This is a genomic window from Myxococcus sp. AB036A, from assembly GCF_006547355.1.
Taxonomy (GTDB): domain Bacteria; phylum Myxococcota; class Myxococcia; order Myxococcales; family Myxococcaceae; genus Myxococcus; species Myxococcus virescens.
Genome location: NZ_VHLC01000064.1, coordinates 1 through 50,361, shown reverse-complemented (window position 1 = coordinate 50,361; position 50,361 = coordinate 1). Strand labels below are relative to the sequence as shown.

Genomic DNA, 50,361 nt, shown 5'->3' with positions numbered 1-50,361 from the left:
GGGCTGGGGGGCTTTCACGGCCCGGGCTTGTACCACCAGCAATGATTTGGTGCGCTCCCAGAATGGGGGGGAGGCCACACCCTGAACAATTGGGCCCGTGTTTGCACGCCTTCACGCTGCGTCCTGATAGGTGCCCGACGCCCGGGCCTCAGTCCTTCCAGAGCACCTTCCACGGGTGCTTGCGGAGGTCCGTCACCAGCATGCGCAGCTCCTCGTAGAGCCTGCCGTCCTGGAGCACCGCGCCCGCGGTGCCCTCGCCGGCCTCGAGCTTCGCCAGCACCCGGTCCGCGCGGGCCGCGATGCTCTCCAATTGTCCTGAGGCCGAGGTGAGGCGCTCCAGCGCGACCTTGACCCGCGCGCCGTCCTCGGGCCCCAGCGGGCCCGTCACGGCCGCCAAGCCGTCCAGCGTCGTCCCGGCGGACTTCGTCAGCCCCGGCAGGTCGCGTCGCACGACGGCCGCTGCCGCCGCGGCATCGTCCAACAGCTGCGCGCCCTTGCCTCCAGGCTGGAAGGCCTCGCGCGCCAGGCCCGCGAGCTGGCGCAAGTCCTTCGAGGCCGCCGCCAGCTCGGACGCGAGCACCTTCACGTCGCCCCGGTTCTCCGTCAGCAACTGGTCCAGCGTCCTCGCCAGCCGGGACACGTTCGCCGCGAGGCCGCGGATGGCCTCCGGGTCCTCCTCCAGCATCTGGGACAGCAGGTCCACGAAGCGGGTGAGCTGCTCGGCCAGGACGTCCAGCCGGGGCGCGTCCGTTCCCCGCACGGCCGTGCCCGCGGGCAGCCGCTCTGGCGCCGAGCCCGGGTTCAGCTCCAGGTAGGGCTCTCCCAGGATGCCCACCGTGGCCACCGTCACGCGCGCGTCCTTGCGCAGCGCGCCCACGGCCTCCGGCGCCACCGCGAGCTCCATCCGCACGGGCAGCGGGCGTCCCTGGGCGTCCCGCCGTTCGGGCTGGAGCTGGATGTCCTGCACGCGTCCCACCTGCACGCCGCCCAGCTTCACGGGGGCGCCCTCCACCACGTTCCCCGTGTGGCCGAAGTCCACCGCCAGCCCCGTCTCCGAGCCCAGCTTCAATTCGCCCATCAGCCACAGCAACAACAGCACGCCCACGATGGCGGCCAACACCAGGGCGCCCACCTTCAGCTCCAGCCGTCGCTCATCCATCCGTCGCGCCCTCCATGAATGGCGCTGTCAGTACTCGCAGCTCGGGCGCGGAGGACTCCAGAAAGCCCTTCGGCGTGCCCAGGTAGGCACATTGCTTGTTCGCCACCACCAGCACCCGGTCCGCCAGCGCCTTCAGCTGCCGGTAGTCGTGGGACACCACCATCCCCCCCAGGCCCCGCGCCTTCAGCGACGCGAGCACCTCTTCCACCTGGCCCGCCGCCTTCCGGTCCAGGCCCGTCGTCGGCTCGTCGAAGAGGAGATAGCGCGGCTTGAGCACCAACGCCCGGGCGATGGCCGTCCGCTTCTTCGCTCCGGGCCCCAGCTCCGGTGGCAGCCGGTCCGCCCAGTCCAGCAGACCCACCTGCGCCAGCGCGGCGTCCACGTCGTCCACGGACGCCGCCGGGTCCGCCAGCCATACGTTCTGCCGGAGCGTGCGCCAGTCCAACAGCGCCGGGCCCTGCACCAGGTAGGGCGCCTGTCGGCGCAGCGGCACCAGCTCGCGCTCGGGCCTGGAGTCCACGCGTTCTCCCCATAGCACCACTTCGCCCGCGTCCGGGCGCAGCAGCCCCACCGCCAGCCGGCACAGCACGCTCTTCCCGGTGCCACTGGCGCCCGCGATGAACGTCAGCTCCTTCGTGGACACGTCCGCCGTGAGCCCCGCAAGCACGCGCCGGCGTCCCTCGTCGAACGCGACGTGCACGTCCCGGAATCGCAGGGCCTCGTTGTCGGGAAGGGGCGTCATGCGCGGGGCTCGCTCACAGGCGCACCAGTTGGAAGGCCAGCGAGACGGCGAGGTCGATGAGCAGGCATCCCAGGCTCGCCGCCACCACGCCGTCGGTGGTGGCCTCGCCCACGGCCTCGGCGCCGCCTCGCGCCTTGAGGCCCGCCACCGCTGCCGCCAGCGGAATGTAGAGCCCGCAGCCCGCGGCCTTCAGGAACGCGGCCAGCAAGTCCCAGCCGTCCACGTAGCGCGGGTCCATGAAGGCCCGCCCGTCCACGCCGAAGGCGAACTGCGCCACCGCCGCCGCGGACAGCGTGGCCGCGATGGTGCCCAGGGTACACAGCAGGGGCACGCCCATCACGCCCGCGAACACCCGGGGCGCGACGAGGTCCGCATAGGGGTCGCCCGCGGACATCTCCAGGGCCTCCACCTGTTCGTTGACGCTCATGGTGGACAGCTCGGCCGCGTGCGCCGCGCCCGCGCGCGAGGCCGTGAGCAGCGCGGACACCGCCGGGCCCAGCTCGCGGATGAGCAGCTCGAAGTACGCGGGCCCCAGCACCGCCACGTTGCCCACGAAGCGCCGTGCCTGGCTGTTGGCGATGGTGACGAGCACCGCGCCGAAGAAGGCCATGCCGGACATCACGAGCCACACGCTGCGCCCGCCCAGCTCGTGGAGCTGCGCCAGGGACTCGCGCCAGGGCACGCCGTCCCGGGTGGAGGCCCGCACCGTGCGCGCCAGCATCACCACCGGCGCTCCGAAGAACGACAGCACGCCGCTCATCCCATCCACCCCGCGAGCAAGGAGGTGAGGGCGAAGTCGAGGACGAAGATGGCCGCGCAGCTGCGCACCACCGCGTTGGCCGCCGCCTGGCCCACGGCGTGTGCGCCGCCTCGAGCGGACAGGCCCACGGTGGTGGACAGCAGGGCGATGGCCAGTCCGAAGATGCCCGTCTTCACCACGCCGCCCAGGAGGTCGAGCGGCCCCAGAAGCTGGGAGAAGGTGCCGAAGAAGACGCGCACCGGAAGGCCCAGGGCGAGCAGGGCGGCCACGGACTCGAAGAGGATGGCCACCGCGAAGGTGACGCCGCTGAGCGCCAGCATGCTGACCTCCATGGCCACCACGCGGGGCGCGACGAGGATGGCGAAGGGGTCCAGGCCGATGCCCCTCAGCCCTTCAATCTGTCCGCCCACCTGCATCAGCGCCAGCTCCGCCGCGTTTCGCGCGCCCAGCCGCGCCGACATGATGAGGCCCAGCAGCAGCGGGCCGAACTCCCACAGCACGCCATAGCCCGCCGCCCAGCCGAGGAAGGCCCGCGCGCCGAAGCGCTGGACGTAGATGCCCGATTGCAGCACTACGATGATGCCGGCCAGCGCCGCCGTGGCCAGCGCGAGCGGCAGGGAGCCGTAGCCGAATTGCACCAGCGCACGGCCCAGCTCGCGGCGCTCCAGTTTCGGCAGCGCCAGCACCGTGCGGCCCACGACCAGGCCCAGCGCGCCGGTTCCGCTGAGCGCGTCCAGCGCCGTTCGCCCGAGCCTCGTCAAGAGCGACATGGCGGCATCTCATCCGGGTGGAGGCTCGGCGGCGGCACGTCTGGGGCCGCGCCCTCCTGGTGGCGCGTCCTGGCACCCTGATGTGTTCGCGCACTTCGCGTCATGCCGGCACCTCGTCCGGAGCATCCTCCCACTCGGGCGCGGGGGGCCCGTCATGAACCAGCCGGCCACTCCGCAGGTACAGCCAGCGGGGCAGGGGCAGGTCCATCGGAGCCTCCGTCGCCACGACCAGCAGCGTGCCACCCTGGGACACGTCCAGGAGCACCCGGGCCACCTGTCGCGCCGTGCCCGGATCCAACCCCGCGAACGGGTCATCCGCCAGCACCACCGACGGACGCGCCGCCAGGGCCCGCGCGATCCCCGCGCGCTTCTTCATGCCGCCAGACAGGCGCTCCGGCAGCGTATCCGCTGCGTCCGCGAGCCCTACCGCCCGCAGCACGTCACTGGCGCGGGCCCGGGCCTCGGCCTCCGGGACGTGGCGGCGGGTGAGTGGCGCCATGACGTTCTCCAGCACCGTCATCGAGTCGAACAGGGCGTCCGTCTGGAACACCATGCCGAACGACGCCTGCTGCTCGCGCCGCTCGGCGGCCGTCAGACGCGCCGCATCCTGCCCATCCCACAGCACGCGGCCCTCCGTGGGCCGCACCAGGCCGGCCAGGGCCTTCACCAACGTCGTCTTCCCCGCGCCCGAGCGCCCCAGGACCAGTGCCTGCGTCCCGGGCGGCAGCGCGCAGCTCACGCCGGACAGGACCTGCCTCGCTCCGTACCGCACCGTGAGGCCGTCCGCGCGCAGGTCCATGGTGTCCGTCCACCCGCCGTCTCAGGGCCGCCAGCGCACGAGCGCGCCGCTGTGGCCCGCCACCCAGACGTCGGCCGGGCCGGTTCCGCTCAGCGCGTTCATGGGGCTGGACGGCGCGAAGGCGGTGCTCCAGGCCGTGCCGTTGAAGAAGTGGATGTCGTTCGTTCCGGAGCTCACGGCGTAGATGGCCTTGCTGCCGAAGGCCACCAGTCCGCGGATGTCCGCTGGGGCCGAGGTTGGCAGGGTGATGGCGGGCTTCACGCTCCACGTCGTGCCCGCGCGCTCCAGGAAGAGGCCTTTGTCGCCCACGGCGTAGACATGGTTCGGTGAGAGCACCTGGATTCCGAAGAGGAACTCGGTCGACCCGACGTTGCCCAGGGCTTCCTTCTGCCACGTGCCGCCGTCCTCCGTGGGGCCGCGCCAGACCACGGGGTGGTTGGTGCCGCCCTGCGCCTCCGCGCCCGCGGCGAACAGCGTCCGCGGGCTGGTGCCGTCAATGGACTTGAGGTTGTCGTTGAGCCGCGTGAGCTCCTCGGGGGCCGCCTGGGTGGGGGCGCCCTCCTCGTAGTTCCAGAGGAGGATGCGGCCCTGGCTGTCCACCGCGTACAGCGCCACGCGGTTGCCGCTCTCGAAGCCCACCATCCCGTTGATGCTGGCGTTCCCGGGGCCATTCACGTTGACACACGCACCGGTGTCGGTCGGCAGCCGGGTGGTGAACTTGCCCGCGCTGTTGCCCAGGAACACGCGGCCGCTGTTCGTCACCCAGGAGGACTTCCACTGACCCGGGCAGTTCGCCACGGGGGTGATCGTCCCGCCATCGACGTGGGCGACGTGGCCGTCGCGTCCCGCGAGCCAGCCCTTGTTGCCGGGGTACGCAGCCACCGTCTCCCAGACAATCGAGGAGGGCGTCGCGTTCGTCGTCGTCCAGGCCACGGTGTCGCAGCCCGCCAGGTCTTCGTCCACCTGTCCGTCGCAGTCGTTATCCAGCCGGTCGCACACCTCGGTGGCCGTGTTCGACACGAAGCGCGAGCTGTCATCACAGTCCGTGTTGTGCTCCACGGCGTCCTGCGGCGGGTTGGCGCACCAGAGCCCCACGGAGGTTCCCGCCTGGCCGTCACCGTCCTCGTCCACGAACCACTCCCGCGGCGTCTCGCTGCTGACGCAGGTCGTCAGCTCGGTGCTCGCGCACTGCATGGACCCAGCGCAGTTCTGCTCGGTCTGGCACGGCGTGCTCACATCAAACGGATCGTTGTCGATTTTCCCATCGCAGTTGTCGTCCTTGCCGTCGCAGACCAGCTCGGCTTGTCCAGGGCGGATGTTGGGGTCCTGGTCGTTGCAGTCACCGGCCTCCAGGACATAGCCCGCGGGAGGCGTGCAGGAGAGGTTGGGCAGGGCGAGCGGGTCGCCGAAACCATCACCGTCCGCGTCGCGGTAGTAGGTCGCGCCACCGGGGGCATCCGCTTCGCCGTTGACGCAGTTGTTGTCCACGCCGTCGCACAGCTCCGTCGCGCCGGGGTGGATGCCCGGGTCGTCGTCGTCGCAATCCGAGCCAGGGAAGGCGCCCTCGCTGGTGACGTAGCCGTCGTCATCCAGGTCCAGGGCGCGCAGGTCGAGCTCCACGGTCGCGGTGCCCACCGCGGGCACCTGCGTGGTGACCTCGTGCTGTGCCACCACGGGCCCGTTGCAGGAGCGCTCGTTGGCGGTCGCGGTGAGCCGCAGGTTCCGGCTCCAGCCCTCGCGGCCCAGGATGGCCACCGTCCGCACGTCGCTGCGGGCAGAAGGCTCCATCCGGACGTTGGCGGTCTCGGTGCGGCTGGGTTCGTCCACGTCCGTGACGGTCAGCGTGAGACAGCCCGGACGAAACGTCGCATACGAGACGAGTACGCGGATGGCCCCGGCATTGGGTGGGTCTTCCTGCTTCTTGCAGCCGGAAACGGAGACCACCACCGCAAGAACGCAACCCATCAGGAATAAACGCATCGGCCGAGCATTCCCGGGCGCTTGGTGGCGCCCGCAATCTTTCTACAGTGAGCAACGGAACCCAGGAGAACCCAACGCCACCCATAGTCTGTCGCGCAGGCCAGCGTCCAGACGCCGAATCGTCATAGCCCCTTCTCTCCCCCTCCGTTTATATGGCGCGCCGACCCGCTTCCCCGACGCCCGAGCCTTCCCCGCCCGTTCATGCATAGACCCCGTCACGCCATCACCGTGCCCCTCTGCGCTTGGCTCGCCCTGACCGCGTCCAGTGCTTCGGGGCAGCAGCCCGCGACCGAGGGGGGCGCACCCGCCGCCTCCGAATCCACGAAGGGTGCCCGCGCAGGTCCTTCGTCCCAGCCTCCGCCCGCGGAAGCCCTGTCCACGGAAGGTGGTCCGCTGACGCTGGAACAGGCGGTGCAACTTGCCGCGAAGCGTAACGAGGTGGCGCTGGCCGCCGAGCAGCAGTCGGAGGCCGCACGGGCCCGGCTGGCTCGGGCCCGGGCCTTCTTCTTTCCAGAGCTGACGGGAACGGGCACCTACACCCGGCGTCTGAATGAGGTGACGCGCGAAGTGGGTGGCCAGACGGTGGTCATCCAGCGCAACAACGCCTTCAACGCCAACTTCGTCGCCTCCCTGCCGCTGTTCGACGCGCGCGGCATCTTCCTGTACCGCGCGGCGCGGAGGGACGGCGACGCGGCGGAGCTGGAGGCCGTGGAGGCGCGCCGGCAGATTGGCTTCGAGGCCGCCAACGCCTTCCTCGCCACCCTGGCCCAGGAGCAGGTGTACCGCGCCGCCGAGCAGCGCCTCGCGTTCGCCCGCCAGTCACTTCAGGACGCGTCGGCTCGCGCCAAGGCGGGTCTGGCCAGCAGCAATGATGTGACGCGCGCGGAGCTGGAGGCGGCCAGCGCCGAGGTGCAGATGTCCAACGCGCGCAACGCCGCGCAGACCACGCGCCTGGAGCTGGGCTTCCTGCTGGTGTCTTCGGTGAAGGGCACCCTGGCCTCGCCGGACGCATTGCTGTCGGACGCCAGCCGGCCGCTGCAGGCCCACGCCTCCCTGGCGGATGGTGCCCTGGACCGCCGGCCGGACATCCTGGCCGCGCGACTGCGGGTGGACGCGCTGGAGGAGAGCGCCAAGGAGCCGCTCGCCCGGCTGTTGCCCACGCTGGGCGCGTCTGCGACCTACCGCCTCACGAACGAGGCCGGACTCGCGGGCCGCACGGGTGACGGCTTCCTGGGCGTCAACCTCATCTGGAACTTCTTTGACGGCGGCGAGCGCTATGCCGAGCGCCGGGAGCGCGTGGCCCTGGCGAGGGCGGCGGAGCTCCAGGTCCAGGCCACCACGCGCCGGGTGGACGTGGACATCGAGCAGGCGAGGGTGGCGCTGGAGAATGCCCAGGCCGCCCTGGCGCAGAGCGACCTGGCGGTCCGCACGGCCCGGCAGAACGCGGAGGAGCAGGGGATTCTCTACCGTCAGGGCTTGTCCACGGCGCTGACGGTGGCGGATGCCTCGCTGCAGCAGTTCGAGGCAGAGGTGGCGTATGCCCAGAGCCGGTTCGCGCTGGGCGTGGCGCTGCTGGGGCTGCGGGCGGCAGTCGGACTCGACCCATTGGGGAAGGAACCGTGAAGGAAATGCGACGCGCAGGAACGTTGGGTCTGGCCGTGGCCGCGCTGGCCCTGGGGGCTGGCTGCAAGAAGGACGCGCAAAGCACCCAAGGCGGAGCAGCGCCGGCGGGTCGCGGCCGAGCCGCCATTCAGTTCCCCGTCGAGGTGGCTCCGGTGGAGTCGCGGGACGTGGAGTACGTGGTGGACGCGGTGGGCTCCGTGGAGGCCTTCGAGCGGGTGCAGATCACCGCCCGCGTGCCGGGCGCCGTGGAGCGGGTGCTCTTCGCGGAAGGGCAGTCGGTGAAGAAGGGCGCGGTGCTCGCGGAGATCGAGCCCGCCCGCTACGCCATCGCCGTGCGGTCCGCGGAGGCCACGCTGGCGCGAGCCCGCGCCACGCTGGTGGAGGCGGAGGCCGGTGCGCAGCGCCGCACCGCGGTGAACCAGGCCAGCCCCGGTCTGCTGCCCGCCGAGCAGCTGGAGACCTTCGAGGCCCGCGCGCGCACGGCGGAGGCGGACGTGGCGGCGGCGAAGGCGCTGCTGGACCAGGCGCAGCTCAACCAGCGTGACGCCTATGTGCGCGCGCCCATGGACGGCGTGCTCCAGACGCGCACGGTGCAGACGGGCCAGTACGTGCAGCCCGGCATCGTGCTGGCCACGCTGCTGCGGCGCGAGCCGTTGCTGCTGCGCTTCACGGTTCCAGCGGCGGACGTGTCCCGCATCCAGCCCGGCATGACGGCGCGCTTCTCCGTCCGGGCCGCGGAGGGTGGCTCTTTCACGGCGAAGATCACCCACGTGGCCGCCGCCGCGGATGATGCCAGCCGCATGGTGCCGGTGACGGCGGAAGTCACCGGTGACGACGCCGAGCGGCTCCGTCCGGGCGCCTTCGCCACGGTGACGGTGCCCGTGGACACGCGCGGCGGCAGTCCGGTGATTCCGCAGACGGCGGTGCGCGCCAGCGAGCGCGGCTTCCTGGCCTACGTGGTGGAGGGCAACAAGGCGCGTGAGCGCGTGCTGGAGCTGGGCCTGCGCACCGCGGATGGCCGCGTGGAGGTCCGTGACGGCGTGAAGCCCGGTGAGCTGCTGGTGGTGCGCGGCGGTGAGGCCCTGCGCGACGGGGCCAACGTGCGCGTGGCGGAGGGACCCAAGCCCACCTTCACGGGTGAGCCCCGGCTGGAGCCGGAGGCCGCCAGCGGCGGCGGAGGCGCCCGGCAATGAACATCACCGAGGCTTGCATCAAGAAGCCCGTCCTGGCGTGGATGATCATGGCGGCCACCATCGTCTTCGGACTGGTGGCCGCGCAGCGTATTGGCATCAGCCAGTTCCCGGACGTCGACTTCCCCACCATCAACATCTCCGTCACGTGGGAAGGCGCCAACCCAGAAGCGGTGGAGAGCGACGTCCTCGAGTTCATCGAGGAAGCGGTGACGCAGGTGGAGGGCGTCACGGCCATCAACTCCACCGCGCGCCAGGGCGGCGGCAACATCACCGTCGAGCTGGACCTGTCGCGCAACGTGGACCTGGCGCTCCAGGACGTGCAGACCAAGGTGAGCCAGGTGCAGCGCCGGCTGCCGCTGGACATCGATCCGCCCATCATCTCCAAGTCCAACCCGGAGGACCAACCCATCCTCTGGGTCGGCGTGTCCGGGCCCTTCAGCCAGCAGGTGGTGAGTGACTACGCCCGCTACCGCGTGAAGGAGAAGCTCCAGACGATTCCGGGCGTGGGCGAGGTGCAGCTGGGCGGCATGCTGGAGCGCAACGTCCGCATCTGGGTGGACGCGCAGAAGCTGGACGCGCTGGGCCTCACGGTGACGGACGTGTCCGCGGCGCTCCAGCGCGAGCACGTGGAGCTGCCCGCTGGCCGCATCGAGACGCAGGGCCGCGAGGTCAACGTCCGCGTCATGGGCGAGGCCCTGGACCTGGAGACGCTGCGGCGCATCATCGTGCGCGAGCAGGGCGGCTTCCCCGTCTACCTGAAGGACGTGGCGCTGGTGGAGGACGGCTTCGAGGACGTGCGCCGCATGGCGCGCATCAACGGCGAGCCGGCGCAGGGCCTGGGCATCAAGAAGCAGCGCGGCGCCAACGCCGTGGCGGTGGCCCAGGGCATCCGGGCCGAGCTGGACAAGATGCAGAAGGACCTGCCGGAGGGGATGCAGCTGGGCATCAACTTCGACTCGACGCAGTTCATCGAGGAGAGCGTCCACGAAATCGAGTTCGAGCTGATGCTCGCGTGCATCCTCACGGCCTTCGTGTGCTGGGTGTTCCTGGGCTCGCTCTCCAGCACGATGAACGTGGTGCTGGCCATCCCCATGTCGCTGCTGGGGACGGTGGCGGTCATCTACTTCCTGGGCTTCACGCTCAACACCTTCACGTTGCTGGGCCTGGCGCTGGCGGTGGGCATCGTCGTGGACGACGCCATCATGGTGCTGGAGAACATCTACCGACATTCCGAAGAGGGGAAGGACCGGGTGCGCGCCGCGCGCGAGGGCACCGCGGAAATCACCTTCGCCGCGCTGGCGGCGACGGCGGCGGTGGTGGCCATCTTCCTGCCCGTCGTCTTCATGAGCGGCGTCATCGGCAAGTACTTCCTCCAGTTCGGCGTGACGCTGTGCGTGGCGGTGCTGCTGTCCTACGTGGAGGCCATCACCCTGGCCCCCGCGCGCTGCGCGCAGCTGCTCAAGACGTCGCGTGAAGGCCGCAGCCGGATTGGCGTCTGGGTGGACCGGGGCTTCGAGAAGCTGGAGCGCGGCTACGCGCGCACCCTGGCCTGGGGCCTGAAGCGGCCGTGGTGGGTGCTGGGCGGGGCGGTGGTGCTGACGGCCTCCAGCGTCTTCGTCTTCCGTGCGCTGCCGGGTGAGTTCGTGCCGTCCCAGGACCAGAGCCGCCTGCTGGTGCGCATGCAGACGGCGGTGGGCAGCAACATCGAAGAGACGAACCGGCTGTTCCTGCGCGCGGAGGAGTTCGCCAGCAGCCGGCCCGAGGTGACGCGCGTCTTCTCCGTCGTCGGCGGTTTCGGCAGCGGCGCGGTCAACACCGGCATGATGTTCGTCAGCTTGAAGCCGCCCGACGAGCGCATGCCGCAGTCGGAGTTCCAGCAGATCCTCCGCAAGGAGTTCAACAGCTACCCGGGCTTGCGCGCGGTGGTGCAGGACCAGTCCCAGAGCGGCTTCACGGCGCAGCGCGGCTTCCCGGTGGAGTTCAGCGTGCGCGGCTCGGAATGGGAGCAGCTCGTGGAGGCCAGCCAGGAGATGCGGGAGAAGCTCCAGGCCAGCGGCAAGGTGGTGGACGTGGACACGGACTACCAGCTGGGCATGCCGGAGCTGCGCATCACCCCGGACCGGGGCCGCGCGGCGGACCTGGGCGTGCCCATCCAGTCGGTGGCCACCACCATCAACGCGCTGGTGGGCGGCGTGCGCGTGGGCAAGTACAGCACCGGCGGCCGGCGCATCGACGTGCGCATGCGGCTCCTGGCGGACCAGCGTTCCAGGCCGGAGGACCTGTCCACGCTGAAGGTCCGGACGGCCAGCGGCGCGCTGGTGCCGTTGTCGTCGCTGGTGACGCAGGAGGAGCGGCCAGCGCTGCAGGCCATCACCCGGCGGGACCGTGAGCGCGCCATCAGCGTCTACGCGAACGTGGCGCCGAGCTCGAACCAGGAAGAGGCCCTGGCGACGGTGGAGCGGCTGGCGAAGGAGTTGCCTGGCGGTGTGCGCGTGGTGGCGGGTGGCGCCAGCGTGGCCTTCCGCGACTCGATGAGCAGCCTGTTCTTCGCGCTCTTCCTCGGGATTGGCGTGGCGTACATGGTGCTGGGCGCGCAGTTCAATTCGTTCCTGCACCCGGTGACAGTGCTCACGATTCTGCCGCTGTCGGTGGCGGGCGCGGCCTTCGCCCTGTTCGCCACGGGCACCACGCTGAACATCTTCAGCATGATTGGCCTGTTGCTGCTGATGGGCATCGTGAAGAAGAACTCCATCATCCTGGTGGACTACGCGCTGCAAGAGCGGGAGCGCGGTGCGGACGCGTTGCAGGCCATGCTGCGCGCGGGACCGGTGCGGCTGCGGCCCATCCTCATGACGTCCACCGCGACCATGATGGCGGCGGTGCCGGCGGCGCTGGCGCTGGGCGCGGGCTCGGAGACGCGCGCGCCCATGTCCATCGCAGTGCTCGGTGGACTGTCCGTGTCTACGGTGCTCAGCCTGCTGGTGGTGCCCGCCTTCTATGTCGTGGCGGACCGCATGAAGACGCGGCTGGGCGAGCGGTTCGGCAAGAAGGACGATGACGATGAGACGCTCCAGCCGCCGCAGCACCCGGGGCATGGCGATGTGCCTCGCCCGGCGGCTCATGGGTGAGCGGCACGTCTGACCGCTTGGGGGATAAGGCCATCGCGGACGTCTTCATGACGCCGCGGTGGCCTTTTCTTTGTGGCGTGATGCCGCAATAGGTCCTTCGTTGAAGCGTTGGTGGATGGCCATGGTCCACCGTTCGTTTCGCGGTCGCAGCGCCTCCTTCGTCAACCGCCTGGGCGCAGGGGGCCTCGGGGTTGTGCTCCTGATGGGAGGTTGTGCCTCCTTCCCGCCTGCTCCGGAGGTGTCTTCCGCGTCGGCTCCGTCGGGCGCGACGCGGCATGGCGCCGACGCGGCCTACGCTGTGGGCTTCACGTCGCTGACTTTCGAGGACGCGGCCCGCCAGCGTTCGTTGAAGACGGTGGTCTGGTATCCAGCGCCGCTGGACTCCCACATGGTGGAGCATACGGCGTCTCCCATCTTCGTGCCCTTCGTCGCCGCGAAGGACGCCCCCGTCTCGGATGCCCGGGAGCGCTGGCCGCTGGTAGTGCTGTCCCACGGCAACGGCGGCGCGGCCATCAACATGTCGTGGCTCGGCGCGCACCTGGCCGCGCATGGCTTCATCGTCGTGTCGGTGGACCATCCTGGCAATACCTACGGAGACACGAGTCCTGAGGGCTATGTGCACGGCTGGGAGCGGCCCCAGGACTTCACGGCCCTCCTGGATGGGCTTTTGAAGGACGCAGTCTGGGGGCCTCGTGTGGACACGGAGCGCATCGGTGCAGCGGGGCACTCCATGGGGGGCTACACGGCGCTGGCGTTGGCGGGCGCGCGGCTCAACCTGTCACCGATCGCGAACCTCTGCACCGCACCTGATACACGCGAGCACCCAGGTTGCGACGAGCTTCGAGACGTGGACTACAGCCAAATCGACATGGCGGTAGCGCGGGCGTCGTACAAGGACTCGCGGGTGCGGGCGGCCTTCGCCATGGCACCGGGGATGGCGGGGACCTACGAGGCGCGGGACGTGGCAGACATCGACGTGCCGGTGACGCTGGTGCTCGCCAAGGGGGACGAACTCATGCCCCATGCACAGCACGGGCTGCATTTGGCGAAGCTGCTGCCCGACGCGACGACGGTGGTGTTGGACGACGCGGCCCACTTCACGTTCCTGCCCGAGTGCACGGAGTTGGGCTTCAAGGTGGCGGCCATGCTGTGCCGGGATGCCATGCCGGGGACGCGCACGGCCTCGCACGCACGTACACGCGTGGAGGCGGTGGCGTTCTTCCAACGGACGTTGGACGCTCTGCGGTAGCGCAGTTCGGCTTCCAGCCCACCGCGCCAGCTTCCATCGGAATGGCCTTCGTCATCCGATAGGGCCGCAGTGGCATGCTTCCTTCCGGGCACCCGCTTCCGGGGACGCACGTCGCGGTGCGGCGTGCCCGTGCCATGTCCACCATGACAAGCGCTGACGGCACGCGGCACGGCCGCACTGGCATCCAAGGAGGCAGCCCCATGGCGGAGCACACCGAACCCCCTATCAACGCCACGCCGGTCAAGGAGCGTGAAGAGCCCGCTGACCTCCAGGGCTTCCTGGACGAACTGGGCAACAGCCGCGAGTTCCAGGTGAATGGCGTGGACGCCCGGATGGGCGCGGAGGCGGTGTTCTGCACGCTCGCGCGGCGCCTGTCCGACGGAGAGGACCTCAAGCTGCTCTGGTCTCTGGGGAAGGGCGGCATTGGCGCCATCCTCGGGACGTGCAACATCCACCGGGGCCCGTCCCACGCGAAGCGCATGGGCCGCGCGGAGTTCATCACCGACGTGGCGGACCACCTGCGCATCCCCGTGGACCAGGCGCTGCGCGTCCTGTCGGTGGTGTTCACCGCCATCCGGGACCGGATTCCAGATGACGAGGTGGCGGCCGTGGCCTCGCAGCTCCCGGCGGACCTCGCCGACCTGTGGCGCCGGCCCGTGTAGCGGCGGCGGGCTACTTGCGCTGGGGCTTCTTGAGGAAGCGGCTCAAGCGCACCTTCCCCAGGCCCCGGCCGCCGAAGAGGTACCAGGTGATTGCCGCGCCGAAGAAGGCCGCGGCCACCGCGATGCCCACCACGCCGAGCACCGGCACGTTGCCGTACATCCACGGCTTGGGCGCGAAGGAGATGAACGCGCCCACGATGAACCCGCACGCGCACAGGCCCATGAAGGCAATCACCGCCGCGCCGCGCAGGTTCTCATTCAGCTTGTCGAACTGATCCGCGCGCACCGTGACGGTGAACTTGCCGGACTCCATGTCCAGCAGGATCTGCGATAGCTGCGTGGGCAGGTCCTGTGCCATGGCCTGGAAGCGCAGCAGCGTGCGCATCAGTCCGCCCTGGAGCTGCATTGGATCGTAGCGCCCGGCGAGCAGCTCCTTGGCGTACGGCAGCGCCACCTCGATGATGTTCATCTCCGGGTACAGGCTGCGCAGCATGCCCTCCGTGGACACGGAGGCCCGGCTGAGCAGCGCGTACTCCTTGGGGATGCGGATGCGGTACTTCACCGCCAGGTCCAGCAAGTCCCTCAGCAGCGAGCGCGTGTCCACCTGTCCCAGCGTCGTGGCCAGGTGCTGGCCGAGCAGCGCCTCGATGTCGTTGCGGAAGCCCACCAGGTTGGCGCGCGCGTCCGGTACGCCCACGCGGTAGAGGATGCGCGCCACGGATTCGCTGTCCTTGAGCGCCACCGCAAGGCAGAGCATGACCAGCGTCTCCTGCATGGGGCGCGACAGCCGGCCCACCACGCCGAAGTCCAGCAGCGCCAGCCGGTGGTCCTCTAGCAGCAGCAGGTTGCCCGGGTGCGGGTCACCGTGGAACAGGCCGTCCTCGAAGAGCTGCCGGAAGGAGGCGTCCAGGATGTTCTGGGCAATGGCCTTGCGCTCGGGTTCGCTCAGCTCCGCGGGGTTGAGCTTCACGCCGCGGATGAACTCCATGGTCAGCACCGTGCGGCTGGACAGGCCGGAGTAGACGCGCGGAATCTTGAGGTAGGGCCGCTCGCGGTGGTTCTCCAGGAAGGCCCGGATGTTGGTGGCCTCGTTGATGAAGTCGAGCTCCTCGTGGATGGCCCGGTCGAACTCATCCACGATGCCGGAGGGCGTGTACACGCCCGTCTCCTCCACCACGGCCTCCAGCAGGCGCGCCAGGCTGCGCAGCACGCCCAGGTCGGAGTCGATGCGCTCGGCGATGCCCGGCCGCTGCACCTTCACCACCACCTCTTCGCCCTCCAACGTCAGCGCGCGGTGCACCTGGGCGATGGACGCGGCGGCCAGCGGTGCCGGGTCGATGGTGGCGAAGAGGCTCTCCACGCTGGCGCCGAGCGAACCTTCAATCTGCGCGCGGACATCCTCCAGGGAGATGGGCTCCACGTGGTCCTGGAGCATGGCCAGCTCGTCGATGTACTCGGCGGGCAGCAGGTCGGCGCGGGTGGACAGCACCTGTCCCAGCTTGACGAAGGTGGGGCCCAGGTCGTTGAGCAGCATGCGGAAGCGCCGCGCGGTGGAGGCGCGCTGGGCCTCCGGAGAGACTTCCACCTTCTCCTTGCGGCCGAGGATGCGCCACAGCCCCGCGCGCTCCGCCAGCTCGCCAAAGCCGTGGCGCGCCGCGATGACGGTGATTTGCCGCACGCGGTTGAGGTCTTGGAGAATCACGAGCGTTCCTGTCCTCTACGTTACGCCGGGACGGCCGGCTTCGCCACGAAGCGCAAGAGTGCGTAGCCCACCACCGCGGAAAGCAGCGAGCCCACCAGGATGCCCAGCTTGGCCTCCGTGAGCAGCTCCGGCTGGGTGGGGAAGGCCAGCCCCGCCACGAACAGGGCCACCGTGAAGCCAATGCCCGCCACCACCGCGACGCCGTGGAGCTGCGGCAGCGTCGCACCGCCGGGCCGGTCCGCCACGCCCAGCTTCAGCGAGCCCCAGGTGAACAGGAAGATGCCCACCTGCTTGCCCACGAAGAGGCCGGCGATGATGCCCAGCGGCAGCGGCCGGAGCAGGTCCGCCCAGCCCATGCCCTCCAGGGAGATGCCCGAATTGGCCAGGGCGAAGAGGGGGACGATGCCGTACGCCACGGGCACGTGCCACAGGTGGACGAAGCGGTTGAGCGGCGGCTCCAGCTCCTCCAGGCGCTCCTCGAGGTAGAGAATCTGCGCGCCCCGCGTCGCCTCATCCATCGCCGTCTGGAGCGCCCGGTCCACGTAGAGGCGCAGCTCCTCCAGCACGTGGCGGCCCGGACGCAGGGGCCGTGCGGGCATGAACAGGCCCAGCACCACGCCCGACAGCGTGGCGTGGATGCCGCCGTGGTGCATCGTGTACCAGAGCGCCGCGCCCGCCAGCGCGTATGCCACGCCGTTGCGCACCTGGAAGTGGTTGAGGCACGCCAGCACGGCGAGCACGCCCAGGGCTCCCATGAGCCAGCTGACGTGGAGCCCCGAGCCGTAGAAGAGCGCGATGACGAGGATTCCGCCAATGTCATCGAAGATGGCCAACGCCGTGAGGAACACGACCAGCCCGTGGCTCACGCGCGTTCTGACCAGCGTGAGGCAGCCAATGGAGAAGGCGATGTCGGTGGCCATGGGGATGGCCCAGCCCGCTTGGGCGGGCGTCCCCTGGTTGAAGGCGGCGTAGATGGCGGCGGGGACAATCATGCCGCCCATCGCGGCGATGAGCGGCAGCACCGCGCGGGAGAAGGTGCGCAGCTCACCCGAGCTCAGCTCGCGCTTGATTTCCATGCCGACGACGAAGAAGAACAGCGTCATCAGCCCGTCGTTGATGAACTCGCGGACGGTGAAGCCCGCGTGGACGCCCGCCAGCCCCACCGCCATACGGGCGTCGAACACGGCGGAGTAGCTGGCGGCCCACGGCGAGTTTGCCCACGCCATGGCGGCCACGGCGCACAGCGCGAGCAGGATGCCGCTGGCTGCCTCCAGGCGGAAGAAGGCCTGGATGGGGGCCATGAGAGAAGGGCAGGGATGGCCGTGACGCAGCAGGCGAAGGCAGGCAGGACCGCAGCGGTGGAGCTCCCCGGGGACATGACGCCCGAGGTGGGGCCGGTGAACGAGGGTGCGGGCGCCCGGGAGATTGCCTCCCTGACCCCCATGATGCGCCAATACATGGAGGTGAAGGCGCTCCACCCGGACTCGCTGCTGTTCTTCCGGTTGGGTGACTTCTACGAGATGTTCTTCGAGGACGCGGTGAAGGCCTCGGAGATCCTCCAGATCACGCTCACCGCGAGGTCCAAGGGCCCGGACAAGGTGCCCATGTGCGGGGTGCCCTACCATGCCGCGCGGCGCTACATCGGCCGGCTCGTGTCGGAAGGCCTGAAGGTCGCCATCTGCGAACAGGTGGAGGAACCGGGCAACGGGCCGGGCATCGTCCGCCGGGAAGTCACGCGGGTGATTACCCCGGGCATGGTGCTGGACGAAGAGGTGCTGGAGCCGCAGGCCAGCAACTTCCTGGCCGCCGTGTCCTGGAACGACAAGGGCTGGGGCGCGGCGCTGCTGGAGGCGTCCACCGGCGAGTTCATGGCCCTGGAGGCCCCGGGCATCGCGGAGCTGGCGGAGTCGCTGTCGCGCGTGGAGCCCCGTGAGCTGCTGGTGCCGGATGGGAAGCGGGACGCGCCGGAGGTGGCGCAACTGCTCGCCCGGCTGGTGCGCACGCCGGCGGTGGCGGAGGGCGAGGCCGCGTCGTTCGACCCCACGCGGGCGGCGGGCTACCTGCGCAGCCACTTCGCGGTGCAGTCGCTGTCCGCTTTCGGACTGGACGACGCGCCCCTGGCTGCGGGCGCCGCGGGCGCCGCGCTGCGCTACCTGAAGGACACGCAGAAGACGGCGGCGGCGCACGTGGACCGGCTGAGCCGGCAGGAGCGCGGCGGCAACCTCCTGATGGATGAGTCCTCCCGGGCCAACCTGGAGGTGCTGCGCTCGCTGCGGGACGGTGGGCGCAAGGGCTCGCTGCTGGGCGTGTTGGACAAGACGGTGACGAGCCTGGGCGCGCGCAAGCTGGCGCGGTGGCTGGCGTCTCCGCTGGGTTCCCTGCCGGAAATCCACGCGCGGCTGGACGCGGTGGAGGAGCTGTCCGGGCGCAGCGTGTGGCGCGAGGAGCTGGCCGGCATCCTCAAGGAAGTGGGAGACCTGGAGCGGTTGTGCGGCCGGCTGTCGCTGGGCGCGGGCAATGCACGGGACTTGCGCGCGCTGGGCTTGTCGCTGGCGCAGCTTCCCCGGGTGGTGGCGGTGCTGGCGCGGTGTGAGTCCCCGCTGCTCAAGTCCCTGACGGGGCCCCTGTCCGCGCTACCGGAGCTGGCCGAGCTGCTGTCGCGCGCCGTGGCGGAGGAGCCGCCGGTGACGCTGAAGGACGGCGGCATGATTCGCGCCGGCTTCCACGCGGAGCTGGACAAGCTGGTGGCACTGTCCACGTCCGGAAAGGACCTGCTGCTCCAGATCGAGCAGCGGGAGAAGGAGCGCACCGGCATCTCCTCGCTGAAGGTCCGCTACAACAAGGTCTTCGGCTACTACCTGGAGGTGACGAAGTCGAACCTCGACCGGGTGCCCAAGGACTACATCCGCAAGCAGACCACGGTGAACTCCGAGCGCTTCGTCACCCCGGAGCTGAAGGAGTACGAGGAGCAGGTGCTCACCGCCGAGGAGCGGCGGTGCGCGCTGGAGATTCAGCTCTTCGAGGAGCTGCGTGCGCAGGTGGTGTCGGCGGCGCCGCGCATCCGGTCCGCCGCGGAGGCGGTGGCCACCGGGGACGCACTGCTGTCCTTCGCGCGGTGCGCGGCGGAGTACGGCTACACGCGGCCGGAGGTGGACGCGTCCGTGGCGCTCAGCATCACCGCGGGGCGGCACCCGGTGGTGGAGCGCATGCTGGGGGCGGGGGATTCGTTCGTTCCCAACGACGTCCGCCTGGACCCGGCGGAGGACGCGCAGCTGATGGTGATTACCGGTCCGAACATGGCCGGCAAGAGCACGGTGATGCGGCAGGTGGCGCTGACGGCGCTGATGGCGCAGGCGGGCTCGTTCGTTCCGGCGAAGGCGGCGCGCATCGGCCTGTGCGATCGCATCTTCACGCGCGTGGGCGCGGCGGACAACCTGGCTCGCGGTCAGTCCACCTTCATGGTGGAGATGACGGAGACCAGCCACATCCTCCATCACGCCACGAACAAGAGCCTCATCATCCTGGATGAGATTGGCCGTGGCACGTCCACCTTCGACGGGCTCTCCATCGCCTGGGCGGTGGCGGAGCACCTGCACGACAAGGTGGGGGCGCGCGCGCTGTTCGCGACGCACTACCACGAGCTGGTGGACCTGGCCCGCGAGCGGCCTCGGGTGAAGAACCTGTGCGTCGCCGTGAAGGAGCAGAGCGGCAAGGTCATCTTCCTGCGCAAGCTTGTGCCGGGCGGGGCCAGCCGCTCCTATGGCATCGAGGTGGCGAAGCTGGCGGGCCTGCCTCCGGAGGTCGTGGGGCGTGCGCGTGAGCTGCTCCAGAACCTGGAGTCCGGGGAGCTGGATGACGCGGGCCGGCCCCGGGTGGCCGTGCGGCAGCCCCAGGGCGGCCGGCGTGGGGCTTCGACCGGGCAGCTTGGACTGTTCGGCATGGAGCCGGCACAGGGCGGCACCGGGGTGACGCCCGCGCAGCAGAAGGCGCTGGACGCGTTGAAGGGGGCGACCATCGACCGGATGACGCCCCTGGACGCGCTCAACCTGCTGGCGAAGCTCCAGCGCGAGCTGGAGTAGGGCGCGCCCGCCTGGGACGCCTGTGTTGTTCCTCGGTGAGGCCCTCGCTCGGGCGCAGGGCCTCGCCGCACCCGCGTATCCGGTCGTGTCCAGAGGGCACCGTCACCGCCCGCATCGGAGCCCGTTGATACGGCTCGGGTGGGGTGGATGGGGCTCACGGCAGGGACTCGATGCTCGCGTCTACTAGCGTGTATCACCATATGACGGACCGGACGGTTGCAGGACGCGACTCGCGCTGACGCGTCGGACCGGCGCTGACGTGTCAACGGACAGCCTGCCGTGTCAGTTCACGGCCTCACGGCGGATGCTCCCTGGGGACGGGCCACGTCTGACGTGTCAGTGACCTCTGTTGACGCGTCGGACGACGTCTTGACGCGTCTGTCTTTGCGCCTTGGGGGTGTGTGGAATTGATTGGGCTTCCGTGTATGGTGTCTCACCTCATTTAAAAGGAGTCCTATGTCTGGACCTCTGCGTCGAGATGCCTCATGTCCTCCCCGTGCATTCCCCCGTGGCTCCAAGCTCGTGGCTGCACTCGCCCTCGTGTCGTCTTGCGCGGCGCCCGTCGAGCGCGGCCCCGCAAGGCCTGGCGCCACCCTGTTCCTCGGGAAGGTGCTCACCATGGACGACAAGGGGACCATTGCCGAAGCCGTCCTGGTGGATGAACGAGGCCAGATCCTGAAGGTTGGCACCGCGCACGAGGTGCAGAAGGGCCTGGACACCTCGGTGCAAACGGTCCAGCTCGCGCCCGGGCAGGTCTTGATGCCGGGCTTCTTCGATCCGCACATGCACTTCCTGCCGACGCTCCTGCAGAGTGTGTTGGGCACGCATGACCTGGCGCCCTGCCTGCCTCCCCCGTACAGGGTGGACCCGTCTGCGGACTGCAGGTCCCGCAGCGACATTCTGAGCGCGCTCTCCTCGATGAAGGTGGAGGACGCGAGTGCCATCGGGAGCGACGTCTTCGTCCTGGGGATGAACCTGGATCCGTCGAGGCAGACGTTCGACAACACAATGGGCTGCGGAAAGGGCGGCCCTGCGAGCTTCATGACGAAGCCGAAGTTCTACCTCGAAGCGTGCGTGACCAAGGAACGGCCGGTGCTCATCGTGGACCAGTCGGGCCACCTGGCCTACGTGAACCAGAAGGCCTTCGAGGCCGTCTGTCCGAACGGAGTCGTCAAGGGCTGCAAGCCGCCTGACGCCGTTGGAAAGGGCGGTGGCGAATGGGTCACGGATGCGGATGGCAATTTCACGGGCCTGCTTCGGGAGTCGTCCGCTTTCGGGCCGTTCATGAAGGCGATGCAGCAGAACCTCCCGATGGCCCTGATGCACTCCGACCCGGTCAAGCTCGCGGAGCAGGGCGGCGCGGAGATTGATCGCGCCATCATGGCGCTGCGCAATGCAGGTGTCACCACCATCGCGGATGGTGGGCTCCAGAGCGTGTCGCAGATCAACGCCGTGAAGCGGTTCACCGAGTTGCCCTGGTTCCCCTTCCGCATCACGGGGGTCGTGGTCGCGGACGCTGCGACGGGAGCGGACCTCCAGCCGACGGCGCCCGCGTGTGAGCCGAAGCCTGGGAATGACTGTGCGTTGCCGAAGTGGCTGGGCGCCGGTGGCATCAAGATCTGGGTGGACGGCTCCACGCAGGGATGCACCGCGAAGCTGGATTCGCCGTATCAGTACCTGGAGGATGGGCACTGCTCCGGTGCAGGCGAGGGCCGGGCGGATTACGACAGCGCGCAGGCCATTGTCGACCAGTTGAGCCCGCTCTGGAATCAGGGGACGTGGCGGTTCAATCTCCACGCCAACGGCAATGGCGCGAACACGTGGGCGCTGGATGCGTTGTCGCGGCTCCAGCAGGCGAAGGAGAACCCCCATCGCGTGCTTCTCATCCACAACACGGTGGGCCAGCCGGCGCTGTCCAAGCGCATTGGTGACCTGCGCAAGGGAGCGGGTGTCATGGATGGGAAGCCGGTGTCGGCGCTCGACGTCCAGGTGACGCACCTGATTGGTCACGTGGCGTATTGGGGTGATGCCTTCGTGGGGATGCTGGGGAAGGAGGCCGCGAGCGAGATCGACCCCATCGCCTATGACCGTGAGAATGAAATTCCGTTCTCGCTCCACAGTGATTCCATGGTGACCCCGACGCGTCCCCTCTGGTTCGTGGAGCAGGCCGTGACGCGGCGCACCTGGTCCTATCCGGACTTCACCAAGACGTATGTGCTAGGGGCCCAGCATGCGGCGACCGTCGAGGAGGCGCTGCGCGCGATTACCATCGTGCCGGCCCGTCACCACGAGCTCGACAAGCTGATTGGCAGCATCGAGCGCGACAAGGTGGCTGACTTCGTCGTGCTGAGCGCCAACCCGCTCGATTTCGACCCGGCCAAGGGGGGCGACCCGACGAAGATCAGCCAGATTCAGGTGCTCCAGACGTACCTCAACGGACGGCCCACCGGCAGCCAGCACTGATTGGCGCTCTAGCGCCCAGTCCAGACGCCTCCCACAGGGGACTCCTGTGGGAGGCGTTCGTCTTGGCGCCCCTTTGTTGCTGTCGATCGCCGCTTGTGATTCCAGCGAACCCGAACCCCCTGGCGACCTGGGATGGATTCGCGGTTCGCGTAGGCGTGCATGCGCGCGAGGGCACCTCGTGAGCGCACGGCGCGCGCGGATGCCATCACCTCCGTGGTGGACTTCATGCTGAACGGACCGCGCCCTCCGGAGGTCCCTCGCGCCGGGGGGGCGCCGGAGTCACCCCCATAGCCCGCTGTTCGGAAATGTCGGGGGTTTTGCGCTGCGAAATCTCCCGACATTTCCGAACAGCGAGCTGCCGAGGTGCGCCCCGGCCCTCGGTCCACCTCGCCTCATGGCGCGCCTCGAGCTTGGCCGCACGGGGAGGGCTGCGTGGCCCTCTGCGTGCCTCTGGTGTTTGCAAAGCCAAAGCCCTGACGGTGCAGGGATTGGCTCAGGCCCCCACCACCAGCCACACGCCCACCAGGAGCATCCAGCCGAAAACCGTCGCCTCGATGAGGCGCTGAACGAATCCTCGCACGGGCGATTCGAAGGACAGCACGAAGATTCCGGCGAAGACTCCCTTGCCCAGCGCGGCAGTGAGCATCGCAAGACCGGACAGCGTCGCCGTGTCCTCGAAGGTGCGCCCAAGCTCGATCAACCCAGCGCCCGCGCCGAAGTAGCCGATGGCGGCGACGAGATTGTGAGCCTGATTCCGCCAGGTCCCCCAGAACGGCGCCCCCGCGTCACATGGGAACACCGCGGCGCCGACGTAGCTCGCGCCCAGCAACGACAGCAGGATGAGCCCCGTCGCAGCGTCCTCCGGTAGCCCCCCTCCGAGCAGCGCCACGAACACCCAGACCGCGAGGCCCAGGGGCGCGAAGGCGAGCCAGGCCACCCGGAGCGCATCGGGGGCCCCAGTCTCCCCGAGCTCGCTGATGGTGTTCCTCAGGTGGCTGTAGCCAGGACGCCGGCGCGCGAACCACCACGGTGGCACGGTGGCCAGCAGTCCAATGGAAATCGCCACGACGAGAACCCAGAGGCTCATTCTCCAGCCAGTAAGCGAGGGGTTCTCCGGGCGAAAGCGCGCCGTCGGGCTCGACGGTTACTCAGTAATCTCGCGGATGACGCGACAAGGGTTCCCGGCCGCGAATACGCCCTCCGGAACATCCCGGGTGACGATGCTGCCGGCACCGATGACCGCGCGTGAGCCGATCCGAACGCCCGGGAGAATGATGGCTCCGCCTCCCACCCAGACGTCTGAACCGATCGTGACGGGCTTGCCGAACTCCTCTTTCCGCCGCAGCTCGGCGTTGAACGGGTGCATGGGCGTGTAGATCTGCACCCCAGGCCCGAACAGTGTGTAGTCGCCGATGCTCACCCGGCACACGTCCAGCACGATGCAGTTGAAGTTGAAGAACACGCGCTCGCCCAACTCGATGTTCGAGCCATAGTCACAGAAGAAGGGCGGCTGCATCCACACCGTGTCGCCGCCCACACCCACCAATGCTTGAAGGATGCGCCGCCGCTCCTCCTGCTCACCCTCGCGGGTGGCGTTGAGCGCCTGGCAGAGGTCCCGCGCGCGATTTCGGGCCGCCACGAGCTCCTCGTCAAACGGGTCGTAGAGTTCCCCGTCCAGCATCTTCTGGCGTTCGGTCTTCATGGGCGTTCCTCCTGATGGGCCTTGTTGGCAGGGATGGGACTAGTGGCCACGGCATGGCGGTCGCAGGAAGCGGAGTGATTCCTGTGCGTCCACTTTCCGACGCGGAGTGTCGCTCACGGCGACCTGGCTGGCGGACAGCTCCCTCCCCGCAGCAGCCGTGCGCGAGCCCGTTCCGCGCGCCGCTGGACCACGTCCGCATAAACGGGCACCGCCATGGATCGCTTGAAGACCTTGCAAGGGAATTGAGGACATTCCTCATGCCCCGGCAGGTGGTGTGTCCTCTGGACTTACGACACTAGTTTTGGATGGCCTTGGGTTGTGAGGGCTGAGAGACGAGCTGGCGCTCATTCGGTCGCGGTTCGGTAGCAAGGGAGCTGGTCATGAAATCACGACGGGATTTCAGAGGTCCGAGCTTTGCGAGGCTCCGCGAGGGCATGCGGCAGGTGGCGACCGCCAGCGACATTTCGGGACTGGATGGAGCTGGTACCCGCGCAGTGGAAGCGTGGTTCTTGGGGCCCAAGGGCGAAAACGCGGATGTCTTGGAGTCTCTCATTGTTGAGGCCATTCGGGACCAGGTGTTCTGGCGCCGCAACTTTCACCCAGGAGACCCGACTCACATCACAGAGGAGATAAAACGCAGCCCCGAATATATCGAGGCCCTTGACGCGCTCGTTACCGGACACCGCTCGCTGTTGGCATTCCTGAAGAAGTCCGTTCCCTTTTTCAGTATGCGCTACCAGGGGCATATGAATTGGGACCTCACGCTGCCAGGGGTTGTCGGCTACTTCACCGCGATGTTGTACAACCCGAACAACGTTGCCTTCGAGGGCTCCACGGCAACGACGCTGCTCGAAATCCTCGTCGGTGACGACTTGTGCCGGATGCTTGGCTATACCATTCCGGACACCAGCGGCCTGGCTGCCGGGGCCCTCCGACCCTGGGGCCACATTACGTGCGATGGGTCGGTGGCCAACATCGAGGCCATCTGGGCGGCGCGAAACCTGAAGCTTCTGCCCGTTGCCCTCCAGGCCGCGCTTCGGGAGGAAGCATCGATTGCGCTCGGTAGAGATCTCACGGTGCCCGTTCCTCAAGGCGGAACAGCGAAGCTCGTGGATCTCGACACCTGGTCCCTGTTGAACCTTCCAGAAGACACCGTGCTGGCCCTTTTCGGACGACTGACTCGGGAGTTCCAGATCCCCCGAGATACCCTCACTGAGGTGCTGGCTCGCTTCTCGCTGCAAAACCTCGGCATGATCGAGTTCTCACGCCGCTTCTTGGGAGACGTTCCCGGGCCTCCGGTATTCCTGGTGCCGGGCACGCGTCACTATTCGTTCCCGAAGGCCGCGGCGGTGCTGGGGATCGGCGCCTCAAATATGATCGATGTGCCCGTGGACCTCGATGCGCGCATGGATCTCACCGCCGTGCGTCGGGTCCTGGAGGACTGCCTCACACGGCGAAGGCCGGTCTACGCCGTCGTTGCGGTCATTGGCAGTACCGAAGAGAGCGCCATTGATCCGTTGAAGGGGCTCCTGGCTTTGCGTGACGAGTACCGAAGCCGAGGACTCGACTTCCACGTTCATGCGGACGCAGCCTGGGGGGGATATCATGCGTCCTGTATCCGCGAGGATTTCGCAATGCCGGAGCCCTTGACACGTGGCTTCGCCGCCTCTCCACCTCCCGCCATGCCACTGAGCCGGTATGCGACGGAGCAGCTCCGCGCGCTAGAAGGCGCGGACTCCATTACCGTGGACCCACACAAGTCGGGCTACATCCCCTATCCAGCTGGCGCGCTCTGCTACCGCAACTCGGCCATGCGCGACCTGGTCACCTTCAGCGCCCCAGTGGTCTTTCACGGAGACGCGGAGCCCACAGTTGGCATCTACGGGCTGGAGGGCTCGAAGCCGGGGGCTGCCGCTGCGGCCGTGTATTTGAGCCACCGGGTCATTCGTCCCACCCGAAGTGGATACGGGAAGATCATTGGGCAGGCGCTCTTCAGTTGCAAACGCCTCTATGTGCGTCTGCTCTGCATGGCGAAGGAAGGGGATCCATTCGTGGTCGTTCCGGTGCCGCGGCTTCCGGAAGAGGCGAATGGTGGAAACGTGGTGGAGCAGCTCCAATTCCTTCGTGAGCGCATCGATCGGGCGACATCTGCGGAACTGGAGAAGGATCCGGAGGCAATGGCGTTGCTGCGAGAGCTGGGCCCGGATGAGAACATCCTTGCATACGCGTTCAACTTCCGGACTGTCACGGGGGAGCTCAACCGGGACCTTGCGCTGGCCAACCAGCTCAACAAGGCAATCTATGAGCGGCTTAGCATCGACCCGGGAACGGATATCTATGGCTATGATTTGATCGTCAGCACGACGGATTTGTCTGGCCCGGGTTACGGTCGCGGCTTTATCGAGAACTACAAGGCCCGGCTCGGAGTAGGTGGCTCGCCGGGCGACAACATCACGGTGCTGCGTTCGGTGACGATGGACCCCTGGGTTACCGAGACGAAGGAGGGATCCTTCATCGACGTGTTGGAGGTTGAGTTCCGCAAGGTGGTGTGTGCGGCTCTTGAGGAACTCATTCCCACTCGAGGCAAGGGCTACTGAGATGGCCGGGCGTCGCTTTCTATTGTACTTTGCATGGAGTCGCGTGCTCGAAGAGAAGGCGTCGCTGGGGACTTTGGAAAACCGCTATCCAGCGCTCTTTGAGCTGCGGCGTGCCATCTGGCCTCACTATGAGTGGGCGGCCGATGGAGAGCGCTATCGGCAGGGCATCGCAGGTTTTCTTGAGCACGTCATTCTCTTTGATTTTCAGCGTTTCATCCAGGTCGTTCTCGAGGCCACCGGCAACACGGTAACGTTCGTGGAGCGTCAGAGCGCAGAGGGGGGCTGCAGTCCCTTGGATGACCGGCTGCTCAGTTGTGCAGACACTGTTATCGTCGTGAGTCTCGATCACCAGGTGACGGAGCAGACGGTCAACGCGAACGAGGTGGCCGCGGTTCAGCGGTTCTTGATGCGTTCGGGCACGGCGCTCATCGTCTGTCCTCATCATGACGTAGGGGCGTCTCAAGAGCAGTCGGCGCGCGAGGTCGAGTTCCTGCACCACGGTGACCGCCTTGTCTCCTCTCAGCAGCGGCTCGGTGGTGTGGCGAGATCCCTGCTCGCGGAACTGGGCTTCCCCGTGGAGAATCGCTACGGGCTCAGGCCGGCGGCCGCACCCGATGGTGGACCCGCGCCGCTCGATGTGGCTACCCACCTCGACACTCCTGGGTTTCTTGTGGGCGTAGAGACGTTCAACCTCCACGCGCATCTGCCACACTTGTGGGTACCACCTGCGCTGGAAGGCCGCGTGAGAGTGCTGGCGCGCCAGTTGGTTCACCCCTCGGCGCCGCCTCATCCCTTTGTCGAACGCGGTCATGACCGGTTCAATGCCATGCTGTGGATACCGCCAGATGCGACCCGTGCTGGGCACCTGCTCGTCTGCGACGCCACCATCTGGATCTCGGCTTTTGGTGGCCTCACGAGCTTGAACCGACTCTGGCAGAATCTGGCGCGAATGCCCGCGTCATAGGCTGGTGGTAGCACACGCGGATGGCGCCCACCCGCGTCGGCGCTGTCCACTGTCTTCCTGGGCGACCAGCCACGGCACGTTCGCCCAGCCGTGCGGACCAGCGCGCCCTTCTCGTCCCATGAAGCAGTGGACCCAAAACGCTCCACTGCGCATCGTTTGCACTTGCTGGGAGGTGTTGATGGCAAGGACAGAGAAGGGGCGGAAGGTGACGCGCGGGGGGACTCCAGCAGGGCGCACCGCTGTGAGGCGTACCGGGAACAGCGCGCTGGGAGAGAGCGAGTCTCAGGGCGTGGACATTCGGAACCTGCCTGCCTGTATTCAGGACATTGTGCTGGCCGCACAGGATACCGACCCGGGACCGGCGGAGCCCCTCGATTATCACCAACTCCGGGGCCGCATCGAAGCGGCTCGTGTGACACTTCCGCCGCTCTATCGCGATGAGGTCCTGGTTCCCTTTCTCCGCATCCTGGATAAGCTTGGGTCCCAGGGGTTTGCGGATGTGCTTCTACGTGACCCCAAGCGCGAGCGCGAGGCGGGGCTCCTGATCGACGCTGCGCACACCATCCTTCAGAACGGGGAGAACTATCAACTCGTCGCGACGGATGCATTTGAGGAGGTCGTGAGCGATCTGTATGACGGGTTCTTGAGCGCGGAGGACCGGCGGAACGTCAAGCCCCCTGATCGGGGAGTCATCCCGCCTCTGGTGAAGTGGGGGAACCCTCAATTTGGGCCTTACACGTGGCCGGTGGATGTGACGAGATCCGTTCTGGGGATGGGCGCTGGTATCGTGAGCCTTCCTCCCGCGCATGCCAGGGTGGGGCTGCTGGCGTGGTCTGCGCTTGGTCATGAGGTGGGAGGGCACGACATCCTGCATGCCGATGATGGATTGCCGGAGGAGCTTGCCATTGCTGTGAATGAGCACTTGCAAGCGGGAAAGCTCGCTTCATTGGGTAACTACTGGAGTGAACGCATCGACGAAACAGCGTCCGATGTCCTCGGCATTCTCAATATGGGGCCAGCCGCGGGCCTGGGGCTCATTGGCTACTTTCGAGGGTTGAATCTCGCATTCCATGGAGAGGGAAGACTGCGTAACGGCGGGCGCGCTTCGGATCCCCATCCCGCGGATATCCTTCGGGGGTTCCTGGCCGCCTACGTTGTTGCGCGCCTGCGCTTCGACCAGGCGGCGGAGTGGTCTCAGGTGATTCTCAATGAGGTGAGAATGGATGTGGTGCCTGAGGAGCTGGTGCTGGCAGGAAAGAAGGTGGACCCCGAGGATGCGCGGAGGTCCGCCGAACTGGTTGCGGAGGTGATTGTTTCCAGCAAGCTGAACGCTCTTGAAGGGCACTCACTGGGCTCCATCCAGACCTGGCGCAATAGCGATGAGGAGAAGGTACAGGAGATGCGGCGCCTTCTTGTGTCCGGCCTTGGGGCACTTCCTGATGCTGTTACCGAGGGCATCTACGCCGCGCACCTCGTAGCGGCGGGTGTCACCGCCGCGCTCGCTGCGGAGGCGGACGTCCGGCGAATCTTCGACCGAATGATTCGGCTACTGAAGCAGATGCACGATCGGAACCCGTCCTGGGGGCCGCTTTTCATCAGGCACCGCAGCGACGTTGCGCCGCACTTTCTCTATCCATACCCACGCCGTAGGGTGTGATTGAGCACGCAAAGCAATGTTCCGGAATGTCTGATGCGGTAAGCTGCCTCACCGGGGCGTCGTCACTGCCGCCGGTGAGCAGCCACAACTTCATGGTTTCCGCGCATTGCGTGATGGCGCCCACTGCTCAAAGCAAGCGCAGGGCCCTGTGTCTCGCAGCACACAAACGACGCCACGCCACTCCCCGCATGGCCGGGGAGTGACCAAGAGTGGGGCCATGAGGATGCTGCCTGTCTGCATGGGAGTTCTGGTCTGTGGGTGCGCGACGCACGGCGTGGGGGAGCGGCCAGATGCCGTGACCGCCGCCTCCGTGGCGGGCCGCGAGGTGGTGCGCTTCGAGGGCATGTGTGATGCCTCCGGCGCGGTGGCGCTCGGCGGCAGCCTGTTCGTAGTGGGCGACGACGAAGACAACATCCTCCGTGTCTACGACGCGCGCCGGGGCGGTCCACCCGTGCAGAGCGTGGACCTGTCCCCGGACCTGGAACTGCCCGCAGCGAAGAAGAAGCCTCCGGAGGCGGACATCGAGGCGGCCACCGGGCTGGGTTCGCTCTCCTTCTGGTTGACGTCCCACGGCCGCAGCAGCTCCGGGAAGAAGGCGCCCAGCCGGCTGCGCTTCTTCGCCACCGAGGAGACGGACGCGGGGCCCCGGCTGGTGGGCCGGCCGTACACGCAACTCCTGGATGACATGCTCGCGGCGCCGCAACTGGCGCGCTTCGGGCTGGACGGGGCCGAGACGAAGGCGCCCAAGGCTCCGGGTGGGCTCAACATCGAGGGCATGACGGCCATGGCGGACGGGCGCACCATCCTCGTGGGCTTCCGCAGCCCCGTGCCCGACGGGAAGGCGCTGCTGGTGCCGCTGCTCAATCCGGTTGCGCTGGTGGAAGAGGGCGCTCGGGCCCAGCTGGGCGAGCCCGTGCAACTGGACCTGGGCGGGCTGGGCATCCGTTCGCTGTCCTGGTGGCGCGGCCGCTACGTCATCATCAGCGGTGGCACGGCGGGAGAGGGCACCTCACGGCTGTTCACCTGGCACGGCGGTGAGGATGCCCCGGTCGCCGTGGAATCGGTGGACCTGGCGGGCCTGAACCCGGAGGCCTTCTTCACGCCGGAGGATGCCGAGGAAATCCTGCTGCTCAGCGACGACGGCGCCGCGCCCGTGGACGGCGTCGAGTGCAAGCGGCTGAAGGACCCGTCGCGCAAGCGCTTCCGGGGCGTCTGGGTGCGGCTGCCGGAAGCGCCGTGAGGCGGCGGGTGCGTCCGTCCGCCGCGCTTGGGGTAGGCTGCGCGGCCATATGCAGCTGGCCATTCCGCATGCTCCCCGGCAGGTCCGACTGACGCAGGTGCCCGGCGCCGTGGGGCGCGTGGTGCGAGGCGTCCTCCTGGGACTGGTGGCCGTGGCGTTGCTGGGCACCGTCGCCGGCTGGGCAGGACGCTACTTCGTCGAAGAGCAGGGCTTCGCCGCGCGGGCGGAGGAAGTGGAGGGGCTGGTGGTGGCCTCCCGTCTTCCACCCCTGGACGCCCGGGATGGCGCGGAAGCCGCCCTGGAGGTGCTCTACACCTTCGCGGAGGCGGAGCACTCCGTGTCCGGCGTCCGGACGTTCGCGGAGTACGCCGAGGGCCTGGGGCGGGGCGCTCGGGTGATACTGCTGGTGGATCCCGCCATGCCGGACCGGCCGCGCGAGGCCGGCTTCGCCCGCTCCCGGGCGATGCGCGTGGGGCTGCTCCCCTGGGGTATCGGCCTGGGCGTGCTGGTGGCCGTGGGGTACTTCGCGTGGGAGATGCGGCGGCTGTGGCGCTCAGAGGTGGAGCCGCTGCGGCTGGGCGCGCTGGTGTGGCTGACGCCGGACGGGCCCCTGCCAGAGGCCCGGGGCGAGGTGTCCTTTCCGGCCCACTATTTCCGCCAGGATGTGAAGCACGCGGTTCGCGCCCGGGTCCGGCCGGGGCGGGCGCCCGTGCGCAACGGGGAGAAGGTGCTGGCGGCGGTGGTGCCCCGGCAGCCTGGGTGGGCGCGCGTCATCGACCAGGACCTCGCGGGTGTGCTGGGGTGGCTGCGCTGAGACAGATGGTGGGGGCCGAAAATTTGCCGGGGAGGTGGGGCTGTGTGACACACGCCTGTAGCTCGCGCCCACCCGGAGGAACCCCATGCACTCGCGCCTCGTCATCGTGCTGCCCGTGCTGCTGTTGCTCGTCCCGAGCGCGGTGGGGGCCGCCAAGCGAGACGAGGCCGAGGAGGCCTACCAGGGTGCTCGCAAGGTCTACTACGCGCTGAAGGACGACGCGGCCCGGCGCAAGCTGCGCCATCACTGGCTGAACGTGGTGGCGCGCTTCGAGTCCGTGGCCGCGCGCTTCCCGAAGTCGGACCGCGCGCCGGATGCCCTGTTCACGGCGGCGGAGATGCTCCAGGAGCTGAGCCGCATCTCCTTCGTGGAGGACGACCTCAAGGCGTCCATCACCGACTACACCAAGCTGCTGGAGGGCTACCCGAAGCACCGGCTGTCGGATGACGGTGCGCTGGCGCTCGCGAAGATTCACGTCCACCGGCTGGACCAGCCGGAGTCCGCGCGCAAGGTCCTGACGGAGACGCTGGCCGTCAACGGCAAGGGTGACCGGGCTCGGGAGATGCGGGAGCTGCTGGCCTCGCTGCCGTCGCCCAAGGCCCCGCCGCCGCCCCCGCGCAAGGCCGCCCCCGCGGTGGCCAAGAACGATGCGCCCCCGCCGGGCAAGCCGGGCGCCTCCGGCAAGGGCGGCGCGTCCGCTGATTCGTCCGTTGCGGGCAAGGGTGCCGCGCCGGTCAAGGGCGTCGCCTCGACCGATACGTCCTCCGCCGGGAAGACCTCCACGTCCAACGACGCGCCGGGGGCGGGCAAGGGCGATGCGTCCGGTCCCGCCAAGGCCGTTGCCTCGGTGGATGCGTCCAGCGACACGTCCAGCCCTGGAAAGGCCGTTGCCTCGGCCGACGCGCAGCAGGCTCCGGCCGTGGAGGCCTCGGCCCCCGCGGAGCGCCCTGCAGCCACCCTGGTGGCCGCCATCGAGAAGATGGCGCGCGAGCCGTCGCCCACCATTCCCCAGAAGGAGCCGAGCGCGCCCGCGAAGGCGGACGCGCGCGAAGGCAGCCTGGACGCGGCCGTCGCCGCCGCCATTGCATCCAAGACTTCCCGCACCGAGCCGCCCGCAGCCGAGCCCCCGCGTCCCATCACCCGTCCGGTGGACGACAAGGTGGCGCAGGCCCGGCTGAAGGCCGTGGCCAAGCAGTCGCGCAGCATGGAGCTGACGCTGGCGGAGCAGCTCGGCCTGAAGGTGCGGCGCGTGGTCATCGACCCTGGCCACGGCGGTCACGACACGGGCGCCATCGGCAAGGGGGGGACGCGCGAGAAGGACGTGGCGCTGTCCATCTCCCTCAAGCTGGCGGAGGAGCTGCGCGAGAAGGGCCTGGAGGTGGTGCTCACCCGCGACGATGACCGGTTCATCCGCCTGGAGGACCGCGCCAAGTACGCCAACGCCGAGCACGGTGACCTGTTCATCTCCGTCCACTGCAACGCCGCGGAGAAGCGCACGCTGCGCGGCATCGAGACGTACACCCTCAACACGTCGGCGGACCGCTACTCCATCCGCCTGGCCGCGCGGGAGAACGCGTCCTCGGAGAAGGGCATCAGCGACCTCCAGTTCATCCTGGCCGACCTGGCCACCAAGGCGAACACCGAGGAGTCGACGCGGCTCGCCACCCAGGTGCAGCGCAGCCTCGTGGGGGGCCTCTCCCGCAAGTACAAGGGCATCCGTGACCTGGGCCACAAGGAAGCGCTCTTCTATGTGTTGTTGGGCGTGAAGATGCCGGCCATCCTGGTGGAGACGTCGTTCCTCTCCAATCCAGACGAAGAGGCACGTCTCAAGTCCAAGGCCTACCAGACCGAGGTCGCCAAGGCGATTGCCCAGGGCGTGGAGGAGTTCCTCGGAGACCGCCGCCGCGTGGCGAAGGTGGACTGAGCGCGTCCGGCGCTTCGCCAGAAGTGGGTAGCAAGGACGGACGTGCTGGGCAGTTCAGTTCCGTTCGGCTGGGGAACGCGCGTGTCACCGGGTAGACGCCGCCGGACACCCTCGCGCTTCTCGTTCCAGGGGTGGGTAGAGTCTTGCCCAGCGTGGGCAATGAACTTACGCCGCCTGGGTACACCCTGTCACACGATGCCACATGCCAAGGACCTGGCGCGGGCCGCGAAGCCTGTCCGTCCCTCCCTGAAGGGCTCCCTCCAGGGACATGTGTGCGTTTCGCTGTAAAAACAAACAAGAAACAATTTCCACGTATTGCCTGGAAGCGCACGCGAGGCATTGGTGCGACATGCGCTGAAGGGAGGGGTCCGCCGGACCGCTCAGCGGGCGGCGAGCGGGTTGCAATGCCCTGACGCAGCCGGAATCAACCGGCCGCTCGATGGAGCACGCAACTCAATGAACGCAATCAAGACTGCCGTTGCCGCTGTCACCGCCGCCGCGTCCCTCGTCGCCTTCTCGCCCGCTGAGGCCGCCACCTCCACCGCCAACCTGAACGTCACCGCCAACGTCGGTGGCTCCTGCTCCATTGGCGCCGGCGGCGGCGGCGGCACGCTGAACTTCGGCACGTACGACCCCATCATCGTCAACTCCGCGCTGGGCATCGACCTGTTCGGCACGGGCGCGCTGAGCGTGCAGTGCACCCTGCTCGGCACCGCGGTCATCACCCTGGGCCAGGGCCTGCACCCGGCCGCGGGCTCGACGGACGCGGCCCCGCTGCGCCGGATGCGCAACACGGCGTCGGCGGACTACCTCGCGTACAGCCTGTACCAGGACGTCACCCGCCTCATCGTGTGGGGTAACACCGCTGGCACGGGCCTCCCGTTCCTGGGCACGGGCCTGCCCGTCCCCGTGCTGGTCTACGGCACGGTTCCGCGCGGCCAGAACGTTCCCTCTGGCACGTACAACGACACCGTCGTCGCCACCATCACCTTCTGATTCGGGGCGATAACACATGCGTAACCGTCTTCTGTCTTGGACTGGCGGCCTGATGTGTTCGGCTGCCTTGGGATGGATTGCCATGGGGACCGCGAGCGCGGCTGAGCTCGATGTCAGTCCGGTTCGGCTTGAATTGGATTCAAGCGCCCGTGGCGTGGTGATGAACGTGAGGAACAAGAGCAGCGAAACCACACGCTTCCAAGCCTCTGTCTATTCCTGGGTTCAGGACGAAGAAGGGCGCATGTCGCTCGCGCCGACTCAGGACTTGTTCTTCTTCCCGTCCATGTTGACGTTGGAGCCCGGGGAGTCCCGCCCCATCCGGGTGGGGAGCTCCTCGGCTCCACAGGATACCGAACGCTCCTTCCGAATCATCGTGGAGGAGCTTCCCCCGCTGCAACCGTCCACCCAGTCAACTGGGTTGAATGTCCTCACCCGCGTCTCAGTGCCTGTCTTTGTCGCCCCCAAGAAGAAGACCATTCAAGGCCAGATCGCGGAGGCCGTGCTGCGCGAGTCGAAGTTCCATGTCCGGGTGCAGAACCCGGGCACGGTGAATTTCTTCATCCGGAACCTTCGGGTCCGGGGGCTCGACGCCAAGGGCAAGCGGCTGGTCGAGAAAGAGGAGCCCGGCTGGTACGTCCTGGCAGGCGACGCGCAGGTGTATGCCATGGAGATCGCTGGCAAGGCCTGCCGCAAGGTCCGCACGGTGGAAGTGGAGATGGAGACCGACCAGGGCGTGCTCCGTCAGACCTCTCCCGTGGAATCTCCCGCTCCCTGCGCTCGCTGACCGACGCACCATGGCCCCCTCCCGGCTTGCAGTCACCCGCGCGCCCTCATGCACGGTGCTGGCGTTATCCTTGTCGTTGGGGGCCTTGTCGGCGGCCGCGCAAGTTCCCGTGGCCGACAGCCCCTCCGCGCCGCCGATGCCCATCGTCGCGGACTTCACCCTGAACGGCGTCCCCCGCGGCGCCACCTTCCCCATGCTGCGGGGCAGCGACGTGCTGCTCCCCGCGGCCACGCTCGAGGCCCATGGCGTGGACCTGGTGGCGCTCGGGGGCCGCCAGGAAGTCATCGAAGGAAAGACATACATCTCCGCGCGGTCCCTGGAGCCCGAAGGGCGCTGCTCCCTGAACGAGCGGACCGTCAGCCTGTCGTGCGAGCTGCCCGCGTCCGTCTTCGGACAGACGCGCATCAACCTCGGGCCGCAGGCGCCGTCGGACTACTCCGTCCGCGGCAGTCCCAGCGGCTTCATCAACTACGCGGCCCACGCCCGCAACACCTCGCTGACCTTCTTTGGAGAGGCCGGCGCGTCGGTGGGGCGGGGCCTGTTGACGACGCAGGCGCGATGGCGGCCCGGCTCCGTGCCCCTGCGGGGGCTCACGCAGCTCTCGTTGGACTTCCCCAAGCACATGGTGCGCGCCATCGCGGGTGAGTCCACGGGATTTGGCGGCGTGCTGGGCGGAGGTGCGGTGGTGGCCGGCTTCCACCTCATGCGCACCTTCGAGCTGAATCCGTACTTCGTGCGCAACCCGATGCAGGACTTCGCGGGCGACGTCACCACGCCGTCCACGTTGGAGGTCTACGTCAACAACCACCTGGTGAAGCGCACCGAGCTCCCGCCCGGTCCCTTCCGGCTGGAGAACCTCACGGTGCCCCGGGGCGAGGGCAACACGCGCTACGTCATCCGGGACGCGTTCGGCCGGGCGAGCGAGGTGAACACGTCCTACTATCTCAGCGGGCAGCAGCTCTCGCCGGGCGTGGTCGACTACCGGCTCTCCGCGGGCATCGAGCGGGAGTCCGTCAATCTCTACAACTTCGCCTTCGGCCGGCCCATGCTCCTGGGCAACTTCCGCATGGGCCTCACATCGTGGCTGACGCCGGGCGTGCGGCTGGAGCTGGCGCCCAACGTCGTCAGCACCGGCGCCATGCAGCTCATCCAACTGCCTTTCGGCGAATTGGAGCTGTCGCAGGCCATCAGCCGCAGCGAGCGGCGGACGGGGCTGGCGGCGGGCATCGTGTACGCGCTCCAGCGCCGCTGGGTGGGCGGCTCCGTCTTCGGCCGGGGAATGAACGAGTCCTACACGCACACCAGCCTCAAGCTGGATGACGACCACCCTACCGTGGAGACGGGCGGCTCGCTGTTCCTGGCGCTGGGGGAGAGCGTCAGCGTGGGCGGGCAGGCGATGCTGTCACGCTACCAGCGGGACGGGTGGACGACGTGGCTGGGCGCCACCACCTCCGCGCGGCTGACGGACTGGTCGACGTTGTCCTTCTCCGCCAACCGCAGCAACTCCGAGCGAGGCGGCTCCGCCATCGAGGGGATGGTGTACCTGAACGCCATCTTCGATTCCCGCACCACGGGCACGGTGGGGCACTCCCAGGCGCTGCGCGGGGAAGGGACCACGTCGGTGGACATCGCGCGCTCGGTGCCCATGGAGGGCGGCCTGGGCTACCAGGTGCAGGGCAGGGTGGGGGCGGTGGACCAGGCGATGGCGCGCGCCGACTTCGACTCCAACGTGGGCCGCGTCAGCGCGGGCGCGGAGTGGTTCGAAGGACGGATGGCGGGCATGGCCGAGGTCGCCGGCGGCCTGGTGCTGATTGGCGGACGCGTGCATCCCACGCGCGCGGTGGACCAGGGCTACGCGCTGGTTCGCGTGAAGGGCGTGGAGGGCGTGGGCGTGCGGCTCAACAACCACGAAATCGGGCGCACGGACTCGAGCGGCGAGCTGGTGGTGACGCGGCTCCAGGCCTACAACGCCAACCGGCTCTCGCTGGCGGAGCATCAGGTGCCGCTGGACGTCTACATCCCCTCCACGGAGCAGGTGGTGGCCACGTACCAGCGAGGCGGCGTGGTGCTGGACTTCAAGACGCAGACGGTCCGCGCCTACCGGGGCAAGGTGACCATCGACTCGGCGGAGGACACGCGCTGGCTGTCCTACGGTGAGCTTCGCGTCGAGAAGGACGGAGAGAAGTGGAGTTCACCCATCGGGTGGAATGGTGAGTTCGAGCTGGTGGGCCTGCCCGAAGGGCGTCTGCCCGCGACAGTCGTCTACCCCAAGGGCCGTTGCGCGACCTCGCTGGAAGTTCCATCCCTCGAGGGCAAGGTCATTGACCTGGGAACGGTGAGGTGTGTCCATGACGAGGCGAAATAGGGCGGCCGCGTTCGCGGTGGCTGGCGTATGCGGGCTGCTGCCAGGACTGGCAGGGGCCGTCTGCCAGATACGCAGCACGATGGGGGTGAGCTTCGGCACCTACCTCACCACCGACCTGCTGCCCCGGGACTCCGCCGGGAGCATCACCTACCGGTGTGAAGGGCAGGTCACCCCGATCACCATCGACTTCAGCGCCGGTGGCTCCGGCACCCCCCTGGCGCGCAGCATGGCGGGGCCGGGCGCCCAGCGCTTGGAATACAACCTCTACGTGGACGCGACGCGCCTCATCGTCTGGGGCAACGGCACGTCGGGCACGGGGCGCTATGGGCCCGTCATCCCCTTGTTCGGCGTGGAGGTGACGGTGCCCATCTTCGGGCGCATCCCGGCCGGACAGGCCATCCCCGCGGGGGCCTACGCGGACACGGTGGTGGTGACGGTGACCTTCTGAGAGTCCGGGCCCTCCATCACTGGAGCACCGCCAGCAGGTCTCCGCCCTGGACGGAGGCCTTGAGCGCGGGGACGACCTCCGCCACGGTGCCGGCGCGCGGGGCCCGCACCACCGTCTCCATCTTCATCGCCTCGAGGGTGACGAGGGGCGCGCCCGCCTCCACGGTGTCTCCCGACTTGGCATGCAGGGCGATGACGGTGCCCGGCATGCTCGCCGCGACGTGGCTGGGATTGGCGCGGTCCGCCTGACGCCGCGCCTCCACGGTGGCGGCGCGGCTGCGGTCCCTCACGTGCACGGTGCGGGTGTGGCCGTTGAGGACGAAGTAGACGGTGCGCACGCCTTCTTCATCTGGCTCGCCCACCGCGGACAGGCTGATGACCAGCGTCTTGCCCGGCTCCAGGTCCACCCAGACTTCCTGTCCCACCTCCATGCCGTAGAAGTAGTTCGGGGTGTCGAGGATGGACACATCCTCGTAGCGCCCCAGGTCTTCCAGGTAGCCGGCCATGACGCGCGGATAGAGCGCGCTGGAGATGGCGTCCACGCGGTTGAGCGCATGTCCTGTCTTCGCGGAGAGCTCCCGTTGGAGCGCGTCCAGGTCCAGCGGCGGCAGGCTGGCGGAGGGCCGTCCCTCCACGCGGGGCAGGCCCTTGAGCACGGCGGCGCGCAGGTCCTCGGGGAAGCCGTTGGGCGGCTGGCCCAGTTCACCCCGGAAGTAGCCCACCACGCTGGTGGGGAAGTCCAGGCGCGGCGCCTGTTCAATCAGCCTCTGGCGCGTGAGCGCGGCCGCCTCCGCCAGCGTGGAAGCGCGCACCGTGAGGTCGTTCTTGAGCAGGAAGATGGCGAAGTCACCGACCATCTTCGACGACGGCGTCACCTTCGGGATGTCGCCCACCAGGACGTTCACGAGCGCGAAGGCGTCCTTCACGTCGTTCCACCGGCCCAGCAGGCCCAGCTCCGCCACCTGCGGCCGGAGGTTGGAGTACTGGCCGCCCGGAATCTCGTGATAGTACACCTCGCTGGTGGTGCTCTTGAGGCCGGCCTCGAAGGGGGCGTAGTACTCGCGCACGTCCTCCCAGTAGTTGGCCAGCGGTTGAAGGCGCGCGTTGGCCAGGCCCGTCTCACGAGGATGACCGCGCAGGGCGCTGACCAGCGCGTTGAGGCTGGGCTGGCTCGTCAGGCCCGCCATGCTGCCCAGCGCCACGTCCACCACGTGCACGCCTTGCTCGATGGCTTCCAGGTAGCTGGCGATGCCATTGCCGGACGTGTCGTGCATGTGCAGGTGGATGGGCAGGCGCGTCACCTCGCGCAGGCGCCGCACCAGCATGGCCGCCGCGCGCGGGCGCAAGAGGCCCGCCATGTCCTTGATGCAGAGGAAGTGCGCGCCGGAGTCTTCAATCCGCTTCGCGAGGTCCGCGTAGTAGTCCAGCGTGTACTTCGTGCGCTTGGGGTTGGCGACGTCGCCCGTGTAGCAGATGGCCACCTCCGCCACCTTGCCCGTCTTCAGCACGCGGCGGATGGAGACCTCCATGCTGCCCAGGTCATTGAGGCTGTCGAAGATGCGGAACACGTCCACGCCCGCCTCGGCCGCCTCGTCGATGAAGGCCTCCACCACGTTGTCCGGGTAGCTGGTGTAGCCCACGGCGTTGGCCCCGCGCAGGAGCATCTGCTGGAGCAGGTTGGGCGCGGCGGCCTTGAGCGCGCGCAGGCGGGCCCACGGGTCCTCGTTGAGGAAACGGTAGGTGGTGTCGAAGGTGGCGCCGCCCCAGCTCTCCAGGCTGAACAGCTCGGAGGCCAGGTGCGCGGTGGCCGGGGCCACGCGGAGGATGTCCCGCGTGCGCATGCGCGTGGCCAGCAGGGACTGGTGCGCATCCCGCATGGTGGTGTCCGTCAGCAGCACGCGCTTCTGAGCCAGCACCCAGTCCGCCAGCCCGCGCGGGCCCTTCTCCGCCAGGATGTGCGCGGTGCCCCGAGGCACCGGGCCCGAAGGCGTCACCGGCAGCCGCGGCTCCAGGAACTGCGTGGGCTTGAGCCGCTGGTCCTTCTTGATGGTGGGGTGCCCGTTGACGATGACGTCGCCCAGGTACTGGAGCAGCTTGGTGGCCCTGTCCCTGCGGGGCTCCAACTGGAACAGCTCCGGCGTCTCGTCGATGAAGCGCGTGTACGTCTCTCCCTGCTGGAAGGCGGGGTGGGCGAGCACGTTCTCCAGGAAGGGCAGGTTCGTCTTCACGCCGCGGATGCGGAACTCGCGCAGCGCGCGCTGGCCCTTCATCACCGCGCCCTGGAACGTGGGCGCGTAGGCGATGACCTTCACCAGCATGGAGTCGTAGTAGGGGGAGATGACGGCGTTGGTGTAGCCGTTGGAGCCGTCCAGCCGGATGCCGAAGCCCGTGGCCGCGCGCCAGGCGGTGATGACGCCCGCGTCGGGCATGAACTGGTTGGCGGGGTCTTCGGTGGTGACGCGCAACTGCACCGCGTAGCCCCGGGGCACCACGTCCTCCTGCCGGGAGATGCCCACCTCCGGCGCGTCCAGCCGGTAGCCCTCCGCGATGCGAAGCTGGCTCTGCACCAGGTCCACGCCCGTCACCTGCTCGGTGACGGTGTGCTCCACCTGGAGGCGGGCATTGCACTCGATGAAGTAGAAGGCGTCGCCCGCCACCAGGAACTCGGCGGTGCCAGCGCTGGTGTAGCCGGCCTTGCGCGCCAGCCGCACCGCCGCGTCGCAGATGGCCTCCTTCACCGCCGGGGCCAGGTTGGGCGCGGGGGCAATCTCAATGACCTTCTGGTGGCGCCGCTGCACGGAGCAGTCCCGTTCGTGCAGGTGGACGATGTTGCCGTGCAAATCTCCCAGAAGCTGTACCTCGATGTGGCGCACGTGCTCCAGGAAGCGCTCCAGGAACACCGACGACGAACCGAAGGCGCTCTTCGCCTCTGAACGCGCGGAGGCCAGCGCATCCTCCAGCGCCTTCGCCTCGCGCACCACGCGCATGCCTCGGCCGCCGCCGCCATGGGCCGCCTTCACCAGGATGGGGCCACCCTGCTTCGCGAAGAAGGCACGGGCCTGCTCCAGCACGTGCGCGTCGTCGCCCTCCAGGGTGATGCCAGGAACCACCGGGACACCGCACGCTTCGGCCAGGTGCTTGGCGGCGACCTTGTCGCCCATGGTGCGGACCACGCCCGAGCGCGGGCCGATGAAGCGGATGCCGCGCCGCTCACACGCCTCCGCGAAGGCGGCGTTCTCCGACAGGAAGCCGTAGCCGGGGTGGATGGCGTCCACGCCCGCCTTCACGGCCACGTCGAGGATTTCGTCGATGCCCAGGTACGCCTCCACGGGCCGCTTGCCCCGGCCCACGAGGTACGCCTCGTCGGCCTTGTGGCGGTGCTCGTGGGTGCGGTCTTCGTCGCTGTAGATGGCGACGGTGCGGATGCCCAGCTCGTTGCACGCGCGGAAGACGCGAATGGCAATCTCACCGCGGTTGGCGCAGAGGACCTTCTGAATGGGACGCAGCGACACATGTTCCATGTGCGCGCTGTATGCATCCGGTGGGCCCCGGAGCAACGGCTGCCGGGGCGAACGTCCGATTCAGGGCGCGGCGCCGCGTGAGCGCCGCGCCGTGCGTCAGGTGCCGGACTGCGAGGGCTGGGCGGCCGGCTGCGGGCCGTTCGCCGTCTCCTCGTAATCCAGGTCCCGGTGGAACGTCTCTTCCAGCCGGGTGAGGGCCAGCAGCGCCAGGCCGAAGCAGACGCTGCCGACGATGATCGCCGCGGTGGACACGGACAGCTCGCCCTTCAGGTAGGCGAAGCCGCTGGCCGCGAGCGCCGCCGAGCCACGCACGAAGTTGGGGACGGTGGTGGCCACGGTGCCGCGGATGTTGGTGCCGAACTGCTCGGCGGCCATGGTCACCAGCACGGCCCAGTAGCCCACGGTGATGCCAATCAGGAAGCTCAGCCCGTACACCATGGTGCTGGTGAGGCCCGGGGTGAGGCCGTAGACGAGCATCAGCACGAAGCCCGCGGTGAGGTTCATCGCCACCGCGCGCTTGCGGCTCTTGAGCCACTGGCTGAAGACGCCCGCCAGCAAGTCACCCAGCGTCAGGCCGATGGAGCCATAGAGGATGGCGTTGCCTGCCGTCACGGTGCCGTGGACGTTGAGGCCGGCCGTCAGCTCGGGCGCGAAGGTGAAGAGGATGCCTGTGGTGAAGTAGATGGGCACGCCGATGAGGATGCAGCAGATGTACTTGAGGAACCGGCCACCGGTGAGGAGCAGCAGCGGGTTGGCGCGCGCGGGGTCCATCTTCTTGGCGAACAGCTCCGACTCCGACACCTTGAAGCGCGCGAAGAGGAGCGCGAGGCCCATGAAGCCGCCGGTGAGGTAGGCCGTCTTCCAGTGCATGTGCTGGCCCAGGAAGGCCGCGGCGACGATGCCGAGCATGCCCAGCGTGGCGACGATGGTGGTCCCCAGGCCGCGCTTCTCCTTGGGCAGGGACTCCGCCACCAGGGTGATGGCCGCGCCCAGCTCACCCGCGAGCCCCACGCCTCCGAGGAAGCGGAGAACGGCGTAGCTGGTGACGTCCCAGGCGAAGGCGTTGGCCAGGTTCGCGAAGGAGTAGAGCAGGATGGAGCCGAACATCACCGACAGGCGCCCACGCTTGTCGGCGAGCACGCCCCACAGCAGGCCGCCCACCATCATGCCCACCATCTGCGCGTTGTAGATGAGCAGGCCGCTCTGGAGGATGTCGGCCGGGTCGGTGACGCCGATGTCCTTGAGCGATGCGACACGCACCACGCCGAACAGCGTGATGTCGAAGAGGTCGACGAAGTAGCCGAGCCCGGCCACCAGCACGGTCAGGTTGAGGACCGAGCGGAGCTCTCTCAGGAATTTCATACGCCCGATTAACGGACTTTGGCGCGCGAGGAGCAAGCGCCCCGCGTAGGGGGCTGCATGACGCACTGCATGAACCTGAATTCACCTTCAGGCCATGGCCTGGGCGAGCGCCTGCTCGATCTGGGACAGGCCGTAGGGCTTGGGCAGGAGGACGGCGCCGGCGAGCGGCCCCTTGGCATCACCGGTGTCCACGTTGGTGCCGTGGCCGGACGCGATGATGACGCGAAGGCCGGGCACGTCCTGGACGGCCTGGTGGGCCAGCTCGATGCCGGACTTGCCGGGCAGGCTCACGTCGGTGAACAGGAGGTCGAACCCCTGTGCGCGCAAGAAGGGCGTGGCTTCTTCCGCGCAGGTGACGGCCGTCACGGTGTGGCCCATCGTCTCCAGCAGCTCGCAGGCGGGGAGGAGGATGTTCTCGTCGTCCTCCACCAGGAGGATGCGCAGCGCGGTCCGCTTCACGCGAGCGGGTATCGGCGCGGTGGCGCCGCTGCGGGTCGGCTGGGGGGCTTCGCGCTGGGTGATGCGTTGCTGCCGGGCGGCCAGGAGCTGGCGGATCTTCCGCGCCAGGTCCTCGCGGCGGTAGGGCTTGCTCAGCAGTTGGACCCCTGGATCCAGCCGGCCGCCGTGGACAATGGCGTTCTCCGTGTAGCCGGACGTGAAGAGCACCTCCAGGTCCGGGGAGAGGGCCTTGGCCTGCCGCGCCAGTTCGGGGCTGCGGACCGGGCCGGGCATCACCACGTCGGTGAAGAGCAGGTCAATGGGGATGCCGCTGTGGATGACCGCGAGCGCGCTCTGCCCGTCAGAGGCCTTGAGCACGCGGTAGCCCAGCTCCGTCAGTATCTCCACCGCGGTGGCGCGCACCTCCGCGTCGTCCTCGACGACGAGCAGCGTCTCGGTGCCGCCCTCGACCTGTTCGGAGGTGACCTCGGCGCGCGGCATCTCCGCCTGGAGCGAACGGGGGAGGTAGATCTTGATGGTCGTCCCGTGGCCGACCTCGCTGTAGATCTTGACGTGGCCGCCCGTCTGCTTGACGAAGCCATACACCATGCTGAGCCCCAGGCCCGTGCCGCGGCCTTCGGGCTTGGTGGTGAAGAACGGCTCGAAGGCGCGCTCCAGCACCTCGGGGGGCATGCCGCAGCCGGTGTCGGAGATGGCCAGCAACACGTGCTGGCCCGGCACGACGTCCGGGTGGAGCTGGGCGTAGTGGTCATCCAGCATGGCGTTGCCGGCCTCGACCGTCAGCTTGCCTTCGCTCGCCATGGCGTCACGCGCGTTGATGGCCAGGTTGAGGATGACGTTTTCGAGCTGGTTCGGATCGGCGAACGTGTTCCAAAGCCCGCCGCCGATGATGGTCTCCAGCGCCACGTCCTCGCCGAGCGCGCGCCGCAGCAGGTCATCCATGTCGCGGACCATGCGGCCCAGGTTGATGACCGTGGGATTGAGCGGCTGCCGCCGGGCGAAGGCCAGCAACTGGGACGCGAGCCGGGCGCCGCGCTCCACCGCGCCCACCGCCGTGCTCAACCGGCGCTGCGCCTGGGCGTTGTCGCCCACATCCCGGAACAGGAGCTGCAAGTTTCCGCTGATGACCTGGAGCAGGTTGTTGAAGTCGTGCGCCACGCCGCCGGTGAGCTTGCCCACCGCTTCCATCTTCTGGGCCTGCCGGAGGGCGGCCTCTGCTTGACGCCGTTCGGCCTCGCTCTCCTCCAATGCGCGGGTGCGCTCCCGGACGAGCGCCTCCAGGTGGTCCTTGTACTGGCGCAGCTCGTCCTGGGCGCGCCTCTGCTCCGTGATGTCGTGGCCCTGGACGAAGATGCCGGAGATGGACCCGTCCGGCTCGATGATGGGCTGATACACGAGGTCGACGTAGCTCTCCGCCAGCGTGTCATCAGGGGTTCGCTGGAGCGAGACTTTCATGCCCCGGCCGACGAAGGCCTGACCCGTGGTGAAGACACGGTCCAGCAACTCGAAGTATCCCTGGCCATCCAGTTCGGGCAGGGCGTCCCGGATGTGCTTGCCGAGGATGTCCCGGTGTCCGACGAGCTGCATGTAGGCCGTGTTCGCCAGCTCGAAGACATGGCCCTGGCCGCGAAGGAAGCACATGAAGCCCGGCGCCTGCTCGAACAGTCGACGGAGGTGGCGCCGCTCCTGATCCAGGTTCTGGTTCGCCTCCTGGACCTGCAGCGCGCGCAGGAAGACGCCGGCTTCCAGCTGCGACGGTGGAGGCTTGCGGGGGCCGGTGGAGCCGGTCGCAGTCTGGACGGCCTCCTGCAGCCGCTGGAGCTCCGTGACGTCCATGGTGTGCTGGAGGATGTAGGCCACCTCGCCCGAGGCATCGAGCAGGGGGATGTGGGTGGCGCTCCAGTACCGGTACGTCGGGACGACGCCCTGATTCGTCAACTCGGGGACGCGGTAGGGAATCAGGGCCAGGATGTCCGGCGCCCGCTTTGTCAGGACGCGCAGGAAGGACTCCCGGAGCTGCCGGAGATTGGCGTTGTTCGGGTCCGAGGGGTCGTCCGGGAAGGCCTCGAAGACGCTTCGGCCAAGCAGCTCGTCCAGCTTGCTGGCCGTGACGCGCAGGTACGCCGGGTTGGCGGCGACGAAGCGCAGCTCGCGGTCGAGCAGCATGTACGGGTTGGGTGAGACGTCGAAGAGCGTCTTGAAGTCGATGATGGGGTGCATCGTGCGGCGGAGCTCCTCACCCTGAGGCGGGTTGCGCCGACGGGGGGGGCAGGGCGAGCTACCCTTGACTGGTCTGCCGCCAGGACGCCATTGCCTCTGCCGCTGGGACGGAACCTCTGTCGCTCAGGCGACACACACGGATGGCGGCGACGCACGGACTCAGGGCGGATGTCCCAAGAGCCTGGGGCACGGATGTGCCATGCCTACATGAACGAACCTTCAGGCAATTTTCGCGGGTCGTGATGCCGGTCGCCCGCCCGCCTGGCACGTTTGCGCGCGGCCAGGCTCGGGAGGGGATGTGCAATGCCTACATGAACACGTCATCAGTGGTTTTTCAGGAGCCGCTGGCTTGCCTCCTCGCGAGGAAATGCGCCTCATGGGAGGGCAATACCTACATGAAGTTCTTTTCAGTGGTTTTTGGCACCCTCCGGCAGGTGATGCGCGGACGACAAGGGGCTTCGCCAATGACGAAGTCTGCCATTGCGAACAGTGAAAACATAGACATGTAAAGACTGTCCTTGCGTGTCTGTGTTTGTCTGTCTGTGATTGATGGCTGTGTTTCACGCGAGGCCCCGGCTGTCTCCGGGGCCTCAAGCGGTACCGCAGGATTACGCGCCAGCGCGCTGGCGGTTCAGCCGGTCGTAGTGCCGGTAGCCCAGCTTGTCGAGCGCGCTCGCGGGCGCAAGGCCGATGTCCACGAGCGTCTTGATGTCATACGTCCCAGCGAGCACGGGCGGCGCGTAGTTCCGGACGGCATCCGCGCTGCGGAACTTCTCCAGCGGGAAGAGCACGGTGTTCGTGTGCACGTGCATGAAGTGCGCGGCGGACTGGCGCTGCCAGCCCGGCACGCCCGGGGCGGTGATGACGTGCGGCGTGGCGAGGAACGTGCCACCCGTGAGGATCTCCAACTGCTGGCCCACCTGCGCCACGATGCAGCCCGCGGGCGCGGTTCCCCGCACCTTGAGTCCGTTGGGCGCATCGGGCGTCGCGCGGGTGCGGAGGTAGAGGCCGCTCTTGTTGTCGGGGCCGGGCGCGGGGCTGCCGTCCGGGTCCAGGAAGCGGCCGCCCGGGAGCAGGGTGAGCAGGTTGAAGTCGGTGTGCTCCTCGCCCCAGACGATGTCCGTGTTCACCTGCGCGTTGGTGAGCGGCAGGTACTGGAGCGCGCGGGTGACGTGGGCAGCCCGGTCGCACAGGTCGGTGAACAGCGTCTCCGGCAGGCCCAGGGCCACCGCGGAGCCACGGAGCAGCTTCAGGCCGGCCTCATGGAGGGAGCGGCCCAGCGTCATGATGCCGTCCTCGAAGTAGGGCGGCGCGTTGTGGGGCCACACGTTCTCCGGGTACAGCTCCGGGAACTCGAGCGCGGACTGCGCGTCGTTGGGGTAGGGCGCGACGAAATAGCACTCCTTGAAGTCCGGCTGGCCATTGCTGGCGACCGCGACCTCGGTGTTCGGAGGCGTCCAGCCGCGCTGGTACCAGATGTCCGCGCGGCCGTAGGGCTTCTTCTCCTCGGCGGGCCGGGCGATGAACGCCGCGAACGCGTCGTAGAACCGGTTCAGCGCCTGGGTGTCGACGCCGTGGTTCTTCAGATACACGAGGCCAAAGACGCCAAAGGCCTCGCGGATCGCCGCGGCGGCGCGCTCGACGCGAGCGGAGTCATCCGACGCGAGGTCGGCGAGGTCGACAGTGGGGATGTTGAGCGAAGAGGTCTCGGCCATGATGGGGCCCAGGTGTACCGCTCCTCGGGAATAAATGGGAGGCCCTGTTGCTCTGTGGCGTCCCGCCGGGGCCGGTCGGACGCTGCAAAACCCGGATCCCCGGCGTGGGCACCCCTGGCGCAAATTCTGCGCTTCCCCCTGCGCGGTCTGGAGCCCGGGGTTATCGTCCGCCGCCCGCCGTCGAGAGGTCTCCCCCGTGAAGAAGCTCGTCTCCGCCTGGTTCCGCATCCCCTTCTGGCAACGTGTCCTGGGGGCGTTCGTGCTCGGGGCCGTGGCCGGGTGGCTCGTGGGGGAGCCAGCGGGGCCCTGGTTCCAGCCGCTGGGCACGCTCTACGTCAACCTCATCAAGATGATCGCCACACCGCTGGTGTTCTTCGCGGTCATCAACGCGGTGGCGGCGCTTCACGGGCAGAAGAGCATGGCGGTGCTCGGCGGCAAGACGTTCCTCTGGTTCGGCGTCACCGCCGCGCTGGCGGTGGGAGTGGGCCTGGCCGTCGCCGCGCTGCTGCGCCCGGGGGAGGGCGTGGGCCAGCTCATGGCCACCGAAACCTACAAGCCACGGGACGTGCCCGGTCCCATCCAGGTGCTGCTGGACGTGGTGCCCACCAACCCATTCGCGGCGCTCGCGAACGGGAAGATCCTCCAGGTCATCTTCTTCGCCGGCCTGCTGGGCTTCGCGCTGGTGAAGCTCGGCGCGAAGACGGCCCGGCTGCGCGAGCTGGTCCGCGAGGCCAGCGACGCGATGATTCAGGTCACCCGCTTCGTGTTGGAGCTCACGCCGCTGGGCACCTTCGGCCTCATCGCCGCACTGGTGGGCACCTACGGCTTCGAGCGCCTGTTGCCGCTGGGCAAGCTGGTGTTGGCGCTGTACGTAGCGTGCGCGCTGCACATCGTCTTCGTGTACGGCGGCCTCCTGATGACGCACGGGCTCAATCCACTGCGCTTCTTCCGGGGCGCCGCGCCCGGCATGCAGGTGGCCTTCGTCAGCTCGTCGAGCTTCGCGTCCATGCCGGTGGCCCTGCGCGCCGTGACGAACAACCTGGGCGTCAACAAGGACTACGCGGCCTTCGCCGTGCCGCTGGGGGCCAGCATCAAGATGGATGGGTGCGGTGCCATCTACCCGGCCATCGCGTCGCTCTTCGTCGCGCAGTACTTCAGCCTGGAGCTGTCCGCGTCGCAGTACTTCATCATCCTGCTGGCGTCGGTGCTGGGCAGCTTCGGTACCGCAGGCGTGCCCGGGACGGCGGTGGTCATGGCCACGGTGGTGCTCAGCTCCGCGGGCTTGCCACTGGAGGGGCTGGGCTACCTGCTCGCCATCGACCGCGTCCTCGACATGATGCGCACGATGACCAACGTCACGGGCCAGATGCTGGTCCCGGTGCTGGTGGCGCGCGAAGAGGGCCTGCTGGATGCCGCCGTCTACAACGGAGCGTCCCCCGCCATCGCGCTGGAAGAGGACGCGGTGAAGGCGGACTGAGCTGCCTCCGTCCAGAGGGCACGCGCGTGTGCGCTCTCCGACGGGCGTCCCTTCCTGGCTTGGAGTAACGGACACGCCGCGAGGTCCGCGCTACCGCCCCCAAACGCCGCTCCGCTAGGTGCGGGCTTCGTGCCTGCCTGAGCGGTGTATGGGTCTCTTTCCACCGGCGACTGATGGAGTCCTGCGAGGCGTGCTCGGCCTGATGGCCGTGCTGCCGGTCGCCACGCCCGTGGCGTTGCTGCTGCTGGCCCGCAGTCCCCTGGGGACGGGGGCCTTCGAGCCCGTGCAGCAGCCGGTGCAGTTCGACCACCGCCACCACGCGGCGGACGAGGGCATTGGCTGCCGCTACTGCCATGACGGCGCGTGGCAGGGGCCTTCGGCGGGCATTCCACCCACCAGCCGGTGCATGGGGTGTCACGCGCAGATCTGGAACGAGAGCGCGCTGCTCGCGCCCGTGCGCCAGAGCTACTTCGAGGACCGGCCCATTCCGTGGAACAGGGTCCACCGGCTGCCGCAGTACGTCTTCTTCAACCACGCCATCCACGTCCACAAGGGCGTGGGGTGCGTGAGCTGCCACGGCCGCGTGGACCAGATGCCGCTGGTGGAGCAGGTCGCGCCGCTCACCATGGGCTGGTGCCTGGAGTGCCACCGCGACCCGGCGCCGCACCTGCGGCCTCCGGAGCACGTCGCGGACATGACGTGGAGCCCGCGGGGCCCAGCCCGCGACGTGGGCCTGGCGGTGATGCGGGCCCTGGATGTCTCGCCCCGGACCGAGTGCTCCACATGCCACCGCTGACCGACCGATATCCGCTCCCCGTCCTGGATGGAGCCGAGCCCTGGCGCAGCCTGGAGGCGAGACAGGGCGCCGCGCCCGCGCCGTCGCCGGGTGAGTTCCCCTTGGATGCCGATGCGCCACCTCGGGGGCTGTCCCGGCGCGTGTTGCTGGAGTTGGCCGCGTTCGGCACCGCCGCCGCGGGCCTGACGGGCTGTTTCCGCGCGCCGCCGGAGAAGGTCCTGCCGTACTCGCGGCCCCCGCCGGACGTCACTCCGGGCATCCCGCTCCACTACGCCACGGGGCTTTCGTTGGAGGGCTACGCGCGGGGCGTCCTGGTGCGCAGCCAGGAGGGTCGGCCCACGCTGGTGCAGGGCAATCCGTCCCACCCGGAGAGCCTGGGCGCGGCGGGCGCACACGAACAGGCGTCGCTGCTGGGCCTGTATGACCCGCACCGGGCTCGGGCCGTCCGCCACCGTGGCGCGCCCACCTCCCTGTCCCAGGTCTTCCAGATGGTGCGCCGTCGCGCCGCGCGCCAGGACGGAGGGGCGGGACTTCGCCTGCTGGTGGAGCCCACCGCGTCACCGCTGTGGACCCGGACCTTCGAGCGCATCCTGGCTCGCTTCCCGAAGGCTCGGGTGGTGCCCTTCAGCGCCACGCAGACGGGGAACGCGCACGAGGGCGCCCGCCTGGCGTGGGGCCGGCCGCTGCGCGCGATGCCGGACTGGGGCTCCGCGCGCGCCGTGGTGGTCCTGGATGACGACTTCCTGTCCACGCTGACGGGAGGACTGCGCGCGCCACGTGAATTCGTCTCCGCGCGCATGCCGCCGACGCTCAACCGCCTCTGGGTGGTGGAGAGTCGCTTGAGCCTCACGGGTGCCTTCGCGGATGAGCGGCTCCGGGCGCGCCCGTCTCGTGTGCCGTGGATTGCCCGGGCGCTCGCGGCGGAGTTGGGGCGACTGCTGGGGCGCGATGCGTTGAGGGGGCTCGGGCGCGGGGCGCTGGAGCCCGCGGAGCATCGCTGGGTGGCGGGGGC

Annotated in this window: 33 protein-coding genes and 1 pseudogene; 20 read left to right on the top strand and 14 right to left on the bottom strand. The window is 68.7% G+C overall.

Going from position 1 to position 50,361, the window contains the following annotated elements:
• Positions 1 to 148 precede the first annotated feature (148 nt).
• From FL344_RS24340 to FL344_RS24315, 6 genes are all read right to left on the bottom strand, one after another.
• Complete coding sequence (locus FL344_RS24340) at positions 149 to 1,159, bottom strand: MlaD family protein (RefSeq protein ID WP_141620194.1); 1,011 nt, start codon at positions 1,157 to 1,159, stop codon at positions 149 to 151.
• Complete coding sequence (locus FL344_RS24335; RefSeq protein WP_141620193.1) at positions 1,152 to 1,901, bottom strand: ABC transporter ATP-binding protein; 750 nt, start codon at positions 1,899 to 1,901, stop codon at positions 1,152 to 1,154. Before FL344_RS24335 ends, FL344_RS24340 begins: the two co-directional genes overlap by 8 nt.
• Positions 1,902 to 1,914: 13 nt before the next feature.
• Positions 1,915 to 2,661, bottom strand: a complete 747-nt coding sequence (locus FL344_RS24330; protein ID WP_141594269.1) for an ABC transporter permease — start codon at positions 2,659 to 2,661, stop codon at positions 1,915 to 1,917.
• Positions 2,658 to 3,431 (bottom strand): ABC transporter permease, encoded by a 774-nt coding sequence (locus FL344_RS24325; RefSeq protein WP_141620192.1) that lies wholly within the window; start codon positions 3,429 to 3,431, stop codon positions 2,658 to 2,660. The genes FL344_RS24330 and FL344_RS24325 overlap by 4 nt, the downstream gene beginning before the upstream one ends.
• Positions 3,432 to 3,531: 100 nt before the next feature.
• Positions 3,532 to 4,230 carry an ABC transporter ATP-binding protein gene (locus FL344_RS24320; RefSeq protein ID WP_141594267.1) on the bottom strand — a complete coding sequence of 233 codons (699 nt, stop codon included), beginning with the start codon at positions 4,228 to 4,230 and terminating at the stop codon, positions 3,532 to 3,534.
• A gap of 21 nt (positions 4,231 to 4,251) precedes the next feature.
• Positions 4,252 to 6,195, bottom strand: coding sequence for a putative metal-binding motif-containing protein (locus FL344_RS24315; RefSeq protein WP_228565332.1), 1,944 nt, complete (start codon positions 6,193 to 6,195; stop codon positions 4,252 to 4,254).
• 216 nt (positions 6,196 to 6,411) lie between these two features.
• Between FL344_RS24315 and FL344_RS24310 the strand changes: the two genes are divergently transcribed.
• The 5 genes from FL344_RS24310 to FL344_RS24290 all read left to right on the top strand — a co-directional run bounded on the left by FL344_RS24310 (position 6,412) and on the right by FL344_RS24290 (position 14,065).
• Complete coding sequence (locus FL344_RS24310) at positions 6,412 to 7,833, top strand: TolC family protein (protein ID WP_141620190.1); 1,422 nt, start codon at positions 6,412 to 6,414, stop codon at positions 7,831 to 7,833.
• A gap of 5 nt (positions 7,834 to 7,838) precedes the next feature.
• A complete protein-coding gene (locus tag FL344_RS24305) occupies positions 7,839 to 9,026 on the top strand; it encodes an efflux RND transporter periplasmic adaptor subunit (protein ID WP_141620189.1) in 1,188 nt (395 codons plus the stop codon).
• A complete protein-coding gene (locus FL344_RS24300) occupies positions 9,023 to 12,154 on the top strand; it encodes an efflux RND transporter permease subunit (RefSeq protein ID WP_141620188.1) in 3,132 nt (1,043 codons plus the stop codon). The genes FL344_RS24305 and FL344_RS24300 overlap by 4 nt, the downstream gene beginning before the upstream one ends.
• A 238-nt stretch (positions 12,155 to 12,392) precedes the next feature.
• Positions 12,393 to 13,403 (top strand): alpha/beta fold hydrolase, encoded by a 1,011-nt coding sequence (locus tag FL344_RS24295; protein WP_228565331.1) that lies wholly within the window; start codon positions 12,393 to 12,395, stop codon positions 13,401 to 13,403.
• 200 nt (positions 13,404 to 13,603) lie between these two features.
• The gene (locus FL344_RS24290) at positions 13,604 to 14,065 is read left to right on the top strand and encodes a DUF2267 domain-containing protein (protein WP_141620187.1); all 462 of its coding nucleotides are present in this window, start codon (positions 13,604 to 13,606) and stop codon (positions 14,063 to 14,065) included.
• Between the two features lie 10 nt (positions 14,066 to 14,075).
• Here the strand turns inward: FL344_RS24290 and FL344_RS24285 are convergent, their stop codons facing one another.
• Positions 14,076 to 15,767 (bottom strand): AarF/ABC1/UbiB kinase family protein, encoded by a 1,692-nt coding sequence (locus tag FL344_RS24285; protein WP_141594262.1) that lies wholly within the window; start codon positions 15,765 to 15,767, stop codon positions 14,076 to 14,078.
• A gap of 20 nt (positions 15,768 to 15,787) precedes the next feature.
• The gene (gene nhaA, locus FL344_RS24280; protein ID WP_141620186.1) at positions 15,788 to 17,068 is read right to left on the bottom strand and encodes a Na+/H+ antiporter NhaA; all 1,281 of its coding nucleotides are present in this window, start codon (positions 17,066 to 17,068) and stop codon (positions 15,788 to 15,790) included.
• Between the two features lie 75 nt (positions 17,069 to 17,143).
• Here nhaA and mutS point away from each other — a divergent pair, with 75 nt between their 5' ends.
• The gene (gene mutS, locus FL344_RS24275) at positions 17,144 to 19,846 is read left to right on the top strand and encodes a DNA mismatch repair protein MutS (protein WP_194863232.1); all 2,703 of its coding nucleotides are present in this window, start codon (positions 17,144 to 17,146) and stop codon (positions 19,844 to 19,846) included.
• Between the two features lie 456 nt (positions 19,847 to 20,302).
• Positions 20,303 to 22,309, top strand: a complete 2,007-nt coding sequence (locus FL344_RS24270) for an amidohydrolase (RefSeq protein WP_141620184.1) — start codon at positions 20,303 to 20,305, stop codon at positions 22,307 to 22,309.
• Between the two features lie 493 nt (positions 22,310 to 22,802).
• Here FL344_RS24270 and FL344_RS24265 read toward each other — a convergent pair whose 3' ends face one another.
• Both FL344_RS24265 and FL344_RS24260 read right to left on the bottom strand, forming a co-directional pair.
• Complete coding sequence (locus FL344_RS24265) at positions 22,803 to 23,396, bottom strand: DUF998 domain-containing protein (RefSeq protein WP_141620183.1); 594 nt, start codon at positions 23,394 to 23,396, stop codon at positions 22,803 to 22,805.
• A gap of 57 nt (positions 23,397 to 23,453) precedes the next feature.
• The gene (locus tag FL344_RS24260) at positions 23,454 to 24,011 is read right to left on the bottom strand and encodes a sugar O-acetyltransferase (RefSeq protein ID WP_141620182.1); all 558 of its coding nucleotides are present in this window, start codon (positions 24,009 to 24,011) and stop codon (positions 23,454 to 23,456) included.
• Positions 24,012 to 24,391: 380 nt separating this feature from the next.
• On the opposite strand from FL344_RS24260, the gene FL344_RS24255 reads away from it, so the two are divergent.
• From FL344_RS24255 to FL344_RS24210, 10 genes are all read left to right on the top strand, one after another.
• Positions 24,392 to 26,608, top strand: a complete 2,217-nt coding sequence (locus tag FL344_RS24255; protein WP_228565330.1) for a pyridoxal-dependent decarboxylase — start codon at positions 24,392 to 24,394, stop codon at positions 26,606 to 26,608.
• Between the two features lie 43 nt (positions 26,609 to 26,651).
• Positions 26,652 to 27,572 carry a hypothetical protein gene (locus FL344_RS24250; RefSeq protein WP_153881185.1) on the top strand — a complete coding sequence of 307 codons (921 nt, stop codon included), beginning with the start codon at positions 26,652 to 26,654 and terminating at the stop codon, positions 27,570 to 27,572.
• Between the two features lie 289 nt (positions 27,573 to 27,861).
• On the top strand, positions 27,862 to 29,229 hold the full coding sequence (locus FL344_RS24245) for a hypothetical protein (RefSeq protein ID WP_228565329.1): 1,368 nt from the start codon (positions 27,862 to 27,864) through the stop codon (positions 29,227 to 29,229).
• 106 nt (positions 29,230 to 29,335) lie between these two features.
• Positions 29,336 to 30,469 (top strand): DUF3616 domain-containing protein, encoded by a 1,134-nt coding sequence (locus FL344_RS24240; RefSeq protein WP_141620180.1) that lies wholly within the window; start codon positions 29,336 to 29,338, stop codon positions 30,467 to 30,469.
• 49 nt (positions 30,470 to 30,518) lie between these two features.
• A complete protein-coding gene (locus tag FL344_RS24235; protein WP_141620179.1) occupies positions 30,519 to 31,283 on the top strand; it encodes a DUF3592 domain-containing protein in 765 nt (254 codons plus the stop codon).
• Between the two features lie 85 nt (positions 31,284 to 31,368).
• The gene (locus FL344_RS24230) at positions 31,369 to 33,207 is read left to right on the top strand and encodes an N-acetylmuramoyl-L-alanine amidase (RefSeq protein WP_141620178.1); all 1,839 of its coding nucleotides are present in this window, start codon (positions 31,369 to 31,371) and stop codon (positions 33,205 to 33,207) included.
• A gap of 456 nt (positions 33,208 to 33,663) precedes the next feature.
• Positions 33,664 to 34,203, top strand: coding sequence for a fruiting body spore coat protein U (gene pru, locus FL344_RS24225; protein WP_090494530.1), 540 nt, complete (start codon positions 33,664 to 33,666; stop codon positions 34,201 to 34,203).
• A gap of 16 nt (positions 34,204 to 34,219) precedes the next feature.
• Entirely contained in the window at positions 34,220 to 34,987 is a 768-nt protein-coding gene (locus FL344_RS24220) for a fimbria/pilus periplasmic chaperone (protein ID WP_141593815.1), read from the top strand.
• A 109-nt stretch (positions 34,988 to 35,096) separates the two neighbouring features.
• A complete protein-coding gene (locus FL344_RS24215; RefSeq protein WP_228558506.1) occupies positions 35,097 to 37,352 on the top strand; it encodes a fimbria/pilus outer membrane usher protein in 2,256 nt (751 codons plus the stop codon).
• A complete protein-coding gene (locus FL344_RS24210) occupies positions 37,336 to 37,800 on the top strand; it encodes a spore coat U domain-containing protein (protein WP_228565327.1) in 465 nt (154 codons plus the stop codon). Before FL344_RS24215 ends, FL344_RS24210 begins: the two co-directional genes overlap by 17 nt.
• A 16-nt stretch (positions 37,801 to 37,816) precedes the next feature.
• Here FL344_RS24210 and FL344_RS24205 read toward each other — a convergent pair whose 3' ends face one another.
• The 4 genes from FL344_RS24205 to FL344_RS24190 all read right to left on the bottom strand — a co-directional run bounded on the left by FL344_RS24205 (position 37,817) and on the right by FL344_RS24190 (position 47,076).
• A complete protein-coding gene (locus FL344_RS24205; RefSeq protein WP_141620176.1) occupies positions 37,817 to 41,320 on the bottom strand; it encodes a pyruvate carboxylase in 3,504 nt (1,167 codons plus the stop codon).
• A gap of 96 nt (positions 41,321 to 41,416) precedes the next feature.
• The gene (locus tag FL344_RS24200; protein WP_141620175.1) at positions 41,417 to 42,682 is read right to left on the bottom strand and encodes an MFS transporter; all 1,266 of its coding nucleotides are present in this window, start codon (positions 42,680 to 42,682) and stop codon (positions 41,417 to 41,419) included.
• 87 nt (positions 42,683 to 42,769) lie between these two features.
• Positions 42,770 to 45,361, bottom strand: coding sequence for a response regulator (locus tag FL344_RS24195; protein WP_141620174.1), 2,592 nt, complete (start codon positions 45,359 to 45,361; stop codon positions 42,770 to 42,772).
• A gap of 608 nt (positions 45,362 to 45,969) precedes the next feature.
• Positions 45,970 to 47,076 carry an isopenicillin N synthase family oxygenase gene (locus FL344_RS24190; RefSeq protein WP_141593809.1) on the bottom strand — a complete coding sequence of 369 codons (1,107 nt, stop codon included), beginning with the start codon at positions 47,074 to 47,076 and terminating at the stop codon, positions 45,970 to 45,972.
• 196 nt (positions 47,077 to 47,272) lie between these two features.
• On the opposite strand from FL344_RS24190, the gene FL344_RS24185 reads away from it, so the two are divergent.
• From FL344_RS24185 to FL344_RS24175, 3 genes and pseudogenes are all read left to right on the top strand, one after another.
• Complete coding sequence (locus FL344_RS24185; protein ID WP_141593808.1) at positions 47,273 to 48,553, top strand: dicarboxylate/amino acid:cation symporter; 1,281 nt, start codon at positions 47,273 to 47,275, stop codon at positions 48,551 to 48,553.
• A gap of 148 nt (positions 48,554 to 48,701) precedes the next feature.
• Positions 48,702 to 49,349, top strand: a complete 648-nt coding sequence (locus tag FL344_RS24180; protein ID WP_141593807.1) for a cytochrome c3 family protein — start codon at positions 48,702 to 48,704, stop codon at positions 49,347 to 49,349.
• Positions 49,337 to 50,361, top strand: a pseudogene (locus FL344_RS24175) (oxidoreductase); the annotation flags it as partial. The gene FL344_RS24180 and the pseudogene FL344_RS24175, both read left to right, overlap by 13 nt.

Bases quoted from the DNA above. Each gene is read 5' to 3' on its own strand.
- FL344_RS24340 (WP_141620194.1), bottom strand. From the start codon at position 1,159: ATGGATGAGCGACGGCTGGAGCTGAAGGTGGGCGCCCTGGTGTTGGCC.
- FL344_RS24335 (WP_141620193.1), bottom strand. From the start codon at position 1,901: ATGACGCCCCTTCCCGACAACGAGGCCCTGCGATTCCGGGACGTGCAC.
- FL344_RS24330 (WP_141594269.1), bottom strand. From the start codon at position 2,661: ATGAGCGGCGTGCTGTCGTTCTTCGGAGCGCCGGTGGTGATGCTGGCG.
- FL344_RS24325 (WP_141620192.1), bottom strand. From the start codon at position 3,431: ATGTCGCTCTTGACGAGGCTCGGGCGAACGGCGCTGGACGCGCTCAGC.
- FL344_RS24320 (WP_141594267.1), bottom strand. From the start codon at position 4,230: ATGGACCTGCGCGCGGACGGCCTCACGGTGCGGTACGGAGCGAGGCAG.
- FL344_RS24315 (WP_228565332.1), bottom strand. From the start codon at position 6,195: ATGGGTTGCGTTCTTGCGGTGGTGGTCTCCGTTTCCGGCTGCAAGAAG.
- FL344_RS24310 (WP_141620190.1), top strand. From the start codon at position 6,412: ATGCATAGACCCCGTCACGCCATCACCGTGCCCCTCTGCGCTTGGCTC.
- FL344_RS24305 (WP_141620189.1), top strand. From the start codon at position 7,839: ATGCGACGCGCAGGAACGTTGGGTCTGGCCGTGGCCGCGCTGGCCCTG.
- FL344_RS24300 (WP_141620188.1), top strand. From the start codon at position 9,023: ATGAACATCACCGAGGCTTGCATCAAGAAGCCCGTCCTGGCGTGGATG.
- FL344_RS24290 (WP_141620187.1), top strand. From the start codon at position 13,604: ATGGCGGAGCACACCGAACCCCCTATCAACGCCACGCCGGTCAAGGAG.
- nhaA (WP_141620186.1), bottom strand. From the start codon at position 17,068: ATGGCCCCCATCCAGGCCTTCTTCCGCCTGGAGGCAGCCAGCGGCATC.
- mutS (WP_194863232.1), top strand. From the start codon at position 17,144: ATGACGCCCGAGGTGGGGCCGGTGAACGAGGGTGCGGGCGCCCGGGAG.
- FL344_RS24270 (WP_141620184.1), top strand. From the start codon at position 20,303: ATGTCTGGACCTCTGCGTCGAGATGCCTCATGTCCTCCCCGTGCATTC.
- FL344_RS24265 (WP_141620183.1), bottom strand. From the start codon at position 23,396: ATGAGCCTCTGGGTTCTCGTCGTGGCGATTTCCATTGGACTGCTGGCC.
- FL344_RS24260 (WP_141620182.1), bottom strand. From the start codon at position 24,011: ATGAAGACCGAACGCCAGAAGATGCTGGACGGGGAACTCTACGACCCG.
- FL344_RS24255 (WP_228565330.1), top strand. From the start codon at position 24,392: ATGAAATCACGACGGGATTTCAGAGGTCCGAGCTTTGCGAGGCTCCGC.
- FL344_RS24235 (WP_141620179.1), top strand. From the start codon at position 30,519: ATGCAGCTGGCCATTCCGCATGCTCCCCGGCAGGTCCGACTGACGCAG.
- FL344_RS24230 (WP_141620178.1), top strand. From the start codon at position 31,369: ATGCACTCGCGCCTCGTCATCGTGCTGCCCGTGCTGCTGTTGCTCGTC.
- pru (WP_090494530.1), top strand. From the start codon at position 33,664: ATGAACGCAATCAAGACTGCCGTTGCCGCTGTCACCGCCGCCGCGTCC.
- FL344_RS24220 (WP_141593815.1), top strand. From the start codon at position 34,220: ATGCGTAACCGTCTTCTGTCTTGGACTGGCGGCCTGATGTGTTCGGCT.
- FL344_RS24210 (WP_228565327.1), top strand. From the start codon at position 37,336: ATGACGAGGCGAAATAGGGCGGCCGCGTTCGCGGTGGCTGGCGTATGC.
- FL344_RS24205 (WP_141620176.1), bottom strand. From the start codon at position 41,320: ATGGAACATGTGTCGCTGCGTCCCATTCAGAAGGTCCTCTGCGCCAAC.
- FL344_RS24200 (WP_141620175.1), bottom strand. From the start codon at position 42,682: ATGAAATTCCTGAGAGAGCTCCGCTCGGTCCTCAACCTGACCGTGCTG.
- FL344_RS24195 (WP_141620174.1), bottom strand. From the start codon at position 45,361: ATGCACCCCATCATCGACTTCAAGACGCTCTTCGACGTCTCACCCAAC.
- FL344_RS24190 (WP_141593809.1), bottom strand. From the start codon at position 47,076: ATGGCCGAGACCTCTTCGCTCAACATCCCCACTGTCGACCTCGCCGAC.
- FL344_RS24180 (WP_141593807.1), top strand. From the start codon at position 48,702: ATGGGTCTCTTTCCACCGGCGACTGATGGAGTCCTGCGAGGCGTGCTC.